This window comes from Halovulum sp. GXIMD14794, from assembly GCF_054457455.1.
In genome coordinates this window covers 225,310-280,698 of record NZ_JBTLNF010000005.1, presented here as the reverse complement: position 1 = coordinate 280,698, position 55,389 = coordinate 225,310, and the positions used below count along the sequence as shown (strand labels likewise).

The 55,389-nt window shown below is 65.2% G+C and carries 53 protein-coding genes and 1 tRNA gene (2 of these 54 cut by a window edge); 24 read left to right on the top strand and 30 right to left on the bottom strand.

Features of this window, described 5'->3' with window-relative positions:
• Both gltA and gltX read right to left on the bottom strand, forming a co-directional pair.
• Positions 1-520: the start of a citrate synthase gene (gene gltA, locus ACW9UR_RS13120; protein WP_458917441.1), read on the bottom strand. The gene continues 779 nt to the left of window position 1, outside the view; only the first 520 of its 1,299 coding nucleotides appear in the window; its start codon is at positions 518-520; its stop codon lies beyond the left edge, outside the window.
• A gap of 71 nt (positions 521-591) precedes the next feature.
• Complete coding sequence (gene gltX, locus ACW9UR_RS13115; protein ID WP_458917440.1) at positions 592-1,992, bottom strand: glutamate--tRNA ligase; 1,401 nt, start codon at positions 1,990-1,992, stop codon at positions 592-594.
• A 69-nt stretch (positions 1,993-2,061) separates the two neighbouring features.
• Here gltX and ACW9UR_RS13110 point away from each other — a divergent pair, with 69 nt between their 5' ends.
• On the top strand, positions 2,062-4,104 hold the full coding sequence (locus ACW9UR_RS13110) for a ComEC/Rec2 family competence protein (protein ID WP_458917439.1): 2,043 nt from the start codon (positions 2,062-2,064) through the stop codon (positions 4,102-4,104).
• On the opposite strand, the gene lexA is transcribed toward ACW9UR_RS13110, so the two are convergent.
• The 7 genes from lexA to ACW9UR_RS13075 all read right to left on the bottom strand — a co-directional run bounded on the left by lexA (position 4,098) and on the right by ACW9UR_RS13075 (position 9,627).
• Positions 4,098-4,781 carry a transcriptional repressor LexA gene (gene lexA / locus ACW9UR_RS13105; protein WP_458917438.1) on the bottom strand — a complete coding sequence of 228 codons (684 nt, stop codon included), beginning with the start codon at positions 4,779-4,781 and terminating at the stop codon, positions 4,098-4,100. The two genes, ACW9UR_RS13110 and lexA, sit on opposite strands and share 7 nt — an antisense overlap.
• A gap of 129 nt (positions 4,782-4,910) precedes the next feature.
• Positions 4,911-6,095, bottom strand: a complete 1,185-nt coding sequence (locus ACW9UR_RS13100; RefSeq protein WP_458917437.1) for a molybdopterin molybdotransferase MoeA — start codon at positions 6,093-6,095, stop codon at positions 4,911-4,913.
• On the bottom strand, positions 6,092-6,577 hold the full coding sequence (gene moaC / locus ACW9UR_RS13095; RefSeq protein ID WP_458917436.1) for a cyclic pyranopterin monophosphate synthase MoaC: 486 nt from the start codon (positions 6,575-6,577) through the stop codon (positions 6,092-6,094). The genes ACW9UR_RS13100 and moaC overlap by 4 nt, the downstream gene beginning before the upstream one ends.
• The gene (gene trpC, locus ACW9UR_RS13090; protein WP_458917435.1) at positions 6,574-7,383 is read right to left on the bottom strand and encodes an indole-3-glycerol phosphate synthase TrpC; all 810 of its coding nucleotides are present in this window, start codon (positions 7,381-7,383) and stop codon (positions 6,574-6,576) included. The genes moaC and trpC overlap by 4 nt, the downstream gene beginning before the upstream one ends.
• Positions 7,380-8,036 (bottom strand): uracil-DNA glycosylase, encoded by a 657-nt coding sequence (locus ACW9UR_RS13085; RefSeq protein WP_458917434.1) that lies wholly within the window; start codon positions 8,034-8,036, stop codon positions 7,380-7,382. The genes trpC and ACW9UR_RS13085 overlap by 4 nt, the downstream gene beginning before the upstream one ends.
• Positions 8,033-9,049, bottom strand: coding sequence for an anthranilate phosphoribosyltransferase (trpD, locus tag ACW9UR_RS13080; RefSeq protein WP_458917433.1), 1,017 nt, complete (start codon positions 9,047-9,049; stop codon positions 8,033-8,035). The genes ACW9UR_RS13085 and trpD overlap by 4 nt, the downstream gene beginning before the upstream one ends.
• Positions 9,046-9,627: an anthranilate synthase component II gene (locus tag ACW9UR_RS13075; RefSeq protein WP_458917432.1), complete on the bottom strand. Its 582-nt coding sequence runs from the start codon at positions 9,625-9,627 to the stop codon at positions 9,046-9,048. The genes trpD and ACW9UR_RS13075 overlap by 4 nt, the downstream gene beginning before the upstream one ends.
• A gap of 264 nt (positions 9,628-9,891) precedes the next feature.
• On the opposite strand from ACW9UR_RS13075, the gene ACW9UR_RS13070 reads away from it, so the two are divergent.
• A complete protein-coding gene (locus ACW9UR_RS13070) occupies positions 9,892-11,184 on the top strand; it encodes a divergent polysaccharide deacetylase family protein (RefSeq protein ID WP_458917431.1) in 1,293 nt (430 codons plus the stop codon).
• Positions 11,185-11,398: 214 nt separating this feature from the next.
• Here ACW9UR_RS13070 and trpE read toward each other — a convergent pair whose 3' ends face one another.
• From trpE to ACW9UR_RS13055, 3 genes are all read right to left on the bottom strand, one after another.
• Complete coding sequence (gene trpE, locus ACW9UR_RS13065) at positions 11,399-12,913, bottom strand: anthranilate synthase component I (RefSeq protein WP_458917430.1); 1,515 nt, start codon at positions 12,911-12,913, stop codon at positions 11,399-11,401.
• Positions 12,914-12,926: 13 nt separating this feature from the next.
• Entirely contained in the window at positions 12,927-14,813 is a 1,887-nt protein-coding gene (locus tag ACW9UR_RS13060; RefSeq protein WP_458917429.1) for a SurA N-terminal domain-containing protein, read from the bottom strand.
• Positions 14,814-14,895: 82 nt separating this feature from the next.
• Complete coding sequence (locus ACW9UR_RS13055) at positions 14,896-16,080, bottom strand: aminotransferase (RefSeq protein WP_458917428.1); 1,185 nt, start codon at positions 16,078-16,080, stop codon at positions 14,896-14,898.
• Positions 16,081-16,201: 121 nt separating this feature from the next.
• Here ACW9UR_RS13055 and ACW9UR_RS13050 point away from each other — a divergent pair, with 121 nt between their 5' ends.
• On the top strand, positions 16,202-18,025 hold the full coding sequence (locus ACW9UR_RS13050; protein ID WP_458917427.1) for an ABC-F family ATP-binding cassette domain-containing protein: 1,824 nt from the start codon (positions 16,202-16,204) through the stop codon (positions 18,023-18,025).
• A gap of 74 nt (positions 18,026-18,099) precedes the next feature.
• On the top strand, positions 18,100-18,882 hold the full coding sequence (locus tag ACW9UR_RS13045; RefSeq protein ID WP_458917426.1) for a CE1 family esterase: 783 nt from the start codon (positions 18,100-18,102) through the stop codon (positions 18,880-18,882).
• Here ACW9UR_RS13045 and ACW9UR_RS13040 read toward each other — a convergent pair.
• Positions 18,843-19,412, bottom strand: a complete 570-nt coding sequence (locus ACW9UR_RS13040) for a gamma-glutamylcyclotransferase family protein (RefSeq protein WP_458917425.1) — start codon at positions 19,410-19,412, stop codon at positions 18,843-18,845. The genes ACW9UR_RS13045 and ACW9UR_RS13040 overlap by 40 nt on opposite strands.
• A gap of 107 nt (positions 19,413-19,519) precedes the next feature.
• Between ACW9UR_RS13040 and ACW9UR_RS13035 the strand changes: the two genes are divergently transcribed.
• Positions 19,520-19,762 carry a hypothetical protein gene (locus ACW9UR_RS13035; RefSeq protein WP_458917424.1) on the top strand — a complete coding sequence of 81 codons (243 nt, stop codon included), beginning with the start codon at positions 19,520-19,522 and terminating at the stop codon, positions 19,760-19,762.
• Positions 19,759-20,166 carry a hypothetical protein gene (locus tag ACW9UR_RS13030; protein ID WP_458917423.1) on the top strand — a complete coding sequence of 136 codons (408 nt, stop codon included), beginning with the start codon at positions 19,759-19,761 and terminating at the stop codon, positions 20,164-20,166. The genes ACW9UR_RS13035 and ACW9UR_RS13030 overlap by 4 nt, the downstream gene beginning before the upstream one ends.
• A 1-nt stretch (position 20,167) precedes the next feature.
• Here ACW9UR_RS13030 and ACW9UR_RS13025 read toward each other — a convergent pair whose 3' ends face one another.
• The gene (locus ACW9UR_RS13025; protein ID WP_458917422.1) at positions 20,168-21,496 is read right to left on the bottom strand and encodes a hypothetical protein; all 1,329 of its coding nucleotides are present in this window, start codon (positions 21,494-21,496) and stop codon (positions 20,168-20,170) included.
• Complete coding sequence (gene parE / locus ACW9UR_RS13020; RefSeq protein WP_458917421.1) at positions 21,496-23,481, bottom strand: DNA topoisomerase IV subunit B; 1,986 nt, start codon at positions 23,479-23,481, stop codon at positions 21,496-21,498. Before parE ends, ACW9UR_RS13025 begins: the two co-directional genes overlap by 1 nt.
• Before the next feature lie 155 nt (positions 23,482-23,636).
• Here parE and ACW9UR_RS13015 point away from each other — a divergent pair, with 155 nt between their 5' ends.
• Positions 23,637-24,308 carry a dimethylsulfonioproprionate lyase family protein gene (locus ACW9UR_RS13015; RefSeq protein WP_458917420.1) on the top strand — a complete coding sequence of 224 codons (672 nt, stop codon included), beginning with the start codon at positions 23,637-23,639 and terminating at the stop codon, positions 24,306-24,308.
• A gap of 6 nt (positions 24,309-24,314) precedes the next feature.
• On the opposite strand, the gene ACW9UR_RS13010 is transcribed toward ACW9UR_RS13015, so the two are convergent.
• Positions 24,315-25,574 (bottom strand): bifunctional alpha/beta hydrolase/OsmC family protein, encoded by a 1,260-nt coding sequence (locus ACW9UR_RS13010; protein ID WP_458917419.1) that lies wholly within the window; start codon positions 25,572-25,574, stop codon positions 24,315-24,317.
• A gap of 349 nt (positions 25,575-25,923) precedes the next feature.
• Here ACW9UR_RS13010 and ACW9UR_RS13005 point away from each other — a divergent pair, with 349 nt between their 5' ends.
• From ACW9UR_RS13005 to ACW9UR_RS12995, 3 genes are all read left to right on the top strand, one after another.
• Entirely contained in the window at positions 25,924-26,835 is a 912-nt protein-coding gene (locus ACW9UR_RS13005) for an endonuclease/exonuclease/phosphatase family protein (protein ID WP_458917418.1), read from the top strand.
• A 77-nt stretch (positions 26,836-26,912) separates the two neighbouring features.
• Entirely contained in the window at positions 26,913-27,230 is a 318-nt protein-coding gene (locus ACW9UR_RS13000) for a TraR/DksA family transcriptional regulator (RefSeq protein WP_458917417.1), read from the top strand.
• A 4-nt stretch (positions 27,231-27,234) separates the two neighbouring features.
• On the top strand, positions 27,235-27,534 hold the full coding sequence (locus ACW9UR_RS12995; protein ID WP_458917416.1) for a hypothetical protein: 300 nt from the start codon (positions 27,235-27,237) through the stop codon (positions 27,532-27,534).
• An 8-nt stretch (positions 27,535-27,542) separates the two neighbouring features.
• On the opposite strand, the gene ACW9UR_RS12990 is transcribed toward ACW9UR_RS12995, so the two are convergent.
• The 4 genes from ACW9UR_RS12990 to ACW9UR_RS12975 all read right to left on the bottom strand — a co-directional run bounded on the left by ACW9UR_RS12990 (position 27,543) and on the right by ACW9UR_RS12975 (position 31,488).
• Positions 27,543-28,712 carry a hypothetical protein gene (locus ACW9UR_RS12990; protein ID WP_458917415.1) on the bottom strand — a complete coding sequence of 390 codons (1,170 nt, stop codon included), beginning with the start codon at positions 28,710-28,712 and terminating at the stop codon, positions 27,543-27,545.
• Positions 28,713-28,955: 243 nt separating this feature from the next.
• Positions 28,956-29,582: a sulfotransferase family protein gene (locus ACW9UR_RS12985; protein WP_458917414.1), complete on the bottom strand. Its 627-nt coding sequence runs from the start codon at positions 29,580-29,582 to the stop codon at positions 28,956-28,958.
• A 120-nt stretch (positions 29,583-29,702) separates the two neighbouring features.
• Positions 29,703-31,112, bottom strand: coding sequence for a type I glutamate--ammonia ligase (glnA, locus tag ACW9UR_RS12980; RefSeq protein WP_458917413.1), 1,410 nt, complete (start codon positions 31,110-31,112; stop codon positions 29,703-29,705).
• Between the two features lie 37 nt (positions 31,113-31,149).
• On the bottom strand, positions 31,150-31,488 hold the full coding sequence (locus ACW9UR_RS12975) for a P-II family nitrogen regulator (protein ID WP_458917412.1): 339 nt from the start codon (positions 31,486-31,488) through the stop codon (positions 31,150-31,152).
• A gap of 185 nt (positions 31,489-31,673) precedes the next feature.
• Here ACW9UR_RS12975 and ACW9UR_RS12970 point away from each other — a divergent pair, with 185 nt between their 5' ends.
• The 12 genes from ACW9UR_RS12970 to ACW9UR_RS12915 all read left to right on the top strand — a co-directional run bounded on the left by ACW9UR_RS12970 (position 31,674) and on the right by ACW9UR_RS12915 (position 42,680).
• Positions 31,674-33,239, top strand: a complete 1,566-nt coding sequence (locus ACW9UR_RS12970) for an NAD(P)H-hydrate dehydratase (RefSeq protein WP_458917411.1) — start codon at positions 31,674-31,676, stop codon at positions 33,237-33,239.
• Between the two features lie 129 nt (positions 33,240-33,368).
• Positions 33,369-33,453, top strand: a tRNA-Leu gene (locus tag ACW9UR_RS12965).
• Positions 33,454-33,498: 45 nt separating this feature from the next.
• Positions 33,499-34,836: a trigger factor gene (gene tig, locus ACW9UR_RS12960; RefSeq protein WP_458917410.1), complete on the top strand. Its 1,338-nt coding sequence runs from the start codon at positions 33,499-33,501 to the stop codon at positions 34,834-34,836.
• A 167-nt stretch (positions 34,837-35,003) separates the two neighbouring features.
• Positions 35,004-35,396, top strand: a complete 393-nt coding sequence (locus ACW9UR_RS12955) for a helix-turn-helix domain-containing protein (RefSeq protein ID WP_458917409.1) — start codon at positions 35,004-35,006, stop codon at positions 35,394-35,396.
• 48 nt (positions 35,397-35,444) lie between these two features.
• On the top strand, positions 35,445-35,666 hold the full coding sequence (locus ACW9UR_RS12950) for a succinate dehydrogenase assembly factor 2 (protein WP_458917408.1): 222 nt from the start codon (positions 35,445-35,447) through the stop codon (positions 35,664-35,666).
• A 98-nt stretch (positions 35,667-35,764) separates the two neighbouring features.
• The gene (locus ACW9UR_RS12945; protein ID WP_458917407.1) at positions 35,765-36,274 is read left to right on the top strand and encodes a MarR family winged helix-turn-helix transcriptional regulator; all 510 of its coding nucleotides are present in this window, start codon (positions 35,765-35,767) and stop codon (positions 36,272-36,274) included.
• 621 nt (positions 36,275-36,895) lie between these two features.
• Positions 36,896-38,107, top strand: a complete 1,212-nt coding sequence (locus ACW9UR_RS12940) for a helix-turn-helix domain-containing protein (protein ID WP_458917406.1) — start codon at positions 36,896-36,898, stop codon at positions 38,105-38,107.
• Between the two features lie 78 nt (positions 38,108-38,185).
• On the top strand, positions 38,186-39,322 hold the full coding sequence (gene ispG / locus ACW9UR_RS12935) for a flavodoxin-dependent (E)-4-hydroxy-3-methylbut-2-enyl-diphosphate synthase (RefSeq protein WP_458917405.1): 1,137 nt from the start codon (positions 38,186-38,188) through the stop codon (positions 39,320-39,322).
• A 4-nt stretch (positions 39,323-39,326) separates the two neighbouring features.
• A complete protein-coding gene (locus tag ACW9UR_RS12930; RefSeq protein ID WP_458917404.1) occupies positions 39,327-39,923 on the top strand; it encodes a DUF1499 domain-containing protein in 597 nt (198 codons plus the stop codon).
• A 45-nt stretch (positions 39,924-39,968) separates the two neighbouring features.
• Entirely contained in the window at positions 39,969-41,024 is a 1,056-nt protein-coding gene (prfA, locus tag ACW9UR_RS12925; RefSeq protein ID WP_458917403.1) for a peptide chain release factor 1, read from the top strand.
• A complete protein-coding gene (gene prmC / locus ACW9UR_RS12920) occupies positions 41,021-41,863 on the top strand; it encodes a peptide chain release factor N(5)-glutamine methyltransferase (RefSeq protein WP_458917402.1) in 843 nt (280 codons plus the stop codon). The genes prfA and prmC overlap by 4 nt, the downstream gene beginning before the upstream one ends.
• A gap of 193 nt (positions 41,864-42,056) precedes the next feature.
• Positions 42,057-42,680 carry a DUF4167 domain-containing protein gene (locus tag ACW9UR_RS12915; protein WP_458917401.1) on the top strand — a complete coding sequence of 208 codons (624 nt, stop codon included), beginning with the start codon at positions 42,057-42,059 and terminating at the stop codon, positions 42,678-42,680.
• Positions 42,681-42,720: 40 nt separating this feature from the next.
• On the opposite strand, the gene rsmA is transcribed toward ACW9UR_RS12915, so the two are convergent.
• Genes rsmA through ACW9UR_RS12885 form a run of 6 tightly spaced genes read right to left on the bottom strand, consistent with a single transcriptional unit; the run spans position 42,721 to position 50,132 of the window.
• Positions 42,721-43,551: a 16S rRNA (adenine(1518)-N(6)/adenine(1519)-N(6))-dimethyltransferase RsmA gene (gene rsmA, locus ACW9UR_RS12910; protein ID WP_458917400.1), complete on the bottom strand. Its 831-nt coding sequence runs from the start codon at positions 43,549-43,551 to the stop codon at positions 42,721-42,723.
• A complete protein-coding gene (gene pdxA, locus ACW9UR_RS12905; RefSeq protein WP_458917399.1) occupies positions 43,548-44,540 on the bottom strand; it encodes a 4-hydroxythreonine-4-phosphate dehydrogenase PdxA in 993 nt (330 codons plus the stop codon). Before pdxA ends, rsmA begins: the two co-directional genes overlap by 4 nt.
• Positions 44,537-45,790, bottom strand: coding sequence for a peptidylprolyl isomerase (locus ACW9UR_RS12900; RefSeq protein ID WP_458917398.1), 1,254 nt, complete (start codon positions 45,788-45,790; stop codon positions 44,537-44,539). The genes pdxA and ACW9UR_RS12900 overlap by 4 nt, the downstream gene beginning before the upstream one ends.
• A complete protein-coding gene (locus ACW9UR_RS12895; protein ID WP_458917397.1) occupies positions 45,790-47,913 on the bottom strand; it encodes an LPS-assembly protein LptD in 2,124 nt (707 codons plus the stop codon). Before ACW9UR_RS12895 ends, ACW9UR_RS12900 begins: the two co-directional genes overlap by 1 nt.
• Positions 47,914-49,023: an LPS export ABC transporter permease LptG gene (lptG, locus tag ACW9UR_RS12890; protein ID WP_458917396.1), complete on the bottom strand. Its 1,110-nt coding sequence runs from the start codon at positions 49,021-49,023 to the stop codon at positions 47,914-47,916.
• On the bottom strand, positions 49,020-50,132 hold the full coding sequence (locus tag ACW9UR_RS12885; RefSeq protein ID WP_458917395.1) for an LptF/LptG family permease: 1,113 nt from the start codon (positions 50,130-50,132) through the stop codon (positions 49,020-49,022). The genes lptG and ACW9UR_RS12885 overlap by 4 nt, the downstream gene beginning before the upstream one ends.
• Before the next feature lie 122 nt (positions 50,133-50,254).
• On the opposite strand from ACW9UR_RS12885, the gene ACW9UR_RS12880 reads away from it, so the two are divergent.
• Positions 50,255-51,730 carry a leucyl aminopeptidase gene (locus ACW9UR_RS12880; protein WP_458917394.1) on the top strand — a complete coding sequence of 492 codons (1,476 nt, stop codon included), beginning with the start codon at positions 50,255-50,257 and terminating at the stop codon, positions 51,728-51,730.
• Positions 51,731-51,735: 5 nt separating this feature from the next.
• Entirely contained in the window at positions 51,736-52,200 is a 465-nt protein-coding gene (locus tag ACW9UR_RS12875; RefSeq protein ID WP_458917393.1) for a DNA polymerase III subunit chi, read from the top strand.
• Here ACW9UR_RS12875 and ACW9UR_RS12870 read toward each other — a convergent pair.
• The 4 genes from ACW9UR_RS12870 to ACW9UR_RS12855 all read right to left on the bottom strand — a co-directional run.
• Positions 52,187-52,774: a retropepsin-like aspartic protease family protein gene (locus ACW9UR_RS12870; RefSeq protein ID WP_458917392.1), complete on the bottom strand. Its 588-nt coding sequence runs from the start codon at positions 52,772-52,774 to the stop codon at positions 52,187-52,189. The two genes, ACW9UR_RS12875 and ACW9UR_RS12870, sit on opposite strands and share 14 nt — an antisense overlap.
• A gap of 67 nt (positions 52,775-52,841) precedes the next feature.
• Positions 52,842-53,429 carry a retropepsin-like aspartic protease family protein gene (locus tag ACW9UR_RS12865; RefSeq protein WP_458917391.1) on the bottom strand — a complete coding sequence of 196 codons (588 nt, stop codon included), beginning with the start codon at positions 53,427-53,429 and terminating at the stop codon, positions 52,842-52,844.
• A gap of 9 nt (positions 53,430-53,438) precedes the next feature.
• Positions 53,439-54,080 carry a MarC family protein gene (locus ACW9UR_RS12860; RefSeq protein ID WP_458917390.1) on the bottom strand — a complete coding sequence of 214 codons (642 nt, stop codon included), beginning with the start codon at positions 54,078-54,080 and terminating at the stop codon, positions 53,439-53,441.
• A protein-coding gene (locus ACW9UR_RS12855; RefSeq protein WP_458917389.1) for an ABC-F family ATP-binding cassette domain-containing protein crosses the window boundary here: on the bottom strand, positions 54,077-55,389 show its 3' portion. Its footprint extends 544 nt past the window's final position; 1,313 of the gene's 1,857 nt are visible here — the last part of the coding sequence; its start codon lies beyond the right edge, outside the window — the gene reads right to left on this strand; the stop codon is at positions 54,077-54,079. The genes ACW9UR_RS12860 and ACW9UR_RS12855 overlap by 4 nt, the downstream gene beginning before the upstream one ends.

Genomic DNA, 55,389 nt, shown 5'->3' with positions numbered 1-55,389 from the left:
TCGGTATTTTCGCGATCAGGCGGATCGTGGCGACCTCGCGCTGCCAGTCGTCGAAAATGTCGGTCGAGTCGTGGTAGAAGGCCGACATCGCACCGACCACGCCGCAGACGATCGCCATCGGGTGTGCGTCACGGCGGAACCCACGGAAGAAATTGGTCATCTGCTCGTGCAGCATGGTGTGCCGGGTGACGCGACCCTCGAAGTCCTCCATCTGCGCGGCGGTCGGCAGCTCGCCGTAGATCAGCAGGTAGCAGACTTCCAGGAAATGCGATTGCTCGGCCAGTTGGTCGATCGGGTAACCCCGATACAGCAGTTCGCCCTTGTCGCCGTCGATATAGGTGATCGCGCTTTCGCAGGACGCCGTCGAGGTGAAGCCCGGGTCATAGGTGAACACGTCGCCCTGAGCATAGAGCTTGCGGATGTCGATCACGTCCGGCCCCAGGGTGGGGCTGGCCATCGGCAACTCGAGGGTCTTGTCACCGAAACTGAGGGTCGCCGTAGCGCCGATATCCTTGGCCATGATGAAGTCCTTGTTGCTGCGGGCGCCATGCCCGGACGGGCGGCGCGAAAATCCCGGTTGTTTCCGGCCCTTCAGCCGGTCGCATCCGCCAGGCGTGCCAGCGTCTCGTCCTTGCCGATCACCCCCATGACATCGAAGACCGAGGGAGACACGGTGCGGCCCGTCAGTGCGGCCCGCAAAGGTTGCGCGACTTTGCCAAGCTTCAGCCCTTCCTGTTCGGAGAAATCGCGGATTTCCTCCTCCAGAATGTGCTGCTCCCAGCTAGCATTTTGCAGGCGCTCAGTCAATCTATTCAGCATACCACGGGATACAGTGTCGAGCTGCTTGGCCGCTTTCTCGTCCGGCTCGAAGGGGCGGGATCCCAGGATGAAATGAGCCATTTCAAGAAGTTCCGGCATGGTCTTGGCGCGATCACGCAGGCCTGCTCCGGTGGCGCGCAACTGCGCTTCCTGCGCTTCCGTCGGGGCAGCGAGTTTTTGCGATGCACAAAAATCCTTGATCTCCTGCACCATCTCGTCGTCGCTCATCGCGCGGATGTGTTGGCCGGAGAGATTTTCAAGTTTCTTGAAGTCGAATCGAGCCGGGGACTTGCCGATCCCGTCCACGCCGAACCAGGCGATGGCCTGCTCGTCGGTGAAGAATTCGTCGTCGCCATGTGCCCAGCCCAGCCGCGCCAGGTAGTTCCGCATCGCACGGGCCGGGTAGCCCATGTCGCGATAGGCCTCGACCCCCAGCGCGCCGTGGCGCTTGGACAGTTTCGCGCCGTCCGGGCCGTGGATCAGCGGGATGTGAGCAAAGATCGGCGGCTCCCAGCCAGCGGCCTGGTAGATCAGCGTCTGCCGGGCCGAGTTCGTCAGGTGGTCGTCGCCGCGGATCACGTGGGTCACGCCCATGTCGTGATCGTCCACGACCACAGCCAGCATGTAGGTCGGGGTCAGGTCCGAGCGCAGCAGGATCAGATCATCCAGCGTCTCGTTCTTCCAGGTGACAGTGCCCTGGACCTGATCATTGACCACGGTCTCACCCTCGCGCGGGGCCTTCAGGCGCACGACATATGGCGTGCCCTCGGGGGCCTCGCCACCGTCGCGCCAGGGCGAGCGGAACAGGGGCGGGCGGCCAGCGGCCTTCTCGGCCTCGCGGAAGGCGTCGATCTCTTCCTTGGTCGAATAGCAGCGGTAGGCGGTGCCGTCGGCGACCATCTTCTGTGCCACCTCGACGTGCCTGTCGGCGCGCGACGCCTGGCTGATCGGCTCGCCATCCCAATCAAGACCCAGCCAGGCCAGCCCGTCGAGAATGGCCTGCGTGGCCTCGGGGGTCGAGCGGGCGCGGTCGGTGTCTTCGATGCGCAGAAGGAAGGTGCCGCCGTGGTGGCGCGCGAAAAGCCAGTTGAACAGTGCGGTGCGTGCGCCGCCGATGTGCAGGAAGCCCGTCGGGGACGGCGCGAACCGTGTGACTACCGCGTCAGAACCCATGTGCTTAACCTCTTGGAAACCATGTCGGGGGAAGTGTGCTTGCGCACTGTCTAGGTCGTGGAGCACATGGTGACAAGAGCAGCGCTTGCGGCGTGGATCGTCGAACAGGCCGAGGCGCAGCGCCACACGGGCCTGCTCTGGGCGCCGGTGACGCTGGGCGCGGGAATAGCGGCCTATTTCGCGATGCCGGTGGAGCCGTCTGCCGCCCTGGCCTGGTCGCTGCTGGCGGGTGCGTTGATCCTGATGGCACTGCTCGCGCGCTTTAGGCGCGGGGGGCTTGTGCTTCTGCTGGCACTGGCCTTTCTGGGCTTCGCGATATCGAAACTGCATACCGACAGGCTGGCGGCGCCTGTGCTGACGCAGGAATATTTTGGCCCGGTGGTCGGGCGGATCGTCGGCTTCGACCGGTCCGAAAGCAATAAGCTGCGGCTGCTACTGGATCAGGTGTATCTGCCGGGGATCGAGGCTCCGCATACGCCTGCACGGGTCCGGGTCGTACTGGGGCGGACACCCGACCCGGCGGTCGCGCGCCCCGGTGCGCGGGTGATGATGCGCGGGCGCCTGACGGCACCGCCCGAACCGGTGGAGCCGGACGGTTTCGATTTCCGCCGCTGGGCCTGGTTCCTGAAGATGGGCGCGATCGGCTATTCCAGCGAACCGGTGGTCCTGGCCGAGCCGCACCCCGAAGGACTTGCCGGAGTGCCACTGCTTACCGTGCGGATGTGGCTCTCCGAAGCCATCCGCTCGCAGATGCCCGAGCGCAGCGGCGGTTTCGCTGCCGCGATCCTGACCGGAGACCGTTCTGCTGTCGATCCGCAGGATCTGGTCGGGCTGCGGGCCTCCAATCTTGCGCATCTGCTGGCGATTTCGGGCCTGCATATGGGATTGCTGACAGGCGTGGTCTTCGCCAGCCTGCGTTTCGGCCTGGTGCTCTTGCCCGGACTGACCTTGCGGGTTCCAGTGAAGAAGATCGCCGCCGTCGCCGCGCTGCTGACAGGGGCCGGATACCTGGCGCTGTCAGGGGCGAGTATCGCGACGCAGCGCGCCTTCATCATGGCCGCAGCGATCTTCGGCGCGGTGCTGGTCGACCGCCCCGCGCTGACGCTGCGCAGTGTGGCGTTGGCGGCCTTGATCGTGCTGCTCTGGCGTCCGGTCAGCCTGATGGGCCCCGGCTTTCAGATGTCCTTCGCCGCGACGACGGCGCTGATCGCGGTCTACGGTGCGCTCAAGCGGCATGGCTGGTGGCAGGCGCTGGGGCAGGGCAACCTGCGGTGGGGCAAGGGCGTGGTGGCGCTGGTGCTGACCTCGTCTGTGGCCGGGTTCGCGACCGCCCCCTATTCCGCGTTCCATTTCAACCAGATGGCGCAATACGGGCTGGTAGCGAACGTGCTCGCCGTGCCCGCGATGGGGCTGATGGTGATGCCGGCGGCGCTCGCGGCGCTACTGCTCTGGCCGCTGGGGCTTCAAGGGATCGGTTTTGGGCTGATGGAAATCGGCATTGATCACATCCTGAACGTTGCCGGCTGGGTTGCGCGGCGAGATGCGCCGACGACCCCGGTGCCGACCGGCCCGGCGTGGGTGCTGGGCCTGTTCACGCTGGGTGCGATGGTTGTCATCGCCCTGCGCGGCCCGCTGCGCGCCTCAGGCGTGGCTGTCGCCTGTTTCGCGCTGGCGGGCTGGGCGCTGTCCGAACGTCCCCAGGTCCTGCTCGACCCAGAGGGCAAGATCGTCGGGGTGGCGACGGCTGAGGGCAGGGCGCTGTCCCGGCCACGCGGAGCCGGGTTCGCTGCCAAGGTCTGGCTGGAAAACGACGGAGATCCGGCGGACCAGAAATCTGCCGCCGCCCGTGCGCCTGAGGGTCAGCCCTGGCGCATGCCGTTCAGCGGTGGCGAGGTTGTCTTCGTTACTGAGGCCGAGGTTGCACCCGACCTCTGCGGCAAGGTGATCCTGATCGCGCCCAAAGCGTCCTCGGACGTCACCTGCGCCCGGATCACTGCCGCCGAGATACGCCGTTACGGCGCGCACGCTTGGTACGCCGGCAATCCCCGCCCAGTGACAACGCGCGACCGCGAAGGCGTGCGCCCGTGGACCTTTCGTCCTGGGAATCAGTAGCTTCGGATCAGCCCGACCAGCTTGCCCTGAACCTGCACCTGCTCGGCCCCGTAAAGCCGGGTCTCGTAGGCCGGGTTGGCCGCCTCGAGCGCAATGGCCGAGCCCTTGCGCCGGAACCGCTTCAACGTCGCTTCCTGGCCCTCGACCAGCGCGACGACGATGTCACCGTTCTGCGCCGTATCCTGTTCTCGGATCACGACGATATCGCCGTTGTTGATCCCCGCCTCGATCATCGAGTCGCCCCGGACCTCGAGCGCGAAATGCCGTGAGGCGCCACGGACCATGCTGCCGGGCACGGCCGTACGGTGTGACACCTGCTCGATCGCCGCAATCGGCGTACCGGCGGCGATCCGGCCCATGACCGGCAGTTCGGCGACATCAAGGGTGCGTTCCGGCATCGGATCCGGCTCCGCTGCCGGGCGGGCAGCCCGCAGAGAGGTGACGTTGCTGTCGCCGCCCATGCCATCGGGCAGTTTCACGATCTCGATCGCGCGGGCCCGATGCGCCAGTCGCCGCACGAAGCCGCGTTCCTCGAGTGCGGTGATAAGCCGGTGGATGCCCGACTTGGAGCGCAGATCCAGCGCCTCTTTCATTTCGTCGAACGAAGGCGGCACGCCGTCCTTCTGAATCCGCTTGTGGATGAAGGTCAGTAGATCGAGCTGTTTTCGCGTCAGCATTGCCCAATACCTCAGAACTGCGACCGGAACATTTTGCGCCGGTTAGTGCTTCGTTCCCTGAGGTTCTACATGTGTTCCCGTTTTGTGTCAATTCCCGGCAAGAATACGAATAAGTGCCATGCGACTGTTCTAGGGAAGCGGAACAACCGTGACGGGATCACCGGCCTCCGCCGCCTCGGCGCGGATCGGGCGGATCGCAAGGCAGTTCGCGGCCTGCAGAACATGCAGCAGGGCGCTGTCCTGCCGCTCGAACACGGTGACCCGGGGGCCGTCGACGGTTTCTTCCAGTCGCGCGCGCATGTAGTGCTCGCGAGGTCCGTTGGCACCGACCGGCGCAGCAAGGCGCGCCGCGCGCGTGGTCGGGTCCGGGTCTAACCCCAGCAGCGCCCTGATTGCGGGCAGAACGAATATCACACCGCAAACCATTGCCGAAACGGGATTTCCCGGCAGGCCGATCATCGGAGTGCCATTCAACGATCCCGCCATCAGTGGCTTTCCGGGCCGCATCGCGACCTTATAAAAATTCAGCGTCAGTCCTTTCGAGACCGCGGTATCCTGCACCAGGTCATGATCCCCGACCGAGGCCCCGCCCAGCGTTACGATCAGGTCCGCGCCCGAGGCCAGGTCGAACAGCGTCGCCAGGCTCTCGGGCCGGTCTGCGGCGATCGGCAGGATACGAGGCAGCGCGCCTGCGCGCTCCAGCAGCGCGGCAAGGCCGAAATTGTTGGAACTGACGATCTGGTCCAGCCCCGGCTCGTTCCCCGGCATCACCAACTCGTCTCCGGTCGCGATCAACGCGACAACGGGGCGTCGGCGCACGGACAGCTCCGCATGGTTCATCGCGGCTAGCAGGGCGATATCGGTCGGACCCAGCGGGCCGAGGCCGGGGAAGGCGTCTCCGGCTGCGAAATCGTCGCCCGCCGGGCGGATGTGGCGCTTCTGGTCACGGCCCTCGCGCACGGTTATGCGGTCGCCGTCTCGGTCCGCATCCTCCTGGATCAGCACGTCATCCGCGCCCTCGGGCACCGGCGCGCCGGTAAAGATCCGCACCGCCTGGCCGGGACCTACCGTCCCGTCGAAGCGCGACCCGGCGGCGCTTTCGCCGATCACCCGCAGCACCGCCCCCGGCACCGCCTCGTCCCGGCGCACGGCATAGCCGTCCATGGCAGAGGCATCGAAGGGTGGCTGCGTCCGTCGTGAGACCACAGGTTCGGCCAACACCCGCCCATTGGCCTGCGCCAGCGAGATGGTTTCGGCAGGCAGCGGCGAGAGGGGCGCGAGGATCCGCGCCCGCGCCTCTTCGACCGAGATCATGGCGCCTCGAACCGGCCCGACGCGCCGCCGTCCTTGAAGGTCAGCCGTGCGCCGGTGATCTCCATCCCCCGGTCCACGGCCTTGACCATGTCATAGACGGTCAGCGCGGCGACGGTGGCGGCGGTCAGCGCCTCCATCTCGACGCCGGTCTGGCCCGAGGTCTTGACCGTGGCCGAGATCTCCACGCGGGGCGGGGCCTCGGCCGGGGTCAGCTCCAGCGTGACCTTCGACAGGGCTAGCGGATGGCACAGCGGGATCAGATCATGCGTCTTCTTTGCGGCCATGATGCCGGCCAGCCGCGCCACGGCCAGAACGTCGCCCTTCTTCGCGCGTCCCTCGCGGATCAGCGCCAGCGTCTCGGGCTGCATGTGGATCTGCGCGATCGCGGTCGCGGTACGCGAGGTGACGGGCTTTTCCGACACGTCGACCATCTGCGCCGCGCCAGCCTCGTCGAAATGGGTGAGCTTGCCCGGCTCTTTCATTTCACGGCCTCCGGAGCACCGGTCAGCAGGGCGCGGGTCGCGGCGGCGACGTCGTCCTGGCGCATCAGGCTTTCGCCGATCAGGAAGCTGCGGACGTTCGCCTCGGCCATCTGCGCGAGGTCGGCGGGGGTGAAAAGCCCGCTCTCCGAGATCACCAGCCGGTCCTCGGGTACCCGCGGCGCAAGGTCGAGCGTCGTCTGCAAAGACGTCTCGAAGGTCTTGAGATTGCGGTTGTTTATTCCCATCAGCGGGGATTTCAGCTTGAGCGCCCGGTCCAGCTCCTCGCCGTCGTGAACTTCCAGCAGCGCTGCCATGCCCCAGCCATGTGCGGTGTCTTCCAGCTCCGCGGCCTGCGCGTCCGAGACCGAGGCCAGGATGATCAGGATGCAGTCCGCGCCCCAGGCTCGCGCCTCGGCGACCTGGTAGGGGTCGTACATGAAATCCTTGCGCAGGATCGGCAGATCGACCGCCGCGCGGGCTGCGCGCAGGTAGTCCGGGCTGCCCTGGAACGAGGGCGTGTCGGTCAGCACTGAAAGGCAGGACGCGCCGCCCGCCTGATAGGCTTGCGCCAGCGCAGGCGGGTCGAAATCGGGCCGGATCAACCCCTTGGAGGGCGAGGCTTTCTTGACTTCCGCAATCAGCCCGTAGCCCTCGGCCTGCGCGTTGCGCAGCGCGGCGGTGAAATCTCGAGGCGCGGGCGCGGCCTTGGCCTCGGCCTCGACACCCGCGATCGGGCGCGCGGCCTTGGCGGCGGCGATCTCGTCCAGCTTGTAGGCCTTGATGCGGTCCAGCATGGTCTGCGTCATGTGTCCTCCGTTCCCGCCCAGCTTATGGCGGGTTCGCCCTGGCTTTCCAACCATGTATTCACGCGGCTGAACGGCTTCGAGCCGAAGAACCCGCGCCGCGCCGACAGGGGCGAGGGATGTGCGGTCTCGATCTTCAGATGCCGGTCGGGATCGACCCTCGCCGCCAGTTTCTGCGCCGGTCGCCCCCAAAGCAGGAACGCCCGTGGCCGGTCGTCCAGCGCCGCCAGCACCTGCAGCGCAAGTTGATCCCAGCCCAGCTTCATGTGGCCGCCCGCCGATCCCGGCGGTACCGTCAGCGCGGTGTTCAGCAGCAGCACGCCCTGTCGGGCCCACGGCCGCAGGTCGCCGTCCTGAGGGCATGCCCCCAGATCGTCCTGCATCTCTTTGTAAATGTTGTTCAAAGACCGGGGCAGGGGCCGCACATCCGGCTCGACTGAGAATGCCAGCCCATGTGCATGCCCCGGCGTCGGGTATGGGTCCTGGCCCAGGATCACCACGCGTACGTCCTCCGGCTGGGTCAACTCCAGTGCGGCGAAGACCTGTGGCGCGGGCGGCAGGCTCTCGCCCTCCAGCCGCGTGGCAATCCCCGGCAGCGTGTCGCGAAAGAACGGCAGCCCGGCCCAGCCGCCGAGGCGCGAGGTATCGAGGCTCATGCGCCCTTCGACGCCCGCGCCAGCCCCTCGACCTTGGCCTTGGCGGCCCCGCTGTCGATGCTCTCGGCCGCCTTCGCCGCGCCTTCGCGCAGGTCCGAGGCTACGCCCGCAATCACCAGCGCCGCCGCAGAGTTCAGCAGCACCGCGTCGCGATAGGCCGAGTGCTGCCCGCCCAGTAGCGCCTTCAGTGCGGCGGCGTTCGCGGCAGGCGTGCCGCCCATGATATCCTCGAACGGGTGCACCGGCAGGCCGGCATCCTCGGGGTGAACCTCGGTCATCGTGACCGTGCCATCCTCCAGCGCGGCGACGGCGGTCGTCCCGCAGATGGTGATCTCGTCGGTGCCGTCCGAGCCGTGCACCAGCCAGGCGCGCTCGGTCCCGAGCGCGCCCAGAGTCTCGGCCATCGGTCGGATGACTTCGGCGCTATAGGCCCCGGTCAGCTGACGTTTCACACCAGCCGGATTGGTCAAGGGCCCGAGAATGTTGAATATTGTCCGCGTGCCCAGCTCCTGCCGCGAGGGCATCACATGGCGCACGGCCGGGTGGTGCATCGGCGCCATCATGAAGGCGATGCCGACCTCGGCCAGTTCCTTCTCGACCACTTCGGGGCCGACCATGACGTCGATCCCCAGTTCGGTCAGCGCGTCGGCGGCGCCGGACTTGGAACTCAGGTTCCGGTTCCCGTGCTTGGCGACGACGACGCCGGCACCGGCTACGACGAAGGCCGTCGCGGTCGAAATGTTCAGCGTCCCCTTGCCGTCACCCCCGGTGCCGACGATGTCCATCGCGCCCTCGGGCGCCTTCACCGGCAGGCATTTGCGCCGCATCACGGCGGCGGCGGCGGCGTATTCGTCCACGGTCTCGCCCCGCACGCGCAAGGCCATCAACAAACCGCCGATCTGGCTGGGGGTCGCATTGCCCTCCATCAGGATATCGAAGGCGGTTTCGGCCTCGGCGCGGGTCAGGGGGCCGTCGGCGGCGCGGCCAATCAGCGGCTTCAGGGGATCGCTCATGCGGGTTCGGGCACCTGTTCGAGGAAGTTGCGCAGCAGGGCGTGGCCATGCTCCGAGGCGATGGACTCGGGGTGGAACTGCACCCCATGCAGCGGCAGTTCGCGATGGCTGAGGCCCATGATCGTGCCATCCTCCAGCGCGGCGGTCACTTCCAGCACGTTCGGCAGGCCGTCACGCTCGACCACCAGCGAATGGTAGCGCGTTGCTTTAAGCGGCGAGGGCAGGCCCTTGAAGACGCCGCCGCCCTGGTGATGCATCAGCCCGGTCTTGCCGTGCACGATCTCGGAATGGCGCGAGACCTTGCCACCGAAAGCCTGGCCCAGGGTCTGATGCCCAAGGCAGACGCCAAGCAGCGGCGTGCCGGTCTCGGCGGCGGCCTGCGTCAGCGCGAGGCAGATCCCGGCCTGGTCCGGCGTCGCGGGTCCGGGCGACAGCACGATCCCCGAGGGACGCAGCGCCATCGCCTCCTGCACGTTCAGCGCATCGTTGCGATGCACCGCCACCTCTGCGCCCAGGTCACCGAAATAGTGCACCAGGTTGTAGGTGAAGCTGTCGTAGTTATCGATCAGTAGCAGCATATGCGCCTCGAGCTATGCCGGTCGGCCCGAGGCCTCCGGTCGTCGCCGGTATACATGCGCGCCCGAAGGCGGCATGGTCAAGGGGCGCGCCCGGCGCGCGGCGCGGGATTTCGGCCTTCGCGCCGCAAGCCGATTGCCGCAGGCGTGCGGGCAAGTTATTGCGGTAGACAAAGAAGATTGCCATCACAGGGCCACAACTGGGGGCATCATGCCCCGACGGAGCAGGCAGGGCCGGAAATCGACCGGCGGGAAGGGGACACGAGAATGATGAGGTTCTTGTTCGGTGCAATTCTGGGCTTCATCGTCGCGGGGCTTGGCCTGTCGACGGTCGCGGTGTTGAACCCGAAGCCCGATGGCCCGATCGCCAATGGCGACCTGGTGCGCGAGCCCGAGGTTGCGCCGCAAGCCGCAGCCGAACCCGAGGCGGCGCCGGAACCGGAAGCCGCGCCCGAAACGGCGCCCGAGCCCCAGCCAGAGCCTGAACCTGAGCCTGAACCCGAAACTCCGGTAGCGCCCACCCCCGAGGCCGCGCCAGAAACGGCCCCTGCGCCCGAGCAACAGAGCGGCGCCGCGCCGGAAGCCCCGGCTGCGCCTCAGCCCGCGCTGCTCCCGACGCTGACGGCTCCCACGCCTGGTGCGGAAGGGGCTCCCGAGGCGGGCGACACCGCGACGCTCGGTGCCCCTACGGTCGAAACCGGGTCCAACGCCGGGATCGGCGGCGGCAGCGACGCCGCGCCCGCGCGGACCACGGTCGCCCCGACACAGATCGCCTCGGCCACGCCGGGCACCGACAGCGGCCCCTCGGTGAACACCGAAAGCGCCGCCGTGCCCGAGATCTCGAGCAATGCCGCCGCTTCCGCCCTGATCGAAGGCGAGGCGCTTCAGGAATTCGCCGCTCCCTTTGCGGGCGACGAGGGCAAGCCGTTGATGGCCATCGTGCTCATCGACGAAGGCGAGGCCCCCGTGCTGCGTCCCGGCATGGCCGCCCTGAACGAGCCAGTCACCTTCGGTGTCAGCGCCGATCTGCCGGATGCCGCCCAGGTTGCCGGACGCTATCGCGAGTCCGGGTTCGAGGTCGCAGCCGTCGCGCCGACCGAGGGCGCGCTCAGCCTCGGCACCGCCACGGGGCCCGAAGCGGTGAACCAGACACTGGCCTCGATCTTCCAGAAGGTGCCGGGCGCGGCGAGCTTCATGGACGGCATCGACGGCCCGCTGCCCTCGAACACGCGCCTCGCCGAGAACGTGATCCAGGCGCTCGCCGTCACCGGTCACGGACTGATCAGCCATCGCGGCACTGGGCTCAGCGCCGTGCCGCCGGTGGCCGAGGGAGCGGGCGTCCCTGCCGAGGTGGTGTTCCGCGTGATAGACACCGACGCCGGCGGCGCCGCGATCACCCAAGCGCTGGAGCGCGCCGTCGAGGATGCCGAGCGCACCGGCAAGGTGATCGTCGTCGGCCATGTCCGCCAGGAAACCATCGCGACGCTCTCGCAGTGGATGTTCGGCACCAGCCCCAGCACCGTCAGCATTGCGCCCGCGTCCGCCGTGCTCACCCGCTGAGGCGCGTCCAGCCCCGCTTTCTCTATCCCAGAAATACTACCGCCGGAGGCCCCCGCCTGCCTCCGGCGCAATGCTGGAAGCTTCGGAAACACCGGCATCCAAAGCGCGTTAACACTCTGTCAGGATTTTGTTTCCATTACAGAACAAAGGCTTAAGGGGGTTTTCACGATGAAATCCCCGCTTTTCACGATGAAATCGACGCCCGCGGGGCGGATCAGTTCCCGCCGCGCCGTTCCACGAACAGCTGCGCATCCGCTGCCGCCGCACGCAGCGCCTTGGACTTGTTCACGGTTTCCTCGAACTCGGCCTCGGGCTTGCTATCGAACACAACGCCGCCGCCCGCCTGTATGTAAAGGGTCTCGTCCTTGATGACCCCGGTGCGCAGCGCGATGCAGATGTCCATGTCGCCGTTCGCCGAGAAATAGCCCACGCCGCCGCCGTAGACACCGCGCTTGTGAACCTCGAGTTCGTCGATGATCTCCATCGCCCGGATCTTGGGTGCGCCGCTCACGGTGCCTGCGGGCAGGCCCGCCAGCAGCGCGGACAGAGCGTCGTGATCCTCGCGCAGTTTGCCGTCCACGTTCGAGACGATGTGCATCACGTGGCTATAGTGTTCGATGATGAACTGCTCGTTCGGATCGACCGAGCCGACTTTCGCCACCCGGCCGACGTCGTTGCGGCCCAGGTCCAGCAGCATCAGGTGCTCGGCCATTTCCTTCGGGTCGCCCAGCAGGTCCGCTTCGTGGGCGCGATCCTCCTCGGGGGTCGCGCCGCGCGGGCGGGTGCCGGCGATCGGGCGGATCGTGACCGTGTCGCCCTTGACCCGCACCAGGATCTCGGGGCTCGCGCCGACGACCTGAAAAGCGCCATGGTTGAAGAAGAACATGTAGGGCGAGGGGTTCGTCCGCCGCAGCGCGCGGTAAAGCGAGAACGGCGGCAGATCGAAGGGCTGCGCCCAGCGCTGCGAGGGCACGACCTGGAAGATATCCCCGGCGCGGATGTACTCCTTCGCCTTCTCGACCATCGAGAGATAGGCGTCGTGCGGCGTGTTCGACACTGGCTCGGGCAGGGGCCCGTCGTCCACCGGATCAAGGCTTTGCGCCGCCGCCGGACGGTCCAGATCACGCACCGCGTCCATAACGCGCTCGGCCGCCTGGGCATAGGCCGCGCGGGCCGATTGACCGTCGGCGGCCCACGCCGGGCTAACCACCGTCACCTCGCCCTTCACGCCGTCGACGACCGCGACCACCGTGGGGCGCAGCATCAGCGCGTCGGGCAGGCCCAGAGGGTCCGGGTTCGGCTCGGGCAGGCGTTCGACCAGCCGGATCATGTCATAGCCCAGATAGCCGTAGAGCCCGGCCGCGATCGGCGGAATGCCCTCAGGCAGCTGGATCCGGCTTTCCGCGATCAGCTTGCGAAGCGAGGTCAGCGGCTCGTCCGCTTCGGGCACGAACCCGTCCGGGTCGTACCGCGCCGAGCGGTTGATCGAGGCCTTGTCGCCGTCGCAGCGCCATATCAGGTCCGGCCGCATGCCGATCACCGAGTACCTTCCGCGCACCTCGCCGCCGGTCACGGATTCCAGCATGAAACTGTCCGGCCGCGCCTGGGCCAGCTTCAGCATCAACGAGACCGGTGTCTCCAGGTCGGCGACCAGCCGGGTCCAGACCAGCTGGTTGCGGCCTTCGGAGTGAGCCTTCTCGAAGGTCTCGAAATCGGGGTGCAACTGCATCGGCGCGTCCGGTCTAGGGGTACTGGGCCAGGGTCTCGTCGATCAGCGTCTGGTTCACACTGACGTCCTTGCCGTCGATCACCATCTGCGCATAGCCGTCGAAAACCTCGGAGGAGAGTGCGCCGTCGAGCTGCCGCTGCAGGGCGGCGCGCTGCTGTGCGTACTCGGGGCTGGATGTGTTGGCTGGCCGCACTTCGGTGACTTGCACGAGATAGGCGAAGCCCGGCTCTTCCAGCACGGTCGAGCCGCCCATGTTCAGGTCGAACACGGTCTGAATCAGATCGGGCGGCATGCCGGCACCGGGCTGTTCCGAGCGGCCGACCGGGCCGACACGCTCGATCGCGACACCGCTTGCCTCGGACACGCGGGCGATGGTCTGGCCTTCGTCCAGCTGCGCCTTCAGGGCTTCGGCGCGGGCGAGCAACTGCGCCTGCGTTTCGGCCGCGCGCCAGTCCTCGGCGACACTCTCGCGGACCTCGTCGAAGGGGATGACCTGCGGCGGATCGATCCGTTCGACCCGCAGGGCGGCCAGACCGCCGTTTTCCAGCTCGATCATGTCGCGGGGCTCGCCCGGTTCGGCCTCGAAGGCCTCGGTGCGGAAGGCCGTGTCGGCGGCCAGCCCTTCGCCGGGCTCGTCGGAAACGCCGACCTCGCCGAACTGAAGGTCTGTCTCCTCGGCCAGTTCCTCGAGCGTGGCACCGGCGGCGAGCAGGTCCTGCACCGGGTCGTAAAGCTCGATGATGGCGTCCTGCGCGTCTGCGGCGGCAAGCTGCTGGCGGATCTGTCCTTCGACTTCCTCGAAGGACGTCTCGCGCGCCGCGAGCACCGCGTTGACCCGGTAGAGGCCGGGGCCGAGATCGCTTTGAACCGGGCCGACCAGGCCGGGACCGTCAAGGCCGAAGACCGCCGCGCGGGCCTCAGCGCCAAGCGCTTCGGGCTCGATGGCGCCCAACGACAGGTCATCCGCCGAGAGGCCGCGCTCTTCGGCGAGCTTGTCGAAGCTGGTTTCTCCGGCGTCGATCGCATCGCGGGCCGCTTGTGCATCCTCGGCACTCCCGAAGCCGATCAGATCCACGATGCGCCGCTCGGGCGTGTTGAACTGCTCGGAGCGTGCGTCATAGGCGGCGCGCGCGGCCTCGTCCGAGATATCAATGCTCTCGGCCATCATTTCCGGCGTGATGGCGGCATAGCTGACGACGCGGGTCTCGGGCCGGGTGTAGAGATCCTCGTGCTCGGCATAGAAGGCCTGCAACTGGTCATCGGTCGGATCGGCAATGGCCTCGTCCAGCGTTGCGGGCGAGAGCTCCATCACCGCAAAACGGCGGGTTTCGTTCTGCCACGCGAGGAGCGTGTCAGCCATCACCCCGGGCATCGCGGCCCCGCCTGCGACGCCGATTTCGAGCAGGCCACGGGACAGGTCGCCGCGTACCTGTTCCTCGAAGTCCTTGGCGCTCATGCCGCTGTTGTCGAGGAAGAACTCGTAGGATTGCGCGTCGAACCCGTTCGACAGACCCTGGAAGGCGGGGTTCCGCACCAGGTCATCGCGCACCATCTCGTCGGTGACCGAGAGACCCAGCTTGTCGACCTCGCCATCCAGCGCGGCGCGGGTCACCAATTGTGCGAGCACCTGCTGGTCCAGTCCGAAGGCACGGGCCTGCTGGACCGTGAAGCTCTGGCCTGCACGCTGCGACAGCGCGTTGACCTGCTGCAGAAGCTGGCGGACGTATTCCTCGCGCTCCACCTTTTCCGAGCCGACGGTCGCCACGTTCTGGCTGGCGATGCCGGTGACCACGCCGCCGAGGCCGAGGCCGGTCAGGCCGACGATCAGCAGGCCGAGCAGCGCCCAGATGACGATCGAGGTTCCCTTGCCGCGGCTCGAGGATCTGAAGCGGTTGAGCATGCCTGTTCCCTTGTCGCTGGGCGCGGAGATTGCGCCGGGTCCGGCCGGTTTTAGGCGTCGGGCGGCATGGCCGCAAGGGGCCTCAGGGGTGGAACGTCTTCAGCCGCTCGGCGAGCGTTCCGATCCCGGTGGAATCGACGTTGGCGAAGGCAATCCGAAGCTGCTTCTCCGCGCTGCCGTCGCCACGGTCACGGGTGCGGGGTGCAAACATCGTGCCGGGCAGGAGGAGTACCCCGGCCTCGGCCACCAGACGCCGGGCGACCTCGTCCGAGGGCAGGTCCCAAGGGTGTTCTAGATAGGCGAAGTAGGCGCCCAGGCCCAACAGGCGCCAGCCTTCCAGTCCGGCGACCGCTTGGCGGATCGCGTCGCGGCGGCGCAGGATCTCCGCCCGTTCCCCGGCCACCCAGTCGCCCAGCGATTGCAGTCCGAACAGCGCGGCGCGCTGGCCCAGCTGGTTGGGACAGATCGTCATCGTGTCGAGGAACTTCTCGATCTCGGCCAAGCGATCTTTTCCGGTGATCAGTGCGCCGACCCGATGGCCTGGCAGGCGGAAGACCTTCGAAAAGGAATAGAGGTGAATCAGCACGTCCTGCCAGTCGCCGGCGAACAGACCGTGCGGTGCGCCCTCGCCGGAATGGAAGTCCCGGTAGGTCTCGTCGAGGATCAGGCTAATGCCATGTTGCCGGGCGAGATCCGCGAAGGCGGCGATCAGACCAGCCGGATACTCGGCGCCAGTGGGGTTGTTGGGGGTGACCAGAACGATGGCTTTCACCCGTTCGTCGATCATCTCGGCAGCGCGCTCGGGTTCCGGCAGCATGCCGTCGCCGCAGGGCAGCAGGCGCGCCTCGATCCCGGCCATGTCGAGCCACATCTTGTGATTGAAGTACCAGGGCGTTGGCAGGAGCACCGCATCCCCCGCGTCGCCAAGCGAAGCGACGGCGGCGCAGAAGGCCTGGTTGCAGCCGCTGGTGATCGCGACGTTGCCCGGCTCGATCCGGCCCCGGTAGCGGGCGGCCCATTGCGCGGCAACTTCCTCACGCAGGGCGGGCAGGCCCAGGACCGGGCCGTAGCCATGAACTGCGGGATCGTTGAGCGCGACTTCGGCGATGGCCTTGCGCAGGGCCTCGGGGGGCGGATCGATCGGCGCGGCCTGGCTGACATTCACCAGCGGCATGTCCTCGGGCAGATCGGCCGCAGCGGCCCAAGTGCGGGCCTCCATCACCGGGGGCGGGAAGGCAGAGGCAAGCTGGCGGGCGATCCGGGTCATGGTCTGGTCCTATTGGTCTTTGCCCTGCCATATCGGGTTTTGAGGGCCGCGCAAACCGTATGGCGCGTAAACCCTATCGGGGGCATTGCAGCGGCGCGGGCGCGGCGCTATGGGGCTGCACATGGCTCCTGCACCGCTTCTGACACTCTCCGACATTGGCCTCGGCTTCGGCGGCACACCGTTGCTGGACGGCGCTTCGCTGACCGTCGCGCCCGGCGAGCGGCTTGGCTTGGTTGGCCGCAACGGCTCTGGCAAGTCCACGCTGATGAAGATCATGGCCGGACTGGTCGAGCCCGACAGCGGCGAGCGGTTCGTGCCGCCGGGCAAGGCAGTTGCGTACATGGAGCAGGACCCGGACTTTAGCGGTTTCGAGACGCTGGGTGATTTCGTTCGCGAAGGTTTCGAGCCGAGCGAGGAATACCGCGCCGAAATCGCGCTGGAGGGTGTGAAACTCGACGGCAGCCGGCGTTGCGATGCCGCGTCAGGCGGCGAGCGGCGGCGGGCGGCGCTGGCGCGGATCATGGCCTCGGACGCGGATGTGTTGCTGTTGGACGAGCCGACCAACCATCTTGATATCGAGATGATTGCATGGCTTGAACGCGAGCTATCTGACACCCGCCGGGCCTTCGTTCTGATCTCGCACGACCGGGCCTTCCTGCGTGCGCTGACCAAGGGGATGCTCTGGGTCGATCGGGGGCAGGTACGCCGGTTGGAGAAAGGCTTCGACGCCTTCGAGGATTGGCGAGACAAGATCTATGAGGAAGAGGACTTGGCCCGCCACAAGCTGGACCGGCTGATCAAGTCCGAGGGCCGCTGGGCGGTCGAGGGCATCTCGGGGCGGCGCAAGCGCAACCAGGGCCGGGTGCGGCGTCTGCAGGAGATGCGCTCGGAGCGCGCCAGCGAGATCCGGCGTACCGGGACCGCGGACCTTGCGCTCGAGAGCGGGCAGAAGTCCGGCAAGCTGGTGGTCGAGGCCGAGGGCGTCTCGAAGCGCTTCGGCGAGCGGGTGATCGTCAAGGATTTCGATCTGCGCATCCAGCGCGGCGACCGGGTGGCGCTGGTTGGGCCGAACGGCGTCGGCAAGACCAGCCTCCTGAACCTGCTGACCGGCCGCGATGAGCCGGACGAGGGCCGCATCCGTCTGGGCACCAACCTGCAGATGGCGTTGTTTGACCAGAACCGGGCGCAGCTGGATCCGGATGTCTCGCTCTGGGACAGCCTGGCGCATGATCCCGATCTGGGTGTGCGCGGGCGCAACGATCAGGTGATGGTACGGGGCGCACCCCGGCACGTCGTGGGTTATCTCAAGGACTTCCTGTTCACCGAAGCGCAAGTCCGCAGCCCCGTCCGCGCGCTCTCGGGCGGCGAGAAGGCGCGGCTTCTGTTGGCCAGGATCCTCGCGCGCGAGAGCAATTTCCTGGTGCTGGACGAGCCGACCAACGATCTGGACGTCGAGACGCTGGATCTGCTCCAGGAACTGCTGGACGACTATGACGGGACCGTGCTGCTGGTCAGTCACGACCGCGATTTCCTCGACCGGGTCGCGACGCTGACGATCCTGATGGAGGGGCAGGGCAAGGCGACCGTCTACGCGGGCGGCTGGAGCGACATGCTGGCTCAGCACGGTCCGCTGGAGAGTGCGGCGAGCGAGAAGCCCAAGGCCAAACCCGCCGCTGCGCCGGCGCCGAAGCCGAAGCCCACAAAGAAGACAGTAGGTCTGACGCAACCGCAGCAGCACCGGCTTGCGAAGCTTCCGGCCGAGATGGCGCGCCTTGAATCCGAGATTGCCAAGCTCGAGGAATTCCTGTCGGACCCGGACCTGTTTACCCGCGAACCGACGAAGTTCGCCAAGGCCTCGGAGGGGCTGGCCGAACGGCAGGAGAAGCTTTCAGCAGCCGAGGAGGAATGGCTGGAACTGGAAGAGCTTCGCGAACAGGCCGACTGACAGGCTTGTGACTTTCGCCTAAGCCCTTCCCGGGCCAAGATCCGGCCGGAACACGGTTCGGAGGGAGGTCCCAGATGCGCCTGATCGCCTTGCTGCTGACGCTGCTTGCCGCGCCGCTGACCGCCAATGCGTGTGTAGAACTTAAGCCCTGCATTCTGGGTGAGCGGTCCTATCACGTGCTGCCGCCTGATGGCTGGGACGGGCAAAGCCCGCTGCCGGTGCTCATGCATTTTCACGGCTGGAAGCGGCAAGGTACGGTGGTGGTGGAGCATCCCCGCATCGCAGGGGCGACACGGGAGCGCGGCGTCCTTCTGGTCGCACCGAACGGGGAGAGGCGGACGTGGGATTTCTGGCGCCCGGAGACGCCGGACGTGGCTTTCGCCCGCGCGGTGCTGGAGGACGTCGCCGAGCGTTATCCGGTGGACCGGTCACGAATATACGTCTCCGGCTACTCTTACGGCAGCGCAATGGCGTGGCGCTTTGTTTGCCAGGATGGCGCGGACGTGGCCGCGCTTTTGGCAGTCGCGGGTACGCTGCTCCAAGACACGCACTGCCCGGAAGCGCCGGGCGCGGTACGGCATGTGCACGGGACTTCGGATACGGTGATGGATTTCCCTATGGGCCCCGGCGGGGACACCAGCTATCCGGTGCAGTTGTGGCGAGCCCGGATGGACTGCGCCGAGGAGCGGTCTGATGGCGATTGGCGGGTCACCGAGCATGACCTTTTCACTCGCACCCATTGGTCCTGCGCCGGCGGTGAGGTCGTGCTGGACCTTCACCCGCGTGGACATTTCATCCCACGCGGATGGATCGCGCGTCAGCTGGACGAACTTCTGGCCGAGGATGGGGCGTCCTGAAGCAGGCGTAGCCAGTCCGCGTGGCCAGCGGCCTCGAGCGCGGCGACGGCAGCCAGGCGGCCGGGGCGGCGCGCCTCGGTATCGGTGGTAAATGGTTGCGCGCGGAAATAGCGGTGCACGTCGTCGGGCAGGGCGTGCTGATGCGTGCCCGCGAGGATCAGGGCGAGGTACCAGTCGAGCGGTCGGACCGGGCCCGTGGGCGCGCTTGCGATGTAGGTGCTGGCGCCGATCGTTTCGCCGTCGAGTTGCACGCCCACTCGATCCAGCCTGTGATAGCCGTGGCCGACACCCTCGATCAGATCGAGGGCCTCGAGATCGGACAGGGCCAGTTCGAACAGGACTCCGTGCGCGGTACGCCCCTCCTGCGGAAGGATCGTCGCCTTGCCGGATCCGTCCACGCTGCTGAGCTTGGCGAACTCGACCCGGTGACCCGACAGCGTTGCAGGTCCGAGGGGGCGGGCCGTTGGGCACCGCGCCGTCAGGCGTTGGGTCAGCAGGTTGGAGCCATAGGCGAAGTAGAACCGGGTCATGCGCGGTGACTAGTCCTCCGATCCGTTGACCGCAAGGATCGGGGCCCCGTAACGGGGATTGTCGAGTACCGCAGTTCGCTCTAGCTTCTCAGAGAGGGAGGTCGTCCGTGCGTTATCAGGAACTTCCATTGCTGGTCCGCTTCATGATTCGTCATGCTCTCAACGGCATGGCGCTCGGCGCGGTGCTGTTGCTCATTGCGATCCGGGTGGACCTTATGGGCCTTGGCGCTGCGCTCAGCACGGACACGTCGGGGCTTGCTACCGGTATCCTGTTCTTCCAGACCATGCTCACCTTCGGGGCGGTCTGGATGGGCGGCGCGGTCATGCTGCTGGGCGAGGACGCCGAGTGAGACGACCGCTTCGACTCGCCTGCCTCGCTTTGCTGCCCATCCTGGGGGGCTGCGCCTCGCCATTGAAGCAGTGCCTACAGGCCAATGCCGGAGAGCTTTACGCCGTGCGGGCGGATATTGCGCGAACGCAGGGCAATATCGAGCGCGGATACGCTGTTCATCGCCAGACCGTGACCACGACACAGGTCGGGTTCTGCGGCGGTTTCGGACGGTATTACGATCCGGTCGGGATATACATGTCTGGCTGCCGCTATCCTTCGTCGACCCGTGTCGAGACACCGGTCGCGATCGATATCGATGCCGAACAGCAGAAACTCGCGGCTCTCCAGCAGCGCGAATTGGCGCTGAGGACCCAGTACGAGCCCGCAGTTTCAGCCTGCTACGCCAGGTTCGGCAGCGGTTAGGTCAGTCCACCTTCTCGACGAAGCCGCCGCCCGTGCTGATGTAACTATCGCCGGGGATCGCGCCTTGCCGGATCAACTCGCTGCGGGTCTGCGACACCTCGGAATTGGCGAATGGGCCAATCGCGGCGGCGAACATGCCGTTCTGCGTGCGGACACGCAGGAAGCTCTGGTCGTCTGGCAGGTCCGCAAAGCTGTCGCGGGTCAGGGCAGTCTCGTCGCGGGAGCTCGCGAGCACGATCCAGCGCTGATCCGGGGGCAGGGCGAGGACGAGGTCTTCTGGCGCTTCGGGTTCGGCCTCCAGCTTAGGTGCAGCGTCTTCCTCCGTGACTACAGCCTCGGAGGCCAATGGCTGATCGGTGCTGGCAGTCTCGATGTCCGAAACGGCCTCGGTGTCGGCAGGAACCTCGGTGGTCTGCGTCGGTTCGGCATGCTCCGAAGCAGTTTCTGCGGTTTCGCTTCCGTCAGTGGCGCTTTCTTCTGTCTCGCTTACCTCTGTGAAGGCTTCCGCGACCGGCGCGATCTCCGGTTCCGGTGCCTCGGTGACTTCGGTCTCGACCTCAACCTCGTCCTCGGTGAAGGCCGGGGTTTCCGGCGACGGCACTTCTGCTATGGGCTGCGCCTCTAGAATCGGTTCGGGTTTGACCGTTTCCCGCGCCGGGTCCGCGGCAGCTAAAGGCTCCGCGACCTCGTTGGTCTCAGGCTCTTCAGGTGCCTCGGTTTCGGCCGAGGTGAGAGCAAGCTCCTGTTCCGAGATCGTGATCTCGACGCCGAGCTCCGCCACTGCGGCGCGGTCCATCCAAAGGTCTGGCGCCGCACCGTCGCGCGAATAGGTGATGCCCCGGTTCGCCTCGGTCATGTCTATGTCACGCAGATAGTTGCGGATCAGGTTCTGCAATGCGGGCAGTGACGGAGCGGCCTGTGTCGCCGCCGAGTCGACCGTCAGGTTCAGTCGGGCTGTCGGGGCCATGAAGCGCTCCGCCCCGGCGAGCCAGACAAGGGCGCAGCCGGAATCGCATTCAGCATAAGGCACGATCGCGGTATCGAAGCCGCGCTCGGAAATCACGGCTCCGATATTCATCGCCGCGATCGGCGAGCCGCCCGGTCCACGAAGCAGGACGATGGCATCCTCGATGCCGCGTGTCCGTGCCGCGAAGACCATGTCGTTCCCGTCCTCGATTGGCCCGGCGATCATGACGATCTGCGGTCCGTCGATGGTTTCGAGGATGTCGACCTGCGCCGCATGAGGTTCCGTTGCGGCAACCACGGCAACCACGGCAAGCGCCGCGCCGCCCAGGAGCGCGCGGACCGAAACGATACTGGTCTTGTGCATCACACGTCCACAGCCTCGACGAAGCGGGCGTTTTCCTGGATGTACAGGAAGCGCTGTTCGGGTTTCTTGCCCATCAGCCGCTCCACCAGGCCGAACGTCTCGCCCGGCTCGTCCTCGTCAATCGATACGCGGATCAGCTTGCGCGTTTCCGGATTCATCGTGGTTTCCTTGAGGTCCTTGGCGTCCATTTCGCCGAGACCCTTGAAGCGCGAAACCTCGATCTTTCCACGGCCCCCAAGCCCCGACTCCATAAGACGGTCTTTCTCTGCGTCGTCCATTGCGTATACGCGGTGTGCCCCCTGAGTGAGGCGATATAGTGGCGGGCAGGCGAGGTAGAGATGGCCGTTGTCGATCAGCGGTCGCATTTGCGTGAAGAAAAAGGTCATCAGAAGCGCGGCGATGTGCGCACCGTCCACGTCCGCATCGGTCATAATGATGATCTTCTCGTAGCGAAGATCCTCGACGTTGAACTTGGTGCCCATGCCGGTGCCGAGCGCCTGGCAGAGGTCTGACAGTTCAGTGTTCTGGCCCAATTTCGAGCTGGCCGCGCCCAACACGTTCAGGATCTTGCCGCGCAGGGGCAGCAAGGCCTGGATCTCGCGCATGCGGGCCATCTTGGCCGAGCCGCCGGCCGAGTCGCCCTCGACCAGGAACAGCTCGGTGCCTTCGCGGGCGCTGGTGGAACAGTCGACCAGTTTGCCCGGCAGCCGCAGCTTCTTGGTGGCGGACTTGCGGGTGGTTTCCTTCTCGGCCTTGCGGCGCAGCCGTTCCTCGGCCTTCAGCACGAGGTAGTCGAGGATCGCACCCGCCGACTTGGTGTCCGAGGCGAGCCAGTGGTCGAAGTGATCGCGCACACTGGCCTCGACCAGGCGTTGCGCAGCGACGGTCGACAGCCTGTCCTTGGTCTGGCCGACGAAATCCGGCTCGCGGATGAAGACCGATATCATCGCCGAGCCGCCCGCCTGCACATCGTCGCGGGTGATCTGAGCGGCCTTGCGGTTGCCTACCAGCTCGCCATAGGCACGGATGCCCTTGAGGATCGCGGCCCAGAACCCGGCCTCGTGCGTGCCGCCCTGAGGCGTGGGTACCGTATTACAGTAGGAGGCGACGAAGGCGTCGCGGCCGGGGGCCCAGTTGATCGCCCATTCGACATAGCCGGGCGTGTCGTCGCGGAATTTCTCGGCGAAGACGACCTTTCCTGCGAACGGCTTTTCCGAATAAGTCGCAGCACCTTGGAGTAGATCGTTCAGGTAATCCGCGAGACCGCCGGGGAAGTGGAACACCGCCTGATCCGGCGTGTCGTCGTCCTTGCCCAGAAGTTCCGGCGCGCATTTCCAGCGCACCTCGACACCCGAGAAAAGATAGGCTTTCGACCGCGCCATCTTGTGCAGACGCGCGGGTTTCAGTCGAGCGGTCGCGCCGAAGATCTGTGGGTCGGGTAAAAAGGTGAAGCTGGTGCCGCGCCGGTTCTGGGTCGCGCCCAGGTTCTGGATCTTGCCCTGCGGGATCCCGCGTGAGAACTCTTGCGCGTAGAGTGTCTTGTTACGCGCCACCTCGACCCGGACCAGCGAGGACAGCGCGTTGACCACCGACGCGCCGACGCCGTGAAGGCCGCCCGAGGTCTGGTAGGCCTTGCCGTTGAACTTGCCGCCAGCGTGGAGCGTGCAGAGAATGACCTCCAGCGCTGAGCGGTCGGGGAATTTCGGGTGCGGGTCGACCGGAATGCCACGGCCGTTGTCGCGGACGGTCACGCTGCCGTCGGCGTGGAGCTCCAACTCGATCCGCGTGGCGTGGCCGGCGACAGCCTCGTCCATTGAGTTGTCGAGCACCTCGGCCACAAGGTGATGCAACGCCCGTTCGTCGGTGCCGCCGATATACATGCCGGGGCGCAGGCGCACTGCTTCGAGCTGTTCGAGAACCTCGATCGAGGACGCGTCGTAACCGGTATCCTCCGGCGGATCGTTGAACAGGTCGTCGGCGGCCATATGAATGCTCGATATAGTGGTTTCTTGGCTCGGCATTAGAACATCTGGAGTGTTTGGACGCAATAGCACCAACCGCACCCGATGTCGCGAACAGGCCTTCCCGTGCTGGTTGCCAAGACTATCTTCGGTCCCGAAAACCGCCCACGAGGTCCCCAATGGAAGCAGGCACTTCGAAGTCGCTGATCGAGGCGCCGGACTGGCGCTACCTGCTGAATGAGTATTACGAATTCTACCGGCGCATGTCCTCAGGTGGAAGCGACCGAATCCGCAGCCATCAACGTGCCGTGCGCGAGGGGATCAGCAAGGCACTATCGGACAGGCCCGAGGTGCGGCTTCTGCCTCCGGTTTCGCGTCCGGTGACCGTGCATCTGCGGCGCGCGCTCGACCTCGGGCGGCGCTATCAGATGGAGGGCGTGATCCGGGCGGTCGATGCGGTCTCGCCGGAACTCAGCTGGCAGTACGGCTATGACAAGGTGCCGAAAGGTCTGGAGAACCGTTATGCTTACGCCGAGATCGCTGGGCCACACGGGCCGGTGGTCACCGACCGCGTGATCCTGGGCCTCGTGCTGTTTGCGCCGGGATGCGTCTATCCGGCACACGCACATGACGGGATCACCGAGAGCTACATCTGCCTCTCCGGCGCGGTTTCCGAGAACCATCAGGGGGTCTATGAACCCGGCTCGCTGATCTTCAATCCGCCGGGGCACATGCACCGCATCACGGTATCGGACAAGGAGCCGTCACTGCTGGCCTATGCCTGGGTCGGCCCGCCCGAGAAGCTTCGGGACCAGAAGATGGTGTTCTCCCGGCCCCGACAGAAGCCATGAGTCGGCTCAGTCCGCGTGGACAGTCTCGGCGACGAGGGGCGGGGTCTCCATCGTCTCGAGTTCGGTGCGGACATGCACCCGCGATTCCAGCGTGCGGTGCACAGGGCACTTGTCGGCGATCTCGAGCAGCTTCTGGCGCTGATCGATGTCGAGGTTCCCGTCCAGCGTGATCCGGCGGTGCATCACGTCGATCTTCTCGTTTGAGGTGCAATGCTCGCAATCCGAGGCGTGGACCTTGTCATGGGTTACATCGACCGAGACATGACGCAGGTCCCATTTCTTGCGCCGCGCGTACATGCGGATCGTCATCGACGTGCAGGCGCCGAGCGCGGCGGACAGGAACTGGTAGGGCGTCATTCCAGCATCGCTGCCACCCATGGCCTTCGGCTCGTCCGCACGGGTGTAGTGGCGCGGCCCGGCGATCACGTCCTGCAGGTAGCCGTTCGCATCGGCCTCGGACACGCGGACCACGCCCTCGGGAGCGCCGATGGGCGCGGCGGGGCGTTTGATCTGCAGGTAGCGGCGTGACCAGGCGGCGATCACCTCGGCAGCGTATTCCGCATCCTTCGAGCGCGTCAGCAGGTGGTCCGCATCGTCCAGCGTCACGAAGCTTTTCGGGTGCTTCGCGGCCATGAAGATGTCCGAGGCGTTGTCGATCGAAACCGTCTCGTCGGTCGGGGCATGCAGGACAAGCAGCGCCTTCTTCATGCCGCCGATCGCATCGGAAAGCTCGGTCTCGGCGATGTCGTCCAGGAACTCGCGCCGGATCGTGAAAGGGCGGCCCGCCAGGTCCACCTCGGCCGCACCGTCGCGCAGGATATCGTCCAGCCGGTCATGGAAGTTGTGGGCGACATGGCTCGGGTCGAACGGTGCGCCGATGGTGACCACTGCGCGGGCCGAGGGCACCTGCGGGGCGGCCTTTAGTACCGCGGCGCCGCCCAGCGAGTGGCCGATCAGCATGTCCACCGGATGGCCGAGGCTTTCCAGATGCTTGCACGCCAGCACAAGGTCCTCGACGTTCGAGGTGAAATGGGTGTTGGCAAACTCGCCCTGAGAGTGGCCGAGGCCGGTGAAGTCGAAGCGCAACACGGCGATGCCCATCGCGGCCAATCGGTCGGAAATCCGGCGGGCCGCGGCGATGTCCTTGCCGCAGGTGAAGCAGTGCGCGAACACCGCAGTCGCCTGGTGCCCCACGCTTGGCAGGTCCAGACGCGCGGCGAGGTCGTGGCCGGAGTGTCCGGCGAATGTCAGTCTCTCGGTTGGCATGTCGGTATCCGTGGCATGGGCGAGCGGAATCGCGCGCCCTGATCATGGCGTAAGGTGGGATAAGGCGATACCGCCCGCGAGGGGATGGCACGGTTTTGTGAGAGAGCAGGAGCAATCATGCGCAACTGCATGGAGATATGTGACAGGCGTATGACTTTGGCATGCCTGAGAAATTTCCCCCGAATTTCAGAGCCATGCGCTAGAGCCATGGCTGCTATGCGGCGTTTCGTTGCTGAGCTTGCAACATTTCCGACGTCTAGCCGCGTCGCGCCGAGGAATGAACGGCGGGCTGGATGCGCGCGGCCTGCGCGGTGCATGCTGGGTCCGTGACCGGAAGAGGGCGGGCAGGATGACGGATGCGATTCGCGGGGCGGTGTCGATGCTGACGGCATTGGGCATCCTGCTAGTGCTGGCGGGCTATTTCGGGCACGCGCACCCCGCTTTCGACAGTCTCGCGGCGCTCCGCATCCAGTTCGCCGTCGGCTTTGCCTGCGTACTGCTGTTCTCGGTGGCCTTCGCGGCGCTGACTGCGCGTCTGCTCGCGGTGACGGGGCTGCTGATCGCGGGCGCGGGTATCGCTCCGGCAGCGTTCCCGGGCGATCCGGTCGCCCAGCCGCAGCTGAGCGTCTACAGCCACAACCTGCGCTTCGACAACGGGGCGCCGGACGAGCTGCTGGCGCAGATCGCCGCTGCCGCCCCGGACGTTGTCGTGCTGCAGGAGATCGGCGCACCGAACGAAGATATCGTACAGAGGCTTGCACGGCGTTACCGAAACCAAGTGGTCTGCCCGTTCGCCAGCGTCGGCGGCGTCGCGATCCTGACAAATGCGCGGCTGCTCGACAAACCAGGATGCCTCGAGGGGCAGGGCGCCGCCTGGGTGCGGCTTGGTACCGATGGCGGACCGCTGACGGTGGTCGGCCTGCACCTGCACTGGCCCTGGCCCTACGGGCAGCCGGAGCAGATCACCAGCATTGCGCCTGAGCTTTCGGCGTTGGACGAGCCGGTGCTGATCGCGGGTGACTTCAATGCGCCGTCCTGGAGTCACGCGGTCGACCGGATCGCCGCCGCGACCGGGACACGACCGGCTTCGGGGTTGCGGCTGACCTTCCGCCGTCCGGGCGTCTGGCCGGGATTGCCGCTGGACCACATGCTGCTGTCCGAGGATCTCTCGGGCCAGGTGGCGATGCTGCCGGCGGCTGGCTCGGACCACATGGCGCTGCTTGGCCGGATCGCCTTCCGAAACCGCACGCTCGCCAACTGATCCGTCGCCTCGCCCTCAGGAAAAGCTTTGCTGTTCCGGCCTGTGCTGAGGCAAGCTGAGGGAAAGGGAGGCAAGATATGACGGAGATCGCCAAACGCCGCGTGCAGCTTGAGGACCGACTCGCCGTGATCGAGGAGAAGCTTCGCGAGATCGAGCACGAACTCGAGCAACCCGTGCCCAAGGATGACGAGGACCGTGCCACCGAGCGGGAGGCCGACGAGGTTATGGAGAGCATGGGGCGCGAAGGCCTGCATGAGATCCAGATGATCCGCGCGGCGCTTGACCGGATCGAGAAGGGTACCTACGGGATCTGCGCGAAATGTGGCGATCCGATATCCGAGGAACGGCTGGATGCGGTGCCGCACGCGCCGCTCTGCCGAGACTGCGCGAGGTGAGATCATGAGCTTCGAATCCCTCAAGGCTTCTGCGTATGCGTTGCTTGAAGAGATCGCCGGCACGCCCACGGACCGGCACGTGCTGCACGAACGCCTGCAGGAGACGATCCGCGAGATGTGGGCGATGGGGCAGACGCCGCCTGACGACCTGGTAGAACTGGAAGCGTGGCTGGCCGAGGATCTTGCGGCCGAGACACATGGTCGAGAACGCGCGCCCATGCCGGAAACCCTGCGCCGCGTACGGGGTGAGCCCGTCGGCAAGCCGCGAAGCGGTCGCGGGACGCGTGAACGCGGGCACGATTGAAAAAGGTGTTAGCGCCGCACTGCGGATTCTCCAGGTGCGATCCAGACCTCGATCAGGCCGGGTTCGGGCGTGGGCCGGAAATGGGTAAAGTCCTGGAGATTGGCCGGATGGCCATAGGCGGTCAAAACACGGGTGACGCGTTCAGCGACCGGTCTGTCTGACGGGTGGAAATAGCGGACGTTGGGCTCGTTCAATCCGAAGCGGAACGAGCGAAGGGCGAAAACGTCCAGTCCATCGGCCATCAGGTATTGCGCGATCCTCCGACCAAAGGCGTTGTCGTTCGAATAGGGCACGTGGATCGCGACACGTGTGCCTATGACGGCTGGTGGTGGCGATCCGGTGATCTCGGCCATGCTGCGACCACCTTGAAACGCACTCGCGTCTTCGGGCTGGGTCAGCGCGTCCTCGCGCGCATCGGCCCGCGCCGAAGTCTTTCGCGGGTCCGCAATGGCAGCAAGTTCGCGGCGCACGGCTTCCAGTTCCCGCGCGTTCGGCCCTGCGTCAGGAGTGCCGAGCGTCGACTTCTGTGTGGCTGTCCGGGGAGCGCCATCCCGCGAGTCCGAGATGATGGCTCCGCCGCGCGTACGCGCCAGCCCCGGTGGCGGCGTCAATTGCATGCTGTAGCGCGGGCGCTCTCCGGGCTCGTTCTGCTGCGATGCAGGCGGGGCGTCCGCGATCTCTGCCTCGGGGGCCACGGGGGTGTCGGCAGTGGCATTGCGCGCGGTCTCGACGCGCGGTGCGATGGGAGGCGGATCGGCGGTGAATTCCACCGGAGCAAGTGCCGAGGGCGCTGGAGCGCGCTGGGGGGTGAACGAGGGCGCTGCGCTTGTCGTGCGGTTGTTTGCGGTCGCTTGTGGCGGATCGGCGATCACCGCCGATACGGATGCTACCTCGGGCGCCGGTTCGGCGGATTTGCTCGCGGGCTCAGGCGTTGTGGAGGTTTCGACGCGCATCGCCTGTTCGACGATCCGGGAGATGCCGTCCGGCCGCTGTGTCCGCTCGGCTTCTGGCCAGAACATCTCGCCCGCGACGGCAAGCGGCGCGACCAGTGCGATCGACCAATAGCCGACCGTGCGCAGCCAGCTTCGGCCGCGTGATTTTTCGCGCCAGGGATCGTGCCCCCCGGGAACGACGCTCTCCGCCTGGCCAAGCTCGGCCGGGCGCGAATACCGCTTCATACCACCTACCCATCTCCGCCGAGGCGGAAATTTCAAATGGCCCCCCGATGACAACGCGCCACGATCGGCTGCGCCGTCTTCGGTCCTCTTTACGCTCGATAGTCCCCAATTACCCGTCCGGCTTGACCGCTAGTCCCCCTGGCGGCCCGGATGGTTCAGGTCCGAATCATCTCGCAGCTTTCGCTGCATGACAAGCCCGTCGCCGGAAACCGTGCGATAATTGTCATATCCGGTGCCAGCGGGTCACGGCTCAGGTGGGGTGCCCGCGCGGTCTTCTCCGCGTGCCAAGAAAGACGCGGTGTCGTTGCTGCGGGGGTAGGGCTCCGTCGGGACAGGTATGCCGAGAAATGCGCACAAGGGCTCCCAGCCGTCGCCGGTCCGGTAGACCAGAAGGCGATCCGCGGGCAGCGCGGATCTCACGGTTTCATTATGCTGCTCGAAGACCGAGATCGCATGCTTCCGGTCCATGACACGTCCGCCGAAGACCTTCTGGCCTATCACTGCGACACCGAACGAGTCCGGATCGTTGGTGGTCGGATCCACGTTCGGACCGATGGTTTTCGAAACGCTCTCGAACCAGGCCTCAGGATCGCGGACGGTCAGAATCACCTTGGCCTCAGGGTAGTACGCCGCCAGTTCGCGCCAGAAATAGGCCGTTGGCCAGTCGACCGCCGAGCGATAGCCCGCATAAGCATTGTCCCAATCCGGCAACTCGCCCCGGCCTGCCGCGCGCCAGATCGGGACCTGCTCGGGATTTGCCATGACTTCGAACATGTGATGGCAGGGGCCCATTCCCAACTGGTTCAGGGCAAGTCGCAGGGAATTGGTGCCGGTTCGTCCCATTCCCGCACCGATCACGCTCAACGCCATACTGTCCCCCAATGACTGCGCTCCGAAGTCTTTCACGAGCGGGGCAGGATCGCAAAACGGTTTCGGAAAAAGGAAAGGGCCGCCCGAAGGCGGCCCCAATTTGGCTCGATGCGGCTGCGATCAGCAGCTGTAGTACATCTTGAACTCGACGGGGTGCGGGGTGTGCTCGTAGGTGTACACCTCTTCCCACTTGAGCTCTGCATAGCCCTCGATCTGGTCCTTCGTGAACACGCCGCCGGCGGTCAGGAAGTCGCTGTCGGCCTCGAGGCTTTCCAGCGCCTCACGCAGGCTGCCGCAGACGGTCGGGATGCCAGCCAGTTCCTCGGGCGGCAGATCGTAGAGATCCTTGTCCGCCGCGTCGCCCGGATGGATCTTGTTCTTGATCCCGTCCATGCCCGCCAGCAGCAGGGCCGAGAACGCCAGGTAGGGGTTGGCGGTCGGATCGGGGAAGCGGGTCTCGACGCGCTTCGCCTTCGGGCTTTCCGTCCACGGAATACGAACCGAGGCCGAGCGGTTGCGGGCCGAGTAGGCCAGCAGGACCGGAGCTTCGAAGCCCGGGATCAGGCGTTTGTAGGAGTTGGTCGACGGGTTGGTGAACGCGTTCAGGGCCTTCGCGTGCTTCAGAACGCCGCCGATGTACCACAGGGCCTCGTCGCTCAGGTCGGCGTATTTGTCACCGGCGAAGAGCGGCTTGCCGTCTTTCCAGATCGACTGGTTGACGTGCATGCCGGTGCCGTTGTCGCCGGCGATCGGCTTCGGCATGAAGGTCGCCGACTTGCCGTAGGCCTGTGCAACCTGATGGATGACGTACTTGTACTTCTGCAGCGCGTCGGCCTGCTCGGTCAGCGAGCCGAAGATCAGACCCAGCTCGTGCTGGCACGAAGCCACCTCGTGGTGGTGCTTGTCGACCTTCATGCCGATCCGCTTCATGGTCGACAGCATTTCCGAGCGCAGGTCCTGCGCGGCGTCCACGGGGGGAACCGGGAAGTAGCCGCCCTTGACGCCGGGCCGGTGGCCCATGTTGCCCATCTCGTACTCGGTATCGGTGTTCCACGAGGCGTCATGCGCGTCGACTTCGTAGCCCACCTTGTCCATCGAGACCGAGTAGCGGACATGGTCGAAGACGAAGAACTCGGCTTCCGGACCCCAGAACGACTGATCGCCGATGCCGGAGGATTTCAGATATGCTTCGGCTTTCTTGGCGGTCGTGCGCGGGTCACGCTCGTAGGCCTCGTTGGTGTCCGGCTCGAGCACGTCGCAGTGCACGCAGAGAGTCTTCTCGGCGAAGAACGGATCCATGTAGGCCGACGAGGCGTCGGGCATCAGTTTCATGTCCGACTTGTCGATCGACTTCCAGCCGGCGATCGACGAGCCGTCGAACATGAAGCCTTCGGCCATGAAGTCCTCGTCGACGAGATCGTTGATCACCGTGACGTGCTGCAGCTTCCCGCGCGGGTCGGTGAAGCGGATGTCGATGTACTCGACGTCCTCGTCCTTGATCGTCTTGAGAAACTTTTCGTTGTCGCTCATCGGTTTCTTCCCTGGTTCAGTTTAGGGTTATCGGGGGTCAGAGGGCGTCGGAGCCTTCTTCACCGGTGCGGATGCGGATCGCCTGATCCACGGTCGAGACGAAGATCTTGCCGTCGCCGATCTTGCCGGTCTTGGCCGCGGCGATGATCGCCTCGATGGCCTGATCCAGCATGCCGTCGTCGATCACGACCTCGATTTTCACCTTGGGCAGGAAGTCCACGACGTATTCCGCACCACGGTACAGCTCGGTGTGGCCCTTCTGCCGGCCGAAGCCCTTCGCCTCGATCACGGAAAGCCCCTGGATGCCGATTTCCTGGAGCGCTTCCTTCACTTCGTCGAGCTTGAAGGGTTTGATGACGGCCTCGATTTTCTTCATGTATCCTGTCTCCAATGCCCCCGCGCACGGGACGGGCGATCCTGTTTCGGGCGGTGAAAGCACCTCGCCCGGGCGATTTCAAACCGGTAGCATGGCAGGACATGGGGCGTCAGCAGGATTTGACGAAAACTGCCCATTATTTGTGCAAATTGCCCATCCGCTGGGCTTGATGAAAAGGAACCGCGATGACCGAGCTGCTGACCGCGGCGCAAATGCGCGCCATAGAAAAAGCGGCGATGGACAGTGGTTCGGTCACCGGCCTGGAGTTGATGGAGCGCGCTGGTTCAGGCGTTGTCGAGGCCATCATGGAATGGCGGCCCGAGCTGGTCGAGGGGCCGCGCCACGCTGTGATCCTTTGCGGTCCCGGCAACAACGGCGGCGACGGGTTCGTCATCGCGCGGCTCTTGAAAGAACGGGGCTGGGAAGTCGACGTCTTCCTCTTCGGTGATGAGTCCAGGCTGCCCCCCGATGCGGCTGAAAATTGCAGGCGCTGGCGAGAGCTTGGGTCGCTGCGCGGAAGCACCGAACTGATGGAGGCTGCCGCGGACATCTATGTCGACGCGCTTTTCGGGACCGGTCTCACACGCTCGGTCGAGGGCGAGGCGCGGCGCGCCCTGTGCGCGTTGGGAAAACCCATCGTAGCCGTTGACCTGCCTTCGGGGCTCTGCTCGGACAGCGGTCGGTGGCTTGGGTCCGAGACCGAACGGCCTCAGACGGCGTTGACCGTTACATTTCACGCGCCGCGGGTCGGGCATGTTCTGGCGGGGGGGCCGGAGGCATGCGGCGCCCTGGCGGTGAAGGACATCGGCCTGGACCGCCAAGCGAGCCTCGCCGTGCTCGAAGAAATTCGCGGGCAGTCGAGCAAGGAGACTGCACAATCCGCAGCGGTTGTGTCCCTTGTGGCGCCCGAACCCCTCCGGCTGCGGAAGCTGACCTCAGGTCACAAGTACAACCACGGCCATGCCCTGATCCTTTCGGGTGACGCCGGGAAGGGGGGCGCGGCGCGGATGGCGGCGCGGGGGGCGTTGCGGATCGGAGCGGGGCTGGTGACGGTCGGTTGCCCGCCCGCCGCTCTGGCCGAGAACGCGGCCCGTCTGGACGGGATCATGCTCAGGCCGGTGGATGGCTCCAGGGCCCTGGCAGACATGCTGAGCGACGAGCGCCTGAACGCGATCCTGATCGGTCCCGGACATGGTGGCGGCGAAGCGACGCGCGAAATGGTTCTGACGACGCTCGAGGCCCGGCGACCGACCGTTCTGGACGCGGACGCGCTGACCGCTTTCACGGACGACCGGGCAATACTATATGATGCGCTGCACGAGGATTGTGTCCTGACGCCCCATGCCGGAGAGTTCGCCCGCCTCTTCCCGCAAGCCCAGGCGATGCTTTCAGAGCCCGCGACCAGTGGACCGGCCTGCTCGAAGGTGGATGCCGCCCGTACGGCGGCGTGCCAGGCAGGGTGCACGGTTTTGTATAAAGGGGCGGATACGGTGATCGCTGATCAGACCGGTGCCGCATCGGTCAACGCTGCACAGGACGAGCGGGCGGTCCCCTGGCTTGCCACCGCCGGCGCAGGGGATGTTCTGGCCGGGTTCATCACCGGACTGCTGGCGCGCGGGTTCCCGCCGAAGAAGGCCGCCGAGACCGCCGCCTGGCTGCACGTTGAATGCGCGCGGAGCTTCGGCCCGGGTCTGATTGCCGAAGATCTGCCCGAAGAGCTGCCGGCGGTTTTTCGCGATCTCGGCGTCTAGCGGACGGGTAGGGCAGCGGGCTTTGCTTGCGCCCGAGGGCCGGGTGATGAAATTTCCCCTCGCCCCCGCCGAAACGCTTTGCTAGAAGGCCCGGGATTTCGGGACGCCCGGCGCCCGGAAGCCGGTCTTGCGGGTGTGGTGGAATTGGTAGACACGCCAGATTTAGGTTCTGGTGCCGCACGGCGTGGGGGTTCAAGTCCCTCCACCCGCACCAGGTACCGGCGACGGGCGGAAACACGGCAATGAGGACGACGTACGGATGCAGGTCACCGAGACCCAGAACGAAGGACTGAAGCGCGCTTACGCGATCACCCTGACCGCCCAGGAACTGGACGAGAAGGTCAACGCGAAGCTGGAAGAGGCCCGGAAGAACTTCCAGATGAAGGGCTTCCGCAAGGGCAAGGCCCCGGCTGCGCTGATGAAAAAGATGTTCGGCAAGTCCGTTCTGGGCGAAGCGATGCAGGAAAGCATCGACGAAGCCATGCGCGAGCATTTCGAGCAGACCGGCGACCGCCCGGCGATGCAGCCCGATGTCAAGATGACCAACGAGGACTGGGAAGAAGGCCAGGACGTCGAGGTCGCGCTCTCCTACGAAGCGCTGCCCGAAGTTCCCGAAGGCGACTTCTCGGGCATCGAGCTTGAGAAACTTGTCGTCGAGATCGACGACGAGTCGGTGAACGAGGCGCTGGATAACCTGGCGAACTCTGCCAACCACTTCGAAGCCCGCGCTGAAGGCGAGGAAGCCCAGGATGGCGACCAGGTCGTGATCGATTTCGTCGGCAAGGTCGATGGCGAGGCCTTCGAGGGCGGCTCGGCCGAGGACTATCCGCTGGTTCTGGGCTCGAACAGCTTCATTCCCGGTTTCGAGGATCAGCTGAAGGGCGTGAAGGCCGGCGAAGAGCGCAACGTCAACGTAACCTTCCCCGAAGAGTACCAGGCCGAAGCCCTGGCCGGGAAGGACGCGGTCTTCGAGTGCAAGATCAAGGACGTCAAGGAGCCGAAAGCAGCCCCGATCGATGACGAGCTGGCCAAGCGGTTCGGCATGGACGACCTCGAGGCCCTGAAGGCCCAGGTACGAGAGCGTCTGGCCGACGAATATGCCGGCGCCGCCCGTCAGGTCCTCAAGCGCAAGCTGATGGACAAGCTGGACGATCTCTTCGACTTCGACCTGCCGCCGAGCCTGGTCGAGACCGAGGCGAAGCAGATCGCGCACCAGCTGTGGCACGAAGAAAACCCCGACCACCAGGGCCACGATCACCCCGAGATCGAGCCGACCGATGAGCACAACAAACTGGCCGAGCGCCGCGTGCGCCTGGGTCTGGTCCTGGCCGAGGTCGGGAACAAGGCCGAGATTTCGGTGACCGACGCCGAGATGCAGCAGGCGATGATGGCCCAGGCTCGTCAGTATCCGGGACAGGAGCGGGCCTTCTTCGAGTTCATTCAGAAGAACGCCGGTGCCCAGCAGCAGCTGCGCGCGCCGATCTTTGAGGACAAGGTCGTCGATCACATCGTCGAGCAGGCCAAGGTGACCGAGAAGGGTGTCAGCAAGGACGATCTGCAGAAGGCAGTCGAAGAGCTGGACGAGACCGACGCCTGATCGCGGCGTATCAGAGCAGGATTGGAAGGGCGCCCCATGTGGCGCCCTTTTTCTTGGCTGGACTGGACCGCCAGCGACGTTGAAACACCCTTGTTGGTCGTTCGCCGCCCTGCATCGCTTGCAGCTCCCGGCCAGACTGCGCTAGCTACAGCCTCGAGGAGGATCCCGTGACCGAACTCGACGACACCGCCGTCACCGACTACTCGGACGACGCCGCGACCTTTGGCGACCGGATTGCCGCCGCGCGTGACGCCATGGGCATGGACCAGGCACAACTGGCCCGCCGTCTGGGTATCAAGATCCAGACATTGCAGAACTGGGAGGACGACCGCTCCGAACCGCGCGCGAACAAGCTGCAGATGCTGGCGGGCGTGCTCAACGTCTCGATCATCTGGCTGATGAGCGGCGAAGGGCAGGGCGTGCAGCAGCCAAGCGACGCCCCGGAGGCGAACGAGGTGCAGGCGCTGGTCGAGGAATTGCGCCAGCTGCGCAAGCTGCAGCACGAGGTCGCGAATCGTACCCTGAGGCTCGAGCGCCGGCTGCTTGGACTGGCTCGGTAATCGATGAGACCTACCGAAGGCCTTACCCCCCGTCAAAAGCAGCTACTGATGCGCAGCTGGCGGCGCGGCACGAAGGAAATGGACCTGATCCTAGGTCCCTACGCCGATGCCCGGCTGCCCGCCATGTCCGAGGCGGAACTGCTGGCCTACGAGGCGATGCTGAACGAGAACGACCAGGATCTCTACGCTTGGATCACTGGCCAGCAGCCCATGCCCGAATCTCTTCTTCCGGTCCTCGGGCCGGTGCGCGAACACCACCAAATCGGCTGAACCGCCGGCCCGGTGGGGCGTCAGGCCTTGTTAACCGGATCTTGTGACTATCCGTGAATGTTGCGGGAACGCCCCGGAATAAGACACGGAGTCCGGCCATGAACGCCCTGACAGAACATGCTCGTCTCGAACCCGCCTGCGCCGAGGCCAGCTACCTTGCGCGCTATCTCGAACTTCTGGCAATGATCGAACGGCTGCATCGCTTGCTGTTGGACGTCATCAAGGACGAGTTCGAGCGGTTGGCAATCCTGGACATAAACGCGGTGCAGGCGCTGTTGATCTTTAATGTCGGCGACCATGAGCTGACGGCAGGCGAGCTGAAATCTCGCGGTTACTATCAGGGCTCTAACGTCTCGTACAATCTCAAGAAACTGGTCGAAGCCGGCTACATGCATCACGAAAAATGCAGTGTGGACCGGCGAGCGGTGCGGGTACGGTTGACCGAAAAGGGCCAGAGGGTCTCGACCTTGGTTGGTGAACTGTTCGAGCGGCAGGCCCGGGAGCTCGAGTCGAAGGGCCAGCTCGGAAAGACACCGCTGGCTGAGGTTACGGAGGCATTTCGTCGCCTTGAGCGTTACTGGAGCGACCACATCCGCTACATCTACTGAGGTCTCGGCTGATTTTCGCCGGTCCAGCTTCGCGTGATCCGGCCGCGATATCGGTTATTTCCGAATAAATTCACGGGAATTTGTTAAAGCCCTGCAACGGACTTGAAGTACGATTGTAATCGAGTTCCCGAGACAGCCAAATACATCTTGGAACAAGCGGTTTGTTTGTATGGAAGTTCATAAGAGCTTTGGGGGTTATCATCTGGCAGGCACCTGAGTTCGCTGAGGAAAAGGTTCTCAATTGTCTCGTAAACATCTGTAATTTAAAGATTATGATGCGCTATCCTGCAGCGACCGAGGAGCGGTATTGTTAAAGTGGGTAGCGTTCTGTCAGCGATGGATGTCGCGCTGACGTCGGGGCGTGAATGTTGCGCGAGTTCGGCAAACTGCTAAGAAGGCCGCGCGGAATCGGCGATATGTCCGTGCGGAGACGACCGGATGTCATCGGGTGGTCGGATGCGCGTCCAATAGGTCGCACTGCCAAGTCTTCATCGGCGTAGGTCAATCATTTGTCCACATGTAGCGGGATAGATGATATTCAGGCCTACAAAAAGATAACGATTGGCAGGACATACGATTCGTTCGTCCCGTAAGGGAAGAAAGAGGGCGGCACGCGAATTGATGGGCAGTGAGGATCTAGATACCGAACTCCGAGGGTTCGACGCGTATGAGGTGAGGCTTGGCGATCACCTCCGTGGCGAGCGTGCGACTCTGGGCAAGTCGTTGCTGGACGTCCAGCGCGAGCTCCGAATCCGTGCGTCTTACATCGCAGCCATCGAGAATTGCGATATGGCGGTTTTCCCTAACCCGGGATTCGTCGCCGGATACGTGCGCTCCTACGCACGTTACTTAAAGTTGAACCCTGACGAGGTCTTTGCCCGTTTCTGCCACGAAAGCGGATTCGACGGCGTCAACGCGGCGCTTCAGAACCGGAAGTCGGATACGGCTGGCAAGATCGTCTCATCCGGCCCAGTCAAGGTCGCTTCGGACGATCCGCTGATGCGTTCGTTGCGGGTGCCTGCGTCCGACCTGCAACCCGGTATGCTGGAACGGATGTCGGTTTCGGCCATTGGTTCGGTGCTTGTGCTGGCAATGCTTGTTGGCGGTGTGGCCTACGGTGGCTATCGGGTGCTTCAGAACATCCAGCGCGTGACCATCGTGCCCGTTGACCAGCGCCCCGACACATTGTCGGACCTGACGGGGCTAAGCGCGCCTTCGGTAGGTACGGAAACAGCGGCTTTGGACGGCACCGCTGCCGACGAGCGGACCGATGACATCGAACTTGCCCGGCTCTACCAGCCGCGCGAGCTCGAGGTGCCGGTGGTCGAAAGCCGCGACGGACCGATCGTCGATATCAATCCCGCGCAGTCGGGCTATTTCATGACCGCCAGCGCCGAGCAGCCGATCGAGGCCGAAACGCCGGCGCCCGAAGACGTGCTGAACGCGGTCATGGCGATCGATCCTGACGAGCCCCTTGTCCGCGAGCCTGCGAGCGCACCGATGGTCCACGTAGTCGCCCAACAGCCCGCATGGGTGCGGATCTACCTTGGCGATGGCACAGTTCTGTTCGAGAAGATCCTCGAAACCGGCGAGACCTACACGTTGCCCACCGATATTGATCAGGCGCCCCTGCTGAGAGCCGGCAATGCCGGTTCGGTCTATATCGCCCTGAACGAAACCAGCTACGGCCCGATGGGCAAGGGCGCTTCCGTGATCAAGAACGTCTCGCTTCTGCCCGACGATGTTCGCGAAGCCTGGCCCGAGGTCGCGGACCCGCCAGAAATCGTCTCGGCAACCGTCAGCGCGCTGAACCTGCCCCCTGCGGCGCAGTAACCCGGCCCCCGTGACATTGGGCAGCGGCTTCGTTAAATCACCGGGAAATGCAACGCTGATAGCGGAAGCAGTTCTCCGATGACCCAGAATCACATTCGTCCCTGGCGCAACATCTACCGCCGCAAGAGCCGGCAGATCCTTGTCGGCTCTGTGCCGGTTGGTGGCGATGCGCCGATCACCGTGCAGACGATGACGAACACGCCGACCCATGACGCGCGCGCCACGATCGAGCAGATCAAGCGCTGTGCCGAGGCCGGTGCCGACATCGTCCGCGTTTCCTGCCCGGACGAGGCGTCCACCGCAGCGATGAAGGAAATCGTCCGCGAAAGCCCGGTGCCGATCGTCGCTGATATCCATTTTCACTACAAGCGCGGCATCGAGGCCGCCGAGGCCGGTGCCGCTTGCCTGCGGATCAATCCGGGCAACATCGGCTCGGAGGAACGTGTTCGCGAGGTGATCAAGGCCGCGCGGGACCACGACTGCTCTATCCGTATCGGCGTGAACGCCGGCAGCCTTGAGAAGGACCTGCTCGAGAAATACGGCGAGCCGTGCCCCGAAGCGATGGTCGAGAGTGGCCTGCGGCATATCCGGATCCTTGAAGACAACGACTTCCACAATTTCAAGATCAGTGCCAAGGCGTCGGACGTGTTCCTGGCCGCTGCCGCGTACCAGGGGCTGGCGGATGCCACAGATGCGCCGATCCACCTTGGCATCACCGAGGCAGGCGGGCTGACCAGCGGAACGATCAAGTCGGCCATCGGCCTCGGCAACCTGCTGTGGATGGGGATTGGCGACACGATCCGCGTCAGCCTCTCGGCCGACCCGGTCGAAGAGGTCAAGGTCGGCTACGAGATCCTGAAATCCCTCGGCCTGCGCCATCGTGGCGTGAACATCATTTCCTGCCCCTCCTGCGCGCGGCAGGGGTTCGACGTCATCAAGACCGTCGAGATACTCGAGAAGCGGCTGGAGCATATCAAGACGCCGATGAGCCTCTCGATTATCGGCTGCGTCGTGAACGGCCCGGGCGAAGCCTTGATGACGGATGTCGGGTTCACCGGCGGAGGTGCAGGACACGGAATGGTATATTTGGCGGGAAAACAGGATCACCGCCTAGATAATGACAAGATGATCGATCACATTGTCGAAATGGTCGAGAACAAGGCCAGAGAGTTGGACGAGAAAGCGGCAAAGGCCGCAAAGACAGCCGCGGAATAGTCTTATGAAAACAATGTTCATGGTCATCCTACTGGGCGTGCTTGGGCTCGCAGGCTATCTGGCCTACGCGGTTCGGACCGTGACGCACGACCCGGCGATCTGGCACGTGGAGCCGCTGCAGGCGCTGCCATCGGATTCGCCCAACGACTATCGCGTCGCCCTGACCGAGTTCACAGAGCATCGCGTCGACCGGGAAGCGCCCGTCTATGCCGCGGACGCCCGGACGCTTGCTGCCGCATTTGACGAGTTCGTCATGGCCCAGCCACGGGTCGAGCGCGTGGCCGGGACTGTCGACGAGGCATGGCTGACCTATGTACAGCGAACCGAGACGTTGATGATGCCCGACTATATCAGTGTTCGGTTCTATGATCTCGATCCGGAAGTTGCGGAGGCGCAAGAGGCCGAGACGGCGCAGGCGACGACCGAGGGCGACGATGCCTCGGATGGTGAAGCAAGCGCGATCGTGCAGACCTCGGCCGAGCCGCGGGCAAGCATTGCCCTCTATTCCCGATCGCGTTTCGGCTACGGCGACATGGGCGTAAACGAGGCCCGGGTGACTGCCTGGATGCGCGCTCTCGACAGCTTCGTCGTCGAGGAGTGACCGCGCCCGCTTGACCTTACTGCAGGGCGGGGGCATCACCGCTGAATGCTTCCAGACGAGACCCTTGATCAGATCACCCGGCGTTTTGCCTTTCTCGAGGCGCGGCTCAATGAAGGGCCGCCGCCCGACGAGTTGACCGCGCTCAGTCGCGAGTATGCCGAGTTGCGTCCGGTGGTTGAAACCGTCACCCGTTACCGTGACTGCGCGTCAAGGATGGCTGACGCCAAGGCTCTGCTGGATGATCCGGACATGCGCGAGTTGGCCGAGGAGGAGCTTGAGACCCTCCGTGCCGAACAGCCAGCATTGGAACAGGAGCTTCGCCTTGCGCTGTTGCCGAAGGATGCGGCGGATGCACGCCCGGCGATCCTGGAAATTCGCGCTGGCACCGGCGGGGACGAGGCCGCGCTTTTCGCCGCGGACCTAGCACGGATGTACCAGCGCCTTGCCGAGCATCACGGCTGGCGCTTCGAGGTACTCGAGCAGTCAGCGACCGAGCTTGGCGGCTACAAAGAGTTCGTCGCGGCGATCAAGGGAGATGGCGTTTTCGCGCGACTGAAGTTCGAGAGTGGCGTCCACCGGGTCCAGCGCGTGCCGCAGACGGAAAGTGGCGGACGCATACACACCTCTGCGGCGACGGTTGCAGTACTGCCCGAGGCTGGTGAGGTCGACATCAAGATCCCCGCCGAGGACATCCGCATCGACACCATGCGGGCCAGTGGCGCAGGCGGGCAGCACGTCAACACAACCGACAGCGCGGTTAGGATCACCCATCTGCCGACTGGTATCGTTGTGACCAGCTCCGAGAAGTCTCAGCACGCCAACCGCGCCCGGGCGATGGAAGTTCTGCGTGCGCGGCTTTTCGATCTGGAGCGGCAGAGGCAGGCAGACGAACGCGCGGCTGCGCGCAAAGGGCAGGTCGGCTCGGGTGACCGATCCGAGCGCATCCGGACCTACAATTTCCCGCAGGGGCGACTGACCGATCATCGGATTAACCTGACACTCTACAAGCTTGACCAGGTGATGCAGGGTGAGCTTGACGACGTGATCGATGCGCTGATCGCGGCGGATCAAGCCGAACGGCTCGCCGAGTTGGAGCCATGACCGAGACCTTGGCGCAGGCGCAAATACGCGCCACCGCGCTGTTGCGTGAGGCTGGAGTGCCGGATCCCGCGCGCGACGCCCGGGCGCTGTTGGCGCATGCGGCTGAGCTACCCGCCGATCGGCTGGGACTGGAACGGGATCGGCTACTGGATGAGGCCGCTGCAACACGTCTCGAACAGGCCGTAGCCGAACGCGCCCGGTTGCGCCCAGTGGCGCAGATCATCGGTCGGCGCTGCTTCTGGGGCAGGGACTTCCTCGTCTCTGGTGATGTACTCGATCCACGCCCCGAGACCGAAACGATCATCGCGCTCGCCTTGGAGCAAGCACCGGCATCGCGGGTTCTAGATCTCGGAACCGGGAGTGGAATACTCGCGCTGACTATGCTCGCCGAATGGCCAGGTGCGCGGGCCCTCGCGGTTGATCGCAGTGCTGAGGCTCTGGACATTGCGCAGCGGAATGCCCAGCTACTGGGTGTGGGCGGCCGTGTGGAATTGCGGAAAAGCGACTGGTTCCACGGTGTTGAGGGGGCTTTCGATTTGATCCTCTCGAACCCTCCCTATATTCCCGAAGGCGACGCTCCGGGGCTTGAAGCCGCTGTGCGTCAGTGGGAACCGAACCTTGCGCTCTTCGCCGGATCTGATGGGCTCGACGCCTACCGGGCGATCGCGCGGGACATCGCGGCGCATCTGGCGCCGCAAGGACGTGCGTTGCTCGAACATGGGGCAGGGCAGGCCGACGACGTGGCAGCTATATTTCGCGAAGCTGGCGATTTCATGCTGTCACATCATCGCGACATGGCCGGAAAAAGACGTGTCATCGAAGTCACGAGCCACAGCTGAGCAGGTATTCGCGCCTTCAGGGGTTGTGTTTTCGTCATGGCGGGGTATAGCTAAGTTACCCGCAGCGGTCAGACGGCGCATCTGAGCCTGACGGTTTACACACCGATATTCGGAACGACTGGCGTTCGACGCACCGGGTGCGTGAGATAAGCGGGCGCCTCGACAATCTAACGAACAAGCGAAATGGACCTTTATGAGATCCTCCAACAAATCGCGATCGCGCAGTAAGAACAACAATCGCAGTCGTGGCGTCGGCAACGTCGTCAACCGCGTGTTCGACAGTGCCGGCCCCGAGGGCAAGGTGCGCGGTACGCCGCAGCAGATCATTGAGAAATACCAGACGCTGGCGCGCGATGCGCAGCTGTCCGGCGATCGGGTTGCAGCCGAGAATTTTCAGCAGCATTCCGAGCACTACACTCGAATGCTGAACGACGCACAGCGTGAGCAGGCAGAACGGCAGGCGGCGGACAACCGCAACCGGCAGCAGACCCAGGGCGAGGACCAGAGCGCGCAGGCGCAGCAACCCCAGCCCGACGTTGCCGAAACCGACCAGCAGCCGGACGTCCAAGCCCGTCAGTCCGAGGAGAAGCCCGCGCGCGCCAACGGCGGAGCGCACAAGGCTGACGACAGCTCGACCGAGGTGCTTGGATCCGAGCCTGACAGCGGTCTCGTGGAAACGCCGGAAAGCAGCAAGGCCGACGGGAACGGCGGCGCCAAACCGCGTGCGACGCGCACGCGCAGCAGGAAGCCGAAGAAGGACGCCGCCTCTGAGGCGGAGCTCCCGCTCGAGCGTCCGGCCGACACGCCGGTTCAGTAAGATCAGCTGACGCTATTCGGTTGCGATCAGGCGCCCGGGATCACAGTTCCCGGGCCAGCCTGCAGAACGCTTCCAGATCGAGCGTTTCGGCCCGCGCCGTCGGGTCGATCCCCAACTCAGTCAGGCGATCCGAGATATTCGGCGCGATCCCCTTCAGCGAAGCACGCAACATCTTGCGCCGCTGGCCGAACGCCGCGGCCACAATGGTCTGAAGTCGATCCGGATCGGCGGGGAAGCGCGGCTCCTGCAATGCCTCTAGATGCACGATGGATGAGGTCACCTTTGGCGGCGGCGTGAACGCCTGTGGCGGCACATCGAAGGCGAGCCTCGGCTCGCTACGCCATTGCGCCAGCACCCCGAGCCGCCCGTAGGCCTTCGAGCCAGGGGCTGCGGTGATCCGCTCGGCCACTTCGCGTTGGAACATGAGTGTCAGCGACTGCCAGAACGGCGGCCATCTGCCCGGTGTCAGCCAGCGTACCAGAAGTTCGGTTCCCACGTTGTAGGGCAGGTTGGCGACGATCCGAACAGGATCTGTCAGCAACCGCGCCGCGTCTACTTCCAGAGCATCGCCCTGGATGATCTCCAGCCGGCCAGGGTAGGCGGCGGCGATCTGTTCCAGAGCGGGCAGGCAGCGTGGATCGCGCTCGATGGCGACGACGCGGCGCGCGCCCTCCATCAGCAGGGCGCGGGTCAAGCCGCCGGGGCCTGGTCCGACCTCGAGGACATCGCAGGCGGTCAGATCCCCGGCGCGGCGCGCGATCTTCCGCGTCAGGTTCAAGTCCAGCAGGAAGTTCTGGCCAAGTGCCTTGCGCGCGCTCAGCCCGTGCTCCGCGATCACCTCGCGCAGCGGCGGAAGTCCGTCGTCGCTCATGCCGCCTCCGCACGGTTGTCGGCGATGCTCGCAGCCAGCTTTAGCGCCTCGATCAGGCTGTCGGGGTCGGCTTGTCCGGTACCTGCGATGTCGAACGCGGTTCCGTGGTCGGGCGAAGTGCGCACGAACGGCAATCCGAGCGTCACGTTCACCCCAACGGAAAAGCCGAGCGTCTTCACCGGGATGAGCGCCTGGTCGTGGTACATGCAGACCGCCGCATCGTAGCGCGCGCGTGCCGGGGGATGGAACATCGTGTCTGCCGGCAACGGCCCGCGCAGGTTCATGCCTTCGGAGGCGAGTCGCGTCAGGACTGGCCGGATCACATTGTCGTCTTCGGCGCCCAGCAGGCCGCCTTCGCCGGCATGCGGGTTCAGTCCGGCGACCGCTATGCGCGGTTTGGAAATAGCGAAGTCGTAGCTAAGCGCTTCGTGTGTGATCCGCAGGGTCTGTTCCAGCAAGTCCGGCGTAAGTGCCGCGGGCACTTCGGACAGTGGAATGTGAATCGTTACCGGTACGGCGCGCAGCTCTGGCGCGACCAGCATCATCACCGATCGCTCGACGCCGCCAAGCGCCGCGAGGTACTCGGTATGCCCGGGATGCTCGAAACCGGCGCCGTCCACCAGCACCTTCTTCGCGATCGGGTTTGTCACGACGGCGGAGCATTCGCCCGAGCGCGTCAGTGCTACGGCACGGTCGATCGACCCGATTACCGCAGCCGCATTGCGCAGCTCGGGCTGTCCCGGGACCGGGCGCACTGGCAGTGGCTGGTGTAGAACGGGCAGCGCGTTAGGCATAACCGCTGCCGCTTCGGACGCGGTTTCGATCTGTGTAATCGGGACCCCAGCCGCTTTGGCAAGGTTGGCCATCATATCCGCATCGGCGATAAGCACGAAGGCCAGATGACCTTTCACCTGCTGCCAGGCCTTAAGCGTGATCTCGGGGCCGACGCCCGCCGGATCGCCGCAAGTCAACGCGAGCGGCGCGGTCATCGCTCCTCGATGACCGCTTCGCCGCGTAGTTCCTGCAGGAAGCCCTGGGCGAACGTGTTCATGCGCTCATTGAAGATCTGCAGGCGCAACGCCTCGCGCTCCTCAACGGTGGCCTCGCCGCCTTTGGCGCAGAGCATCAGCAGCACCACGCCGCGCACGTCCGTGAGGATCCGTTTCTCGCCGGACTCCATCGAGGTAAGGATCGCTCGCAGGTCCGGTGAAAGCGCCGAGGCGGGTGTGGGGCCGAACTGGCCGCTGCCCGCATCGAATTCGGAAGCGCGCTCGGTCAGGGCGCTGCAGGTGCCGACCTCGTCACGGACCTGCTGCGCCCTCACGCGCGCTGCGAGCAATGTGTTCTCGGACGGGTTCGCAGGCAGTTCTTGGACCATCTGGACATAGGTGACCGCGTCGGTCGGTTTGTTGGAGGCCGAGCTTTGCTGTCCTACGCGCATGTCGCGCAGCTTGAAGATCGACAATCCGCCGCGCACCGGGACCGGGGCAGTGACCTCGCCGGGCATCAGCGCCATGACCTGGCTCGCCACCGCAGGCGGCAACTCGGACGTCGGGATCCACTCGAGACGTCCGCCGCGCGCCGCCGAGGCGGCATCGGAATAAGTGGCCACCGCTGCATCAAAATTGCCGCCGCGGTTCAGCTCGCGCGATAGCCGGGTGGCAAGCGCGTTTCCTTCATCCTCGCCGCGTTCCTCAAGCGAGATCGAGAGTTCCTGCAGTAGCACGCTGTCGTCCGACGAGGTGTCGGCGAAGCGCAGCGCATTGTCTAGATCCTCATCTGTGGGCCGGGCGCGGTTGCGAAACGCGGCCTGAACCGCGTCGCGCCAGCTGAAGCGAATCGCGAGGAAATCACGCAAGGTTTCCTCCGCGATGCCGCGCTGACCGAGTGCGGCGATGAGCTGATCGATCGACAACTCACGTTGGTCAGCGAAGTCGAGGACCAACTCGTCGATCTCCTCTTCGGTCATCTCCATTTCCAGCCGGGTGACGACGCTCTGTTTCAGGCGGTCGTCGATCAGCTGATCCCGGGCCAGCGCGCGGGTGTCTCCGCCGGCGCCGAAGACCGACAGCAGCAGGGCGCGCTGGTCCAGCTCCCAGCCGGTGATGGCGCGTTCGTTGACGATGATCACGGGCTCGACGCCCTGCGCGGCGACCGGGATAGCGACCGGTGTGGCAGGCAGGGCGAGCATCAGGCAAAGCGCCAGGCGGCGCGTAAGGTTCGTCTGTCTCATGGCCATCAGATACTCCGGCAACGGCGCGCGGGCCAGTCTTCTTGTGACCCCGGCCCGCCGAGGCCCAAAAGATTGACTTCAAGGGCGATCCGAGTGTCCTCGGGAACGTCGTTCGAGCTGGTGAAGCGGCGGTAAACGGTCAGCTCTGCCTCGACGCACTCATTTCCATAGGTCACGCCGCCGCCAGCGTATGTCGAGCGGTTCGCAGCAAGATCGAAGCGCCACTCGCCGCTGATATCCCAGTTCGGCAGGATCCGGTAGCGACTGTCGATAGCGAATTCCTGCCGCTCTACCACGTTGCCCAGCACCGGATCGTCCCTGTCACCGGCGAGGAAGGTGTAGCTACCGTTCAGATCGAACTTCGTCGATTCATAGTCGAACTGGAATTCGGCGCGTTTGAAATCCAGATCTCCGCTGAATAGCGAACGGCCGATCACGGTCAGACCGCGGGGCAACTCGAACGAGGCCGCCGCGACATAGTCCGATTCGTAGCCGCGCAGACCTGAACCCATCGGGAATTCCTGGTTCTTTTCGGCACGGAGCACGCGGCCGAATGTTGCCCCGATAGCCCAGCCCGCCGGATCGATGCGGGTATAATTGATGCCGAGGTTCAGGCGCAGCCCGCCTTCCTGCCGGTCCAGTCCGGGGAAGCGGTTGAGCGCGAAGAGATTGGTCTCGTCCAGTTCGGGCGAGACGCTGTCCTCGTTAGGCACGTCGTCGCCGATGGTCTCTGAGAACAGCAGCTGCGCAACCGGCTCGACCACGTGGGTGGCGGTTCCCGAACTGCGTGCGAAGGGCCAGCGGATCTCGGCGCCGACAAGCGGGACGAGACGCGCCAGCAGTCCGTCGTCGTATTCGGGATCATCATCGACCTGATAGAGTAGTCCGGCCAGATCGGCGTAGCCGGTGACACGCATCCCATTGCTGAGGAATGTGTCGCCGCGCCAGTCACCGCCGACATTCAGTCGCAGCATGTCGCGGCCTTCCTCGCGCGTGATGCCCAGCACACCGGCGTCGAGGCCCGCAACGCCATCGCCGATTGGCCAGGTGCGGCGATAGGTGACCTTCGGCAGGACCAGAGGTATCTCGGACTGCAGTTCGTCCTCGCGGAGCGTCTGGTATCCCTCGACCCGGACGTCGATCAGCTCACGCTCCCGCACACGGTTCACCGAGGCGTAGCTTAGCAGGCGGTCGGTATCCGAGTAGCCGAACTGGCCCAGGAAGCTTCTGTCGCTCGCAAGGTTGAGCAGCACGTCAGCGCGGAAACCCTGCGGCAGCGCGAAGGCACCCTCGGATGTCACGAATCCGCGGTTCTGTTCCCCCAGGCCGTCGTCGAACGCATAGGCGCCGGACAGTCGGAATGCGCCGAACCTGAGCCGCTGCCGGTATTCGGCCTCGAGGATTGCTGCGCCCGTAGTGGTGGCGAAGGGCGTCAGGGTAATGTCGGAATGCTCGCCCAGCGGATAGTAGAACGGCAGTTTCGCGCCGAACCCATAGACGTCCGAGGTGGTGGCCACCGGCGGCAGGAAACCCTCGGCCCGCTCGGCGCCTGGGGCGGGGATCTTCACGCGGGGCGCCCAGAACACCGGCACTCCGAAGACGTCGAACCAGGCGTTCTCGAAATAGATCCGCTCTTCCTGCTCGTCGTGGACGATGCGGCGCGCGCGGATCCGCCAGAGGGGGATCGGGTTCTCGGCACAGACCGCACAGCTGCTGGCGACGGTCTTGTAGAGTGTGTTGTAGCGCCCGCCGGTGCGCGCCCCCTCGACCGAGGCGATCTGGAACTGCTGCTGGAAGATCAGTCGCGCACCCTGAACGAGGCCTTCCTGGAACCAGGTCGAAAGTTCCGCCAGATCGGCCAGCAGTACCACGCCCTCCGGGCTTTCCAAGCGGATTGGCCCTTCGGCGCGGACGGTCTCGGTCGCGGCGTTGTAGTAGACTCGCGTCGCGCTCAGGCGGCGGCCCTGGTAGTAGACCTCGACATTGCCCTCGGCGACCAGTTCCTCGGTCTGGGTGCTGTAGGTTATGTTGTCCGCGAACAGAGCCACCTCGTCGCCGGGCACGGTCTGGGCGGTGAGGGGCGACGTCAGAAGAGTCGCCAGCAGCAAGGTCGTTCGCAGCACGCGCATTCAGCCGTCTTCCAGGTGCAGCAGCAGTCCGAGCGCTAGCAGGATCGCTGCAGCCGGCGGGCTCCACGCCGCGAGCACCACCGGGATTTCGCCATTCGCGCCAAGCGTTTCCGAAATGTCCTTGAAGAAGTAAAGCGCGAATCCCGCGAAAACCGCGAAAAGGATCATCACGCCGATCTGCCCGAAGCGGACATGGCGCAGCGAGAACCCCGCGCCGATCAGCACCATGGCGATGAAGAGCGCGGGGCGCGCCAGTTCGCTTTGCAGGAACACCCGATGGCGGGTGGCCGAAAACCCGGCTTGTTCGAGTTGGCGGATGAACCCAGGCAGTTGCCAAAAGGCTATCGACTCGGGCTGCGCGAAACTGTCGAGGATCTGCTCGCGGGTAAGATTCGTTGGCAGGTTCAGCTGTGGCAACTCTTCGGGCGCGCCAATGGGTTCCCCTTGGTCGGCTCCTGCAAGCGACCAGCGGCGCACGTTGCGCAGTTCCCACGCTTCGCGGCCCAGGCTTGCGGAGTCCGCCTCGATGCGTGCAACAAGCCGGTCGTCGGTGTCAAACTGGTGCAGACGGACGTCGTAGAGCACCGAGCCTTCCTCGCTCACGTGCTGCGCCTGGATCACCGTCTGGCCGCTGGAAAGACCTTGCCGCAGCCACAGACTGCCCTCGTCGACCGAAAGCGCGTTGACGCTGGTGCCCGAGAGCTCGGCGCGCAGGCTGCTCTCGCGGGCCATCGAGGCGGCAACGATCGGGTTGTAGAAAGTCGTCGCGACGCCGCCGAGCACGGCGGCAGCGACCACTGGCAGCGTCAGGATCTTAAGTGCCGAGACGCCCGAGGCGCGGATCACCACCATCTCGGAGGTGCGCGAAAGGTTAAGGAATGTGATGAGCGAGCCCAGCATCAACACGAGTGGAAAGGTCTGGCCCAGGATCTCGGGCATCTGGAACAGGGTCAGCGCGACCGCGTCGCTTGTCGCGCCCTCCTTGCCAGCGACGTAGCGCATGTTCTCGACCAGCGACAGAAGCGAGCCGATCACCGCGATCACCAGCGCGACGATAGCGATGTTCTTGAGAAACCGTCGCGTGACGTATGTGGCAAGCGTCATCATCATGCCGAGGCGGGCCTCCGCCGGGGCAGGGTGGCGCTCCAGAGCAGATAGAGCGAAAGGGCCGATGCGATTGTCGCCGGAAGGTAGCTGACTGCCCAGAGCTCGGGGGCGCCGATGACGACGGACTTCGCCCACATCCCCGCGACCACCAGCAGGATACCGGCGCCCACGGCGATCAGGATGCGCTTGCCGAAGCCCCGCCGCTGGTATCCGCCGGTCAGCATCACGGCGAGGCCAAGCACCGGCAGAAGGAATGCGTGGATACCGAAGACGATCCGCTCGTGCCCGGAGGCAAGGAAGCTGCCGCGATTGAACCGTCGGAGTGCGCGCACCTCGGCATCCGGCGCGAGCAGTTGCCAGGTCCAGAGCGCCCCGGCCCGCTGCGGTGTCGTCGGCGTCTCGGCGACGAGGTCCGAGAGGTCATAGGTGAACTCGTCGAATTGAACTCGACCCAGCATCCGGTTCCTGTCGGAGTAGTTGAGCGCCGCACCGTTGCGCATGATCAGCCGGGCAACATCGCCCTCTCGCAGCAGCAGCGCTTGTTCGGCGGTATAGGTAACGGCCGCCTCCGGATCACGCTCGTCATGCAGGAAGACGCCCTCCATCTGGCCGTTGCCGCCCGCGCGCCGGATGAACACCGTCAGACCGTCGGCTGGATGCAGGAAACGCCCCTCGCGGATCAGCGCGTTCGCCAGTTCCGAGGTCAGCGCCTGCCGGCTTTCGTCCAGCTTCTTCTCGCCCCAAGGGGAGAGCAGGTTCGTCATGATAAGCGTGGTGATCGCCAGGAACAGCGCGAATACGGCAACCGGGCGCAGCAGCGCCCAAGGGCCTTGGCCCGACATCATCATCACGACGAGTTCGGCCTCGGAGTAGAGCTTGTTCACGATGTAGAGAACCGCCGCAAAGCCCGCGAGCGGGACGACCATGCTCAGCACCTGCGGCAATACCAGCAGCGAGAACTCGAACAGCCGCACCAGCGACTCGCCCGAGGACAGTACCAGGTCGATCAGTCGGACCGCCTGCGTCAACCAGATCACGCCTGCCAGGATGAACGTAAAGAACACAAAGGCATAGGCGATCTGGCGCAGGATATAACGGTCGAGCTGCGGCATCTGTTTCCTCAGGGGGCGCGCAGGTTGGCCTGCGCGGGCGGCCCCATGTGACAGCCCCGGGCGGTGCTGGTCAACTGCATGCGCTTTGCCTAAACAGGTCCGGCAACAAAGCGGAGCCTCAAATGACCGACCTGCCCGAATTCCACTTTGCGGAACCGTCTACGGATGTCCTGGCCGAGGCCGAGGGTACCGTCGCAGTCTGCGTGGGGCCCGATGGCAAGATGGATCGCGCGGCGCGCCGTGCCGACCGGCTGACTCGTGGCGCGCTGAAGCGCCTGGTGGCAGACGTCTCGTGGGAGAAACTGGACGAAGGCCGCGCCCAGGTCCTGGCCTGGCCCGGCGGGATGGCCGCCGCACGGCTTGTGGTGCTGAAGGTCAGCTCGCGCACCGGCGCGGCGGAACTCCGCCTTGCGGGTGCGGTGGTGGCGAAATCCGCTGCCGCCGGGAAGCCCGTGCAGATCCACGCGGCCCGCGCCAAGGCCGCCGCCTCGATTGCGCAGGGTTTTGCGCTGCGAGCCTACGCGTTCAATGCCCACCGGACATCAGAAACCGATGCGCCCGCCGGGCCGGTGAGCCTGCTCGCGTCCGACCCCGAGGCCGCGCAGGCCGAGGCGGAGGACCTTCTGGCCGTAGCGCGTGGCGTCCATCTGACCCGCGATCTGACAAACGAACCCGCCAACGTACTCACGACGACCGAGTTCGCGACCCGTCTCGAAGGACTGCGCGAACTGGGGGTCGAGGTCGAAGTGCTCGAGGAGAAGCAACTCGAAGAGCTCGGCATGCGGACGCTGCTGGCCGTGGGGCAGGGCTCGCGCAGCCCCTCCAAGGTGGTGGTCATGGAGTGGCGCGGTGGCGGCGACGAGGCGCCCTTCGCTTTGGTCGGCAAAGGCGTCGTGTTTGACACCGGTGGCATTAGCCTCAAGCCTGGTCCGGGCATGGAGGAGATGACCATGGACATGGGCGGCGCGGGTGTCGTCGCAGGCACCATGGCGGCGCTGGCCGGCCGCAAGGCGAAGGCAAACGTCGTGGGCCTTGTCGGCCTGGTCGAGAACATGCCGGACGGTGACGCACAGCGTCCCGGCGACGTGGTCAAATCGATGAAGGGCGACACGATCGAGGTGCTGAACACCGACGCGGAGGGTCGTCTGGTCCTGGCCGACGTGCTCTGGTACGCGCAGGAGCGGTTCAAACCGTCGGGCATTGTGGACCTCGCGACGTTGACCGGCGCGATCATCATCGGACTCGGCCATCACCGTGCGGGCGTCTTTTCGAACAATGACAAGCTGGCGAACGCCTTCCTGAAAGCCGCCGAGACCGAGGTCGAGGGCGCATGGCGCATGCCGCTTGGTCCCGAGTACGACAAGCAGCTCAAGAGCCGCGTCGCGGACATCGCCAACATCGGCGGCCGCCCTGCGGGCTCGATCACCGCGGCGCAATTTCTGCAGCGCTTCGTGAACAGAGACCAGCCCTGGGTGCATCTCGACATCGCCGGGGTCGCCTCGCGCAGCGACGAGACCGACTTCGCCCCGAAAGGTGCCACCGGCTGGGGTGTGCGCGCGCTCGACCGGCTGATCCGCGACGGCTACGAGGCGAAGTGAGCCTGATGGGCGAGGTCCTCTTCTATCATCTGACGACCTCTCCCCTGGAACGGAGCCTGCCCGAGCTGCTGGCCCGTTCGCTTGACCGGGGCTGGCGCGTGGTGATCCGCGCCGGCTCGGAACCGCGGCTGACGTGGATCGACGAAATGCTGTGGACCCATGACGATCAGAGTTTCCTGCCGCATGGTACGGCGGCGATGGGGCACGCGGACCTGCAGCCGATCTATCTGACGACCGGAACCGAGAACCCGGCGAATGCCTCGGTTCTGATGTTGGTGGCCGGCGCGCGCGTGGATGCGGGCGAGGCCGCGAACTGGGACCGGGTCTGCCTGATCTTCGACGGTGACAATCCGGACGAACTGGCCGCGGCGCGCGCTGACTGGGTCGCTGTACGAGATGCGGGGCTCTCAGGGAAATACTGGGCGCAGGAAGGCGGCAAGTGGACCCAGAAGGCCACTACCGGGACTTGAGCACCATCTTGTTGCCGCTCATTTCAATGCTTTCCAGTCGTCGCAGGAAGCTCATCCCCAGCAGCGACGTGTCGAGTTTGCCGCCGTTCACCGCCGCACGCACGTTGCGCATGGTGACACCTTCAAGGGTCATCTCGTCGAGCGTGACGGGAGCCATCTTCACCTCGCCGTTCGCTGTCCGGGCCCGGCCCGAGTAGCTGAGGCTGTCCGGATCGAGTCCGACCTTGCGCGCGTCTTCTTGGGTAAGGATCACAACTGTCGCCCCGCTGTCGACAACGAAGCGTACTTTCGCGCCGTTCACCGCAATGTCGCTGTAGAAATGTCCGTCGAAAGAGCGGCGCAACTCGACGTCGTTTGCGACGAAGGATCGGACCTGCGGCTTGCCATCCCGCGCCGCCGCGACCTGCGTGCCGGGCAAGTAATCGTTCATCACCAGCGCGCCGAGAAAGAGTGCCAGGATTACGATGCAGCCTGACAGGGTTGCGATGAACCGCCGTCCCGCATCGAAGAAGACCAGCGTTGCCGCCAGCAGTGCCAGGAAAGGCACGATATAGGTTCCGTCACCCAGGGCCATTTTTGCTGCTCCCCCTTGCCTCGGACAACATATAGCACCCGACATGAGGCTTGTCGCGGGCCGCGCGTCACTCCTCGACGAGAAGCATCCTCTCGCCCTGGATCTCGATCCGGTCGAACCGGTTCAGATAGGCCATGCCGAGCAGCGACACGCCCAGCTCCCCCTCGTTGACCGAAGCGCGTACGTTTCGATCCTCCCGGCCAGCGAACACCAGGCTATCGAGTGTCACCGAAGCCGTCCGAACTGTCCCGTTCGCGGTCTGCGCGCGGCCCAGGAAATTCAGGTCGGTAACATTGAAGCCCGCCCGTGCGGCATCTTGCCGGGTCAGCACGATATCTGTCGCGCCTGTATCGATCAGGAATTGCACCCGGACGCCGTTGACCTCGGCGGTGGTCAGGAAGCTGCCCGAGGGCGTGCGGTTCAGCGCGATGGTCTGCGGATCCAATTGCCGGGCCTCGCGGGGGAACAACTCGCGGTGCAGCACGTCGCGCTGCCCATAGAGCACGATCAGCGCCGCGAAAATGCCGACCCAGATCAGGATATACTGAATGGTCCTCGCAGCCTGACCGCGCCGGAACCGCGAGATCGCGAAGCCGCCGATGAAGGCCAGTAACAGGACCAGGTAGAGCAGGTAGGCATAGTCGTCGCCAGTCATCATCCGTCCTCAGCCGGGCAGGGGCGCCAGAGCCCCTACATCGCGCAGACCATCGATCACGAACTGCACCGAAAGCGCCGCCAGCAGCATGCCCAGAAGACGGGTAATGACGGTGATGCCGACATGACCCAGGACATGCTCCAGCAGCGAGCTGGCTCTCATGCCTATATAGGTCAGCAGGACGACCAGTCCCGTGGTGCCGAGGATCGCCGCCTGCATAGCTAGATCTCCCTGGTTCTGGCCCATCAGTAGAATGATCGTCGCCAGCGCACCGGGGCCGGCCAGCAGCGGCACCGCCATCGGGAACACCGAAGGGTCGGGGCCGTCATGCTCGGCCTCGGCGGTGTCTACGGCCTTGCTGCGCCGTTCGGTTCGGCGATCGAAGAGCATCTCGACAGAGATCAGGAACAACAGGATCCCGCCCGAGATGCGGAACGCCGGAAAGCCAATGCCGATCACGTCCAGCAGCCGTTCGCCCGCGACGCCGAAGAGCGCCAGCACCCCGAAGCCGATAAGTGCCGCGCGTCGGGCGGCGCGCCGCCGGGTTTCGCGGTCCATGCCTTGGGTCAACGCTGCAAAGAGCGGCGACAGCCCGATCGGGTCGATAATGACGAACATCGTCACAAACGCGGTCAGGGCGACGTCGATCATGCGGTCTCTCCGGCCGCCTCTAGCCGTTCCATCGCCTTCATCCAAAGCGCCTCGGCGCGTTCGAGCCCGTCGATGATCTCAGCGCGCTTCTTTTGCCATTTCTCGAATTCGGCAGGCTCGGCCGACTGGTAGAAGCGCGGGTCGGCCAGTTTGCCGTCCACCGTTTCGCGAAGTTCCTCGAGTTTCTGCACCCGGGCCTCGCACTTACGTGCCTCGGCGCGCAATTCGGCGAGCGGTGCGGACGGGCGCAGCGATTTCTTCGGCGCGGCCTTTTCCTTCTCGGCCTTCTTCGCGGGCTGGCCCAGCAGCATCCGGCGATAGGCGTCGAGATCCTCGTCCCACGGCAAGACCCGGCCGTCCTTGACCAACCACAGCCGATCCGCAACCAGCCCGACAAGGTGCGGGTCGTGGCTGACGAGGATCACCGCGCCTGAATACTCGGTCAGCGCCTGCACCAGCGCCTCGCGGCTTTCGATATCGAGATGGTTCGTCGGCTCGTCGAGGATAACCATATGCGGCGCGTCTAGCGTCGCGAGGATTAGGCTCAGCCGCGCCTTCTGGCCACCCGACAGCTGCGCCACCGTCGTCTCGACGATATCCGCGCCGATCCCGCCCCGCGCCAGCCGCGCGCGCAGCTTGGCGGGGGCCTCTTCGGGGCGTTCCCGGCGGAGGTGCTGCAGAGGCGTCTCGTCCAGATGCAGCTCGTCCACCTGGTGCTGCGCGAAATAGCCGATCCGAAGTTTGGTCGAGGTTGTGACCGTGCCCTCGCTCGCCTCCAACCGCCCGGCGATCAGTTTCGAGAGCGTCGATTTGCCTTGGCCGTTGTTGCCCAGAAGCGCGATCCGGTCATCTTGGTCTATGCGCAGGTTCAGCTTGCGCAGCACGGGTGGGCCGTCATAGCCGACCGAGACATCCTCCAGTCGCACGATGGGTGGGGAAAGCTCTTCGGGCTGGGGGAAGTCGAAGCGTGCGACCGCTTGATCGACGATCAGGCTGACACTCTCCATCTTCTCCAGCGCCTTCAGTCGGGACTGCGCCTGCCGCGCCTTCGATGCTTTGTAGCGGAAACGGTCCACGAAGGACTGCATGTGCGCCCGCTGCGCCTCTTGCTTCTTGGCCATCGCCTGCGCCTGCTCGGCCTTGGCGGCGCGCTGGCGCGCGAAGCTGTCGTAGCCGCCCTGGTAGAGCGTCAGCTTGCGCTGATCGAGGTGCAGGATCGCGCCCACCGCCCGGTTCAGAAGCTGCCGGTCGTGGCTGATCACCAGCACCGTGTGCGGATAGCGCGCAAGATAGCTCTCAAGCCACAGCG

Coding starts and splice junctions, on each gene's coding strand:
- ACW9UR_RS12990 (WP_458917415.1), bottom strand. CDS start 28,712: ATGAAGCGGTATTCGCGCCCGGCCGAGCTTGGCCAGGCGGAGAGCGTC.
- moaC (WP_458917436.1), bottom strand. CDS start 6,577: ATGAAAGAGCCGGGCAAGCTCACCCATTTCGACGAGGCTGGCGCGGCG.
- ACW9UR_RS12940 (WP_458917406.1), top strand. CDS start 36,896: ATGGGCAGTGAGGATCTAGATACCGAACTCCGAGGGTTCGACGCGTAT.
- ACW9UR_RS12945 (WP_458917407.1), top strand. CDS start 35,765: ATGAACGCCCTGACAGAACATGCTCGTCTCGAACCCGCCTGCGCCGAG.
- ACW9UR_RS12885 (WP_458917395.1), bottom strand. CDS start 50,132: ATGCCGCAGCTCGACCGTTATATCCTGCGCCAGATCGCCTATGCCTTT.
- ACW9UR_RS13040 (WP_458917425.1), bottom strand. CDS start 19,412: ATGACCCGGTTCTACTTCGCCTATGGCTCCAACCTGCTGACCCAACGC.
- prmC (WP_458917402.1), top strand. CDS start 41,021: ATGACCGAGACCTTGGCGCAGGCGCAAATACGCGCCACCGCGCTGTTG.
- ACW9UR_RS13070 (WP_458917431.1), top strand. CDS start 9,892: ATGATGAGGTTCTTGTTCGGTGCAATTCTGGGCTTCATCGTCGCGGGG.
- ACW9UR_RS12900 (WP_458917398.1), bottom strand. CDS start 45,790: ATGGCCATGAGACAGACGAACCTTACGCGCCGCCTGGCGCTTTGCCTG.
- ACW9UR_RS12975 (WP_458917412.1), bottom strand. CDS start 31,488: ATGAAGAAAATCGAGGCCGTCATCAAACCCTTCAAGCTCGACGAAGTG.
- prfA (WP_458917403.1), top strand. CDS start 39,969: ATGCTTCCAGACGAGACCCTTGATCAGATCACCCGGCGTTTTGCCTTT.
- ACW9UR_RS12880 (WP_458917394.1), top strand. CDS start 50,255: ATGACCGACCTGCCCGAATTCCACTTTGCGGAACCGTCTACGGATGTC.
- ACW9UR_RS12870 (WP_458917392.1), bottom strand. CDS start 52,774: ATGGCCCTGGGTGACGGAACCTATATCGTGCCTTTCCTGGCACTGCTG.
- ACW9UR_RS13060 (WP_458917429.1), bottom strand. CDS start 14,813: ATGCTCAACCGCTTCAGATCCTCGAGCCGCGGCAAGGGAACCTCGATC.
- ACW9UR_RS13025 (WP_458917422.1), bottom strand. CDS start 21,496: ATGCACAAGACCAGTATCGTTTCGGTCCGCGCGCTCCTGGGCGGCGCG.
- ACW9UR_RS13010 (WP_458917419.1), bottom strand. CDS start 25,574: ATGCCAACCGAGAGACTGACATTCGCCGGACACTCCGGCCACGACCTC.
- ACW9UR_RS13045 (WP_458917426.1), top strand. CDS start 18,100: ATGCGCCTGATCGCCTTGCTGCTGACGCTGCTTGCCGCGCCGCTGACC.
- ACW9UR_RS13055 (WP_458917428.1), bottom strand. CDS start 16,080: ATGACCCGGATCGCCCGCCAGCTTGCCTCTGCCTTCCCGCCCCCGGTG.
- pdxA (WP_458917399.1), bottom strand. CDS start 44,540: ATGACCGCGCCGCTCGCGTTGACTTGCGGCGATCCGGCGGGCGTCGGC.
- ACW9UR_RS12930 (WP_458917404.1), top strand. CDS start 39,327: ATGAAAACAATGTTCATGGTCATCCTACTGGGCGTGCTTGGGCTCGCA.
- ACW9UR_RS13000 (WP_458917417.1), top strand. CDS start 26,913: ATGACGGAGATCGCCAAACGCCGCGTGCAGCTTGAGGACCGACTCGCC.
- ACW9UR_RS12865 (WP_458917391.1), bottom strand. CDS start 53,429: ATGACTGGCGACGACTATGCCTACCTGCTCTACCTGGTCCTGTTACTG.
- ACW9UR_RS12985 (WP_458917414.1), bottom strand. CDS start 29,582: ATGGCGTTGAGCGTGATCGGTGCGGGAATGGGACGAACCGGCACCAAT.
- ACW9UR_RS12995 (WP_458917416.1), top strand. CDS start 27,235: ATGAGCTTCGAATCCCTCAAGGCTTCTGCGTATGCGTTGCTTGAAGAG.
- ACW9UR_RS13075 (WP_458917432.1), bottom strand. CDS start 9,627: ATGCTGCTACTGATCGATAACTACGACAGCTTCACCTACAACCTGGTG.
- trpC (WP_458917435.1), bottom strand. CDS start 7,383: ATGACGCAGACCATGCTGGACCGCATCAAGGCCTACAAGCTGGACGAG.
- ACW9UR_RS12875 (WP_458917393.1), top strand. CDS start 51,736: ATGGGCGAGGTCCTCTTCTATCATCTGACGACCTCTCCCCTGGAACGG.
- ACW9UR_RS13050 (WP_458917427.1), top strand. CDS start 16,202: ATGGCTCCTGCACCGCTTCTGACACTCTCCGACATTGGCCTCGGCTTC.
- gltX (WP_458917440.1), bottom strand. CDS start 1,992: ATGGGTTCTGACGCGGTAGTCACACGGTTCGCGCCGTCCCCGACGGGC.
- ACW9UR_RS13100 (WP_458917437.1), bottom strand. CDS start 6,095: ATGATCTCGGTCGAAGAGGCGCGGGCGCGGATCCTCGCGCCCCTCTCG.
- glnA (WP_458917413.1), bottom strand. CDS start 31,112: ATGAGCGACAACGAAAAGTTTCTCAAGACGATCAAGGACGAGGACGTC.
- ACW9UR_RS12970 (WP_458917411.1), top strand. CDS start 31,674: ATGACCGAGCTGCTGACCGCGGCGCAAATGCGCGCCATAGAAAAAGCG.
- ACW9UR_RS12915 (WP_458917401.1), top strand. CDS start 42,057: ATGAGATCCTCCAACAAATCGCGATCGCGCAGTAAGAACAACAATCGC.
- ACW9UR_RS13085 (WP_458917434.1), bottom strand. CDS start 8,036: ATGAGCCTCGATACCTCGCGCCTCGGCGGCTGGGCCGGGCTGCCGTTC.
- parE (WP_458917421.1), bottom strand. CDS start 23,481: ATGGCCGCCGACGACCTGTTCAACGATCCGCCGGAGGATACCGGTTAC.
- lexA (WP_458917438.1), bottom strand. CDS start 4,781: ATGCTGACGCGAAAACAGCTCGATCTACTGACCTTCATCCACAAGCGG.
- ACW9UR_RS13015 (WP_458917420.1), top strand. CDS start 23,637: ATGGAAGCAGGCACTTCGAAGTCGCTGATCGAGGCGCCGGACTGGCGC.
- ispG (WP_458917405.1), top strand. CDS start 38,186: ATGACCCAGAATCACATTCGTCCCTGGCGCAACATCTACCGCCGCAAG.
- lptG (WP_458917396.1), bottom strand. CDS start 49,023: ATGATGATGACGCTTGCCACATACGTCACGCGACGGTTTCTCAAGAAC.
- ACW9UR_RS12860 (WP_458917390.1), bottom strand. CDS start 54,080: ATGATCGACGTCGCCCTGACCGCGTTTGTGACGATGTTCGTCATTATC.
- rsmA (WP_458917400.1), bottom strand. CDS start 43,551: ATGAGCGACGACGGACTTCCGCCGCTGCGCGAGGTGATCGCGGAGCAC.
- ACW9UR_RS12895 (WP_458917397.1), bottom strand. CDS start 47,913: ATGCGCGTGCTGCGAACGACCTTGCTGCTGGCGACTCTTCTGACGTCG.
- trpE (WP_458917430.1), bottom strand. CDS start 12,913: ATGCAGTTGCACCCCGATTTCGAGACCTTCGAGAAGGCTCACTCCGAA.
- ACW9UR_RS13005 (WP_458917418.1), top strand. CDS start 25,924: ATGACGGATGCGATTCGCGGGGCGGTGTCGATGCTGACGGCATTGGGC.
- trpD (WP_458917433.1), bottom strand. CDS start 9,049: ATGAGCGATCCCCTGAAGCCGCTGATTGGCCGCGCCGCCGACGGCCCC.
- tig (WP_458917410.1), top strand. CDS start 33,499: ATGCAGGTCACCGAGACCCAGAACGAAGGACTGAAGCGCGCTTACGCG.
- ACW9UR_RS12950 (WP_458917408.1), top strand. CDS start 35,445: ATGCGCAGCTGGCGGCGCGGCACGAAGGAAATGGACCTGATCCTAGGT.